The sequence below is a fragment of the Bacillus sp. FCW2 genome, assembly GCF_021228595.1.
Taxonomy (GTDB): domain Bacteria; phylum Bacillota; class Bacilli; order Bacillales; family Bacillaceae; genus Bacillus; species Bacillus velezensis.
In genome coordinates this window covers 1,690,803-1,748,473 of the sequence record NZ_CP089436.1, presented here as the reverse complement: position 1 = coordinate 1,748,473, position 57,671 = coordinate 1,690,803, and the positions used below count along the sequence as shown (strand labels likewise).

Sequence of the window (57,671 nt, the reverse complement as noted above, 5' to 3'; positions counted from 1 at the left end):
TCTCAGGGATTTCAGCTCTGTTAAAAACAGCCGGCCTGGAACATGTAAAACTGAAAACCCAGCTGATTGAAATAGAACCGGCGGAAAACGGAAGAATCACAGACATCATCAGAGAAAATAAAACACGGGCTGATGACAGCCATGTCAAATATGAAAACGGCATCCGATACAGCGCAGATGTCAAAGAAACGGCCGTGTCCGGCGGCAAAATACGCATTCCGTGGAACGACGGAGGCATTTATCTCATTACCGGAGGAGCCGGGGGCTTAGGCTTTATTTTCGCGAAAGAAATCGCCCGCAAAGTCAAAGAGCCGACACTGGTTTTGACAGGCCGTTCCGCTTTAAGCGAGAATCAGCGGATGCAGCTGCAATCGCTTGAATCACTCGGAGCAAAAGCGGAATACAAGCAGGCTGACGTAACAAACGCTCAAACTGCGGCAGACCTGGTCAAAACAATTGAAACGGAATATGGCGGCCTTCACGGCATCATTCATAGCGCGGGTGTGATGAAAGATCAGTATATCGCAAAGAAAACAACCGAAGAGTTTTACAGTGTATTGGCTCCTAAAACGGACGGATTTGTCAACCTTGATGAAGCAACCGAGCATTTAGCGCTGGACTTTTTCATTGTTTTCTCATCCATTTCCGGCGTCACCGGGAATGCGGGACAGGCGGATTACGCGGCGGCAAACGCATTTATGGACAGCTATGCGGCATACCGCAACGCACTGGTTACCGCAATGTACCGCCACGGTCACACATTGTCGGTCAATTGGCCGCTTTGGAAAGACGGCGGAATGCAAGTCAATGAAGAAATGGCGAAGCTCACCGAAAAAAGAACCGGTGTAACGCCGATGCGCACTGAGACCGGAATAGAAGCTCTTTACAAAGCATGGAGCACGGGGAAAACAAGCGTGCTCGTCATGGAAGGAAACCGCGCCGTAATGCGGGAAAAGCTGCTTCAAAAGACTCCTGCAGCAGCTTTTGCACCGGTTAAGAAAACGGATGAAACGCCTGTGCCGAAAGACCTGACGGCAAAACTTCAGGAATTGCTGGCAAAAGAGGTTTCCGGGCTTCTGAAAATAAACATTGAAGAAATCGATATCGAATTGGAGTTTAATCAATACGGATTTGATTCCATTACGCTGACGGAATTCGCCAACAAGCTGAATGACACTTATCAGCTTGATCTGACACCGACCGTATTTTTTGAATATGCGACGATTCAAGCCCTGGCGCATCATTTAGCAGAAGACTATCAAACACAATTTGCCGGCAGCACACAGCCGAAAGAAGAAAAACAAAGCGGCGTAACTGATGATGGCGGCATCAGACTGGCAGGGAACAAACGATTTGCAAAAACTGCCGTACAGCCTGTTCAGACTGCGGCTGAACATAAACCGGAACCGATCGCTATTGTCGGCATGAGCGGAGTGTTTCCGAAGGCCGCAAATATTGATGAGTATTGGCGCAACTTAGAAGAGGGAAAAGATTGTATAACAGAGGTTCCGGCGGATCGCTGGGACTGGCGTGAGTATTACGGTGACCCGCTTAATGAAGCCAACAAAACAAATGTAAAGTGGGGCGGATTTATTGACGGAGTTGCGGATTTTGATCCGCTGTTCTTCGGAATTTCACCGCTGGAAGCCGAACAGATGGATCCCCAGCAGCGCTTGTTAATGATGTATGCGTGGAAAGCGATAGAAGATGCGGGATATTCCGCTAAAAGCCTTTCCGGCACGAAAACAGGCCTGTATATCGGCACGGGGAATACCGGATACGGCTCACTGTTTTCCGACCTGGATATCGGCGGTGCGTCAGCCGCAAATATGAGTCCGTCAGCGGGGCCGAACCGCGTCAGCTATATGCTTAATCTGCACGGGCCGAGTGAACCGATCGACACGGCTTGTTCCAGCTCGCTGGTCGCGATTCATCACGCCGTATGCGCCATTGAAAACGGGAACTGCGATATGGCGATCGCCGGCGGCGTGAATACTGTCGTCACACCGCAAGGCCACATCGCTTATGACAAAGCCGGCGCTCTGAGCAAAGAAGGGAAATGTAAAACGTTCTCCGACAGGGCGGACGGATTTGCCGTCAGTGAAGGTGCCGGAATTCTGTTTTTGAAAAAGCTGTCAGAAGCGGAAAAAGCGGGCGATCATATCTACGGTGTCATTAAAGGCAGCGCGGTCAACCACGGCGGACGCGCGAACTCCTTGACGACACCGAACCCGAAAGCCCAGGCGGAAGTCGTCAGAACGGCTTATGACAAAGCAGGCATTGATCCGAGAACAGTCACTTATATAGAAGCGCACGGAACCGGAACGGAGCTTGGCGATCCGGTCGAAATCAACGGCCTGAAATCCGCCTTTCAAAAGCTGTACGAAAAAACAGGCGATTCCGCCGTTTACGCGAGTCACTGCGGTCTGGGATCGGCTAAAACCAATATCGGCCACCTGTCACTGGCAGCCGGTGTCGCGGGTGTGATCAAAGTGCTGATGCAGATGAAGCATAAAACACTTGCAAAAAGCCTCCACAGCGAGGTCATCAACCCGTATATCAAGCTGAAAGACAGTCCGTTTTACATCGTACAGGAAAAAAGAGAATGGACGGCATTGAAAGACGAAAACGGCAATCATCTGCCGCGCCGTGCGGGAATCAGTTCTTTCGGCATCGGCGGCGTAAACGCCCATGTCGTCATTGAAGAATATATCCCGAAGGTAGAAAGAAAAACAGCTGTTTTCACACACCCTCAAATCTTTGTGCTGTCGGCCAAAGAAGAAGAGCGTCTGCAGGAACAGGCGCAGCAGCTGGCGCAAGCTCCTTTTACGGATGCGGATCTTGCCGGTGTTGCTTACACGCTTCAGCAGGGACGGGATGCGATGGAAGAAAGAGCGGCCATTATCGCTTCCTCGGCCGAAGAACTGCGGGACAAGCTAAAGAGCTGTGCGAAAGGACGTTATGATATAGCGGGCATTTATAAAGGAAAAGCGGGTAAAACCTCCCTGAAATCCATTCTGGCAGGCGCAAACGGCGAAGCGGATATCGAAGAGCTGATAAGCCGCCGAGAGAATGACAAGCTTGCGGAATTATGGGTGCAGGGCGCGGATATCAAATGGGACGGCTTATATTCTGATATCAAGCCCCAACGGATGAGTCTTCCTGCTTACCCGTTTGCGAAAGAGCGGTACTGGATCACGGACAATCGGCCGAAAGCAGAGAAACCGCAAGCTGTGCCGACGTCGCGGGTGCTGCACCCGCTGCTTCACGAAAATGTATCAGATTTAACAGAGCAGCGGTACCGATCCGAATTTACGGGACAAGAGACGATTTTCACCGATCATCTTATTAAAGGCAAGCCGGTTATGCCGGGCGTTGCCTACTTGGAAATGGCTAGGGCGGCGGTTGCTCAGGCAGTCAAAGGGCAAAAGGAACGTCCGTCTGTCACCCGCCTGAAAAACATCGTTTGGGTTCGGCCGATCGAAGCGGGAAACCGCCCGATTGAAGCGCAAATCAGCCTGAACCCGAGGGAAAACGGTGAAATTGTGTATGACATTTACACGGATTCACAAACAGAAGCAAGCGGCAGGCAGATACACTGTCAGGGGGCTGCCGGCATTCTCAGCGCCGGGGAGGCTCCGCACCGTGATATAGGCGCACTGAAAGCTCAATGCGGCCTCAGTATACTGACTTCTGAACAGTGTTACGGCTTATTCAGCAAAATCGGCATTGACTACGGTCCCGGACAACAAGGAATTCAGCACATTCATATCGGAAGCAATCAGGTATTAGCTGAGCTCCGGCTGCCTTCCTTCCTCGAAGAAACGGCAGATCAATACGTTCTTCACCCGTGTATGCTTGATTCAGCTTTGCAAGCGACAATCGGACTGAAGCTGCACGCAGATGATAACCAGCTGTCACTGCCGTTCGCCCTTGAAGAACTGGACATTTTCAGTCCGTGCACGACAAGCATGTGGGCGTACGTCAGCTCCCGGGGAACGGATGAAAAAATACAGCGTATGGACATTGACTTATGCGATGAGACCGGCCGGGTCTGTGTCAGAATTAAAGGGATTTCTTCCAGAATGATGGAAGGCCCCGCGCCGGAAACATCATTAAATGGATCAAACCTTCTGGCTCCGGTGTGGGATCTCGCGGAATTCCGTGATCAAAGCCCGGCATATAAGACGGAAGAGGTTGTCTTTATCGCGGGGGATGAGGAAAGCGCGGCTTTTCAATTGCATCATCCTTCTGCGAGAAGGCTCCATATCACCCCGGAGGATGAAATAGAGGCTGTTGCGGCTGAACTGAAAGCAACAGGGTCTTTCGGGCATATCGTATGGATCGCTCCTTTTCACAGCGCTGACGACATGGTAAAAGCTCAGGATGCGGGCGTCATCCAGATGTACAGAGTGATTAAGGCCATGCTTGCTTTAGGATATGGAGGCAAGCGAATCAGCTTGACTGCAGTCACAATAAAAACACAGTCCGTACAGCCGGCGGACATTATTGATCCGGCTCATGCAGGCATTCACGGTTTGGTCGGCTCGCTCGCAAAAGAGTATCCGAACTGGCAAACAAGGCTGATTGATGCCGGATGTCCGGAAGATGTTTCAAAGGCGGAGCTGTTCTCAGCGCCGTTTGATGAGCAAGGCAATACATGGGCGTACCGGAACGATCACTGGTACAAACAGCGCCTTATTCCTGTACAGCAGCCGGTGTCAAGCCGGCCCGCTTACCAACAAGGCGGCGTTTATGTCGTCATCGGCGGCGCGGGGGGCATCGGCGAGGCATGGAGCGAATATGCCGTGAAAACGTATCAGGCGCGAGTCGTTTGGATCGGCAGACGAAAACATAACAGCGCCATCCAGGAAAAAATCGACAGACTCAGCCAATTCGGGCCGGCGCCGATTTATATTGAAGCTGACGCGGCAAATCCGAATGAGCTCACACGGGCGTATGAAACGATCAAACGCACGCACCCGCAAATTAACGGAATCATCCATTCCGCAATTGTTTTAGAGGATCAGAGCCTGAAAAATATGCCGGAAAGCCGTTTTAAAAGCGTGCTCGCTGCAAAAGTCAATGTCAGTGTGAATATGGCCCGCGTGTTCCGAAATGAGCCGCTGGACTTTGCATTGTTCTTCTCATCTGTTCAATCATTTGCACGAGCGGCCGGACAAAGCAATTATGCTGCCGGATGCAGTTTCAAAGATGCCTTTGCCGCTCATTTGGCTCAAGTTCGGCCGTATTCGGCGGCAGTGATGAATTGGAGCTACTGGGGCAGTGTCGGAATCGTATCATCTGCCGAATATCAAGAACGGATGAAACAGGCGGGAGTCGGATCAATTGAAGCGCCGGAAGCAATGGCGGCGCTTGAACGATTGCTCGGCGGCCCATTGAATCAGTTCGTCATGATGAAACAGGCGGAAGAGCCGGAGGAAAAACCGGAAGAAATGATAGAAGTATACCCTGAACATCACGGCTCGGCGATGCAAAAACTGCGAAGCTATCAGCCTAAAGTAACAAGACATGTACAACAATTGAGTTAAGGAGGGGACGGCTTTGCAAAACACTGAAGATCTTCTTTACAAACTATTGGCAGGCCAGCTGAAATCTGTCGGATTTTTTACGGAAAACGAAACGCAGCCTGTCATGCAGGGGTTTTACGGCAGGTGGCTGGAAGAAAGCATCTCCATCTTGGTGCAAAAAGGCTTTTTGAAACAGTCAGGCAGTACGTATGTGTTAACGGGTCCGATAGAGCGTGCGGACGTTCTGTGGCAAGAATGGGATGAAAAGAAAGCTCCTTTACTCAAGGACAGCAGCAAACAGGCGATGATCACCTTAGTGGAGACCGCTCTCAGAGCTTTGCCGGATATTTTATCCGGCAGAGTTTCTGCCACTGATGTTCTGTTTCCCGATTCCTCAATGGAATTGGTGGAAGGAATCTATAAAAACAATGAAACGGCAGACTACTTTAATGAGGTGCTCGCTGACACATTGGCGGCTTTCATTGAAGAACGCCTGAAAGAAGACCCGAACGCGGAAATCCGGATATTAGAGATCGGAGCGGGGACGGGCGGGACAAGCGCGGCCGTTTTCAAAAGATTAAAAGAGTACAAACATCATGTGAAAGAATATTGCTACACCGATCTGTCAAAGGCCTTTTTCATGCATGCTGAAAAAGAATACGGTCCCGACAATCCGTATTTGACTTATAAGCGGTTTAATGTGGAAGAGCCCCCGGCTTTGCAGGGTATAGAGGCGGGCGCATATGACGCGGTAATTGCGGCAAATGTGCTTCACGCGACAAAAAATATTCGGCGGACGCTTCGCAATGCCAAAGCGGTGCTTAAAAAGAATGGGATTTTGCTATTAAATGAGATCAGCAGCCATTCGGTTTATTCTCATCTGACATTCGGTCTTTTGGAAGGCTGGTGGCTGTATGAAGACGCCAAACTGCGCATTCCCGGATGCCCGGGGCTGTATCCTGAAGCGTGGCAGTCTGCGCTGGAAAGCGAGGGATATCGGTACGTTACATTTATGGCGGAATCGTCACATCACCTCGGCCAGCAGATCGTGGCGGCAGAAAGCGACGGCGTCATCAGGCAAAAGCAGCCGGACGCGCAGGCGGTTGAAGAAACTGCGGCTTCCAAAGAGCCGGCTGATTTCACAGAACCGTCTTTTTCAGTCACAGACCGGACTGTGCAATTCATAAAAGAAACGTTAGCCAAGTCCATAAAGCTTGCTCCCGAGCGCATTCAGCCGGAAACCAGCTTTGAAAAATACGGCATCGACTCCATTTTGCAGGTGAATTTTATCCGCGAACTGGAAACATTGACGGGCGAGCTGCCGAAAACGGTCTTATTTGAACACACGAATACGAAAGAACTTGCTAAGTATTTGCTGGAAACTTACCCGGATAAGCTGCAACAGGCATTCGGAGCCGAACAAGCGCCTCCTGAAACGGAGCATCCGGAATCTGCAATGAATGAACCGGTGCCGCTTGTCACGGAAACGCGGCGGTTTATCACTGAACAAATAGAGCCAAAAGCGCCAAAGCCGGAAACAGAAACCGTCACCGTTAATCGTTCTGATCGTGACGACATTGCCATTATCGGCATCAGCGGCCGCTATCCCGAGTCTGAAACCCTCGATGAGCTGTGGGAGCATTTAAAAGCCGGAGACAGCTGTATTACGGAAGCTCCGGAAAACAGATGGAAATCCGGTCTTCTGAAAACAATGGCAAAAGAAACACGAAAAGAAGAACGCAAAACACGGTACGGCGGATTTCTGCAACATATTGACGCTTTTGACCATCACTTGTTTGACATCCGGGAAGACCATGTGATGGAGATGACGCCTGAGCTCCGTCTAAGCTTAGAAACCGTATGGGAAACATTTGAAAACGGCGGTTACTCGTTAGAAAGAGTAAACGAATGGCAGGAATCAGACAGCGGCATCGGTGTATTTATGGGAAGTATGTACAATCAATATTTCTGGAATATCCCGTCGTTGGAAAAAGCTGCGCTCAGCTCTAACGGAGGGGATTGGCATATCGCCAACCGCATTTCCCACTTTTTCAATTTAACGGGCCCGAGCATGGGCGTTACGACCGCATGCTCCAGCTCACTGAGCGCCATTCATCTCGCCTGTGAAAGCCTGAAGCTTAACAGTTGTTCCATGGCGATTGCCGGAGGGGTCAATCTCACGCTTGAACCGTCTAAATATGATGCGCTCGAACGGGCGAATTTGCTTGAACAGGGAAGTGAAAGCAAAAGCTTCGGAACCGGCACGGGCCTGATGCCGGGAGAAGGAGTCGGGGCGGTGCTCTTGAAGCCGCTCTCCAAAGCGGTTGCCGACAAAGACCATATTTACGGGGTCATTAAAAGCAGCGCGTTGTGTCATAGCGGCGGAAGGCAGATGTACACGGCTCCGGATCCGAAACAGCAGGCGAAGCTCATGGCGGCTTCCATCGACAAGGCCGGAATCAATCCGGAAACAATCAGTTATGTTGAATCAGCGGCAAACGGCTCTGTATTGGGAGATCCGATTGAGGTCATTGCCCTGACAAATGCGTTCGCGCAATATACTGATAAAAAACGTTTTTGCGCGCTTGGATCCGTCAAGTCAAATCTCGGCCATTTAGAGGCGGCTTCCGGCATGTCCCAGCTCGCGAAAGTGCTGCTGCAAATGGAGCGGGAAACATTAGTTCCGACGATTAACGCAAAACCGCAAAATCCGAATATCGCGCTTGAACAAACGGCCTTTTACCTGCAGGAGAAAACCGAGTATTGGGAACGTCTGAAGGATGCCGAGACGGGAGACATCATACCGCGGAGAAGCATGATCAATTCCTTCGGGGCAGGCGGGGCATATGCAAATCTCATCGTAGAAGAATATATCAGCCCGAATTCCGATCAGAGCCGTCACGGAGATGAGGAATATATTTTCCCTGTGTCAGCGAAAACAAAATGGAGTTTTGAAGCCTATCTTGAGAGACTGGCGGCCTTTTTAGAAAAGACGCCAACTCTTCATCCGGCCGCCATCGCATCCGCGTTGCAAAAAAGAACGCATCATTCGGAGTATCGTGCGGCATTTACGGCTGCTTCCGTTCTGGAACTGCTGGAAAAGCTGGCCGCTTACCGCATGGATCAGCGGAATCTCAATTTCTCCGATTCTGATATTGGCCGGCGTGCGCGGCAATGGGAAAAAGGAGAGAATATCGCGTTTGATCAGTTGCAGCAAGAGCACGCCGTTCATCTGCCGGCCTACGCTTTTGACCACGGGACTTCTTTTCAATTCGGTGAATCAGAAAACGCTGCCGGCGTTCAGGCGGTATACAGTGATGACGATCCATACGTGAAAGGGCATCAATTCAGCGGAGAACCGGTACTCGTCGGCGCTACATATAACAGTCTGGCAGTCGATCATTTTTGTGATCTTTTTCCTGAAGCGGAAGGAGGACAAATTAAAAAACTGAATTACGTCAGCCCCATTACCGTAAAAAAAGGCGATCGCATCGAGCTGAAAACTGAATCGAAACAAAACGGGGATGGATTTGAACTGAGCATAATGCACCGCAGCCTCACGTCTCCCGGTTGGAGCATAGCGGCGTATGCCGAGTGCAGCCCGTATCCGTTTCAAAAGCAGCACGCGGATCTGGCGGCCATTCAGCGCTCTTACCGGGAAGTGGGCCGGATAGATGAGTTATACGGAGACGGAACGGGAACGGTCGTGTGGGGAGAAGAATTTAAAACGATCACCCGCCTGTACAAAGGCACTGATGCCGTTTTAGCGAAAGTGAACCTGAACAATAGCGACTCACAACAAGCACATCATTATGCCGTAAATCCGTTCATCGCCAACAGTGCTTACTTGGCCTCGCTTTCTTTATTGGACCAAACAGAGGCGGAAAGCTATCTGCCGTTCGGCATTAATTCCGTCACCTTCAGCAGCCCGGAAGATCTTACCGATTGCTGGCTGCACATCAAGCTGGCCAAACAAACGGGGGAAATGATTCTGATTAACGCAGATGTCATCAGCAGCCGATCGGAAGTGGTGATGCGTTTTGAAGGCTATGCCCTGAAACGGTTCCGCCCGAAAACCGAACAGATGAATCAGCCGGCCCGAACGGCTGTTAAGAATGCGGGAGCACCGATTTCTGCCGGCAGTCTGACAGATGATATCCGCAGATACGTCCTTGGCAAGCTCGCCAAGATGATGGATGAACCCGCGCCATCTCTCCCGTCTGACGCGAATATCATGGAATTGGGACTTGATTCAGCGAGCCTGATCGGGCTGACAAAAGAGATCGGCCAAGAGGCGGACATCGATGTGAATCCAACATTGTTTTTCGAGTATCCGACCGCGGAGGAGCTGACCCGCCACTTCGCGTCAGCATATGAGAGCAAGTTTTCTCAACTGCTTGCCGATCATAAGCATTCAGAAGAGGCCAGGGTCACGGAAACAGAAGAGCGCACTTTACCGAAGAAACAGCATCCGCCTTGTGATAACGCCGATATCAAGCAAGGAATCGCGATTATCGGTATGTCAGCTCAGTTTCCGCAATCCCCGGATATCCAGTCTTTTTGGGAGCACATCGTAAACGGGGATCACTGTATTACCGAAATTCCGGCGGACCGCTGGGACTGGCGCCGTTACGCCGGTGATGAGAATGACACGAGTCTCAGATGGGGCGGTTTTATTGACGGTGTCGGCGAATTTGACCCGCTCTTTTTCGGAATTTCCCCTAAAGAGGCATCACAAATGGGGCCGGAGCAATTTCTGCTTTTGATGCATACATGGAAGGCAATGGAGGATGCGGGCCTGACAAATAAGGCGTTATCAAGCAGACCGACAGGCGTTTTCGTTGCCGCGGGCAACAGCGATCCGAACAATGGAACAGCCATCCCGTCCATCATTCCGAACAGAATATCATATGCCTTGAATTTACAAGGACCGAGTGAATATTACGAGGCTGCCTGCACGTCAACGCTGGTGGCATTGCACAGGGCGGTTCAATCAATCCGTCATAACGAATGTGAGCAGGCTGTCGTGGGGGCCGCCAATATTCTGCAATCGCCGAAGGGCTTTATCGGTTTTGACTCAATGGGATATTTAAGCAAAAACGGCCGGGCGAAATCGTTCCAAAAAGATGCCGATGGCTTTGTCAGAAGCGAAGGGGCGGGCGTGATCATCATCAAACCGCTTGAGGCGGCAATTGAAGACGGCGATCATATTCACATGGTCATTAAAGGAACAGGAGTGTCTCACGGCGGTAAAGGCATGTCGCTTCACGCACCGAATCCGGCGGGAATGAAGGCCGCGATGAAAAAAGCGTACGAAGACACCGATGTTGATCCGCAAACTGTCACTTATATTGAAGCGCACGGCATTGCCTCCGAAATGGCAGATGCGTTGGAGTTTAATGCAATCAAAGCGGGTTACGGCGAGTCTGCAAATCAAGGGGAAAGCGCGCCTTGTTATATCAGCACCGTGAAACCTTGCATCGGGCACGGCGAACTCGCTTCCGGACTGGCCGCCCTTATAAAAGCGGCGATGGCCATGAAGCATCATACCATCCCGGGCATTCCCGGATTTACAGCTGCAAATGAGCAAATGGCCATTCAGAAAAGCCGCTTCCGTTTCACCGAAGACAATCAGGAATGGACACAGCTCACCGACCATACGGGCAGACCGATTCCGCGCCGGGCCGCAATTAACAGCTATGGCTTCGGCGGCATGAATGCGCATGTCGTCTTGGAACAGTACAGCCCGAGCCATAAAGACAAAGAATCTGCGCATGAACCGCAGCTTATCGTGCTTTCTGCTAAGAGCGAAGGACGTCTTAAGGCGGCCGCAGGTCAGCTGGCTGATTTTGTGCAAACTGGAGATACTCCGTCATTGCGGGATATTGCTTATACGCTTCAGACCGGCCGTGAGGCGATGAACTGCCGCCTGGCACTCGTTGCCCGCAATCAAGATGAATTGCTGGAAAAACTGAAAAAGTACAGAGCATTTTCCGAAGAAAGCAATGGAATGAAAAGCTTCTTTACAGGCAGTCAGCAGACTGGATCAGGAGATATCGGCGTTTTACTGGAAGGGACTCTCGGTACAGTCGTCACGGAGACGCTGTTGGCTGAAAACAATCTGGAAAAACTTGCATTTTGCTGGGTGAAAGGTGCGGATATACCGTGGGACAGACTCCACCAAGGCAAATCTGTTCAAAGAGTGCCGCTTCCGACATATCCTTTTGAAAACCATAAGTATTGGAAGGGCGGTCAGTCAGAAGACATCAGCCTTGCACCGGTATCACAGAATCCTCAGATCCGCTGCGAGAGCGCGGCTGACATTGTGGCAGACATTTTGGGGATGAAGGCAGCGGAAATTGATCAAAATAAGCCGCTGACTGAATACGGCTTCGATTCAATCTCCTCTATTCAGCTGTTGAAGAAACTTGAGGACGGAGACAGCCGCATCAGTCTGGAGGCTCTTCAGAAATGCAGCACTGTTCAGGAGATTAGCATGCTGTTAAAAACGAACCAATCGCAGGAGGCGGGCCGAAATTTTCCAGAACTCGTCAAGCTGAATGATAGAGAAAAAGGCCGTCCTGTTTTTTGGTTTCACGGCGGAACGGGAGGCGTTGAAGCATACCAGCCATTCGCCAAAAAGAGTCAGCGACCTTTTTACGGCATCCAGGCAAGAGGTTTGACAGGGAAAGAGCCGCTGCAAGGAATCGAAGAGACGGCCGCTTCTTATATGAGAATCATCCAAGCGGTACAGCCGAAAGGCCCTTATGACCTCGGCGGATATTCCTTAGGCGGAATGCTTGCATATGAAACCGCGCGCCTCTTGCAAGAGGAAGGTCATACGGTAAAAAGCGCCGTCATGATCGACACCCCGTACAGTGAAAAATGGAAAGAAAGAAAACCATCTGTTAAGTCGGTCATGCTGCAAACGATCAATACGATGCTTACAGCATATCTTAAGCCTGAAAACCTTGAAGAGGCATTAATCAGCAGAGAAGACATTACCGTCCAGGCTGAGGAAGAAGAAGTATTGAAAGAATTGACCGGCCTTGCCAAAAAGCGCGGTCTGCCAAAATCCGAAGAAGCGATCCGGATGCAGCTGGAGCAAATGATGAAGACGCAGCTCGCTTACGGAATGGAAGAGTATGACATGAAGCCGCTGCCTCATCCGGAAGCGCTGCAATGCTACTACTTCCGTAATAAAAGCGGTTTGTTCCTCGGAGATCTTGAACGTTATCTGACAGCAGAGGAAGAACAAATCCCGTTAGACCATGATGCGTATTGGAAAGAATGGGAACGCCAGATGAAACAGTTTCACCTGCTGGACGTTCACTCTTCCAATCATGTCACAATGCTGTCGGAACCAAAGCCGCACAACGCCATTAAGGCATTCTGCGAAAAACTGTACGCAAACAAAGGAACGATCAGCGCAAATTTCCTTAAATCTTTCAGAAAAAAGCTGGACGAAACAAATGAGCTGGTAAAACGGTAATAGAGAACGGCCGGAGCAATCCGGCCGCTTTTTTTATCTATATAGAACTAAATTCACTATGTACTAAATTTTCATTGTCATATTGATTTCAGTTTATAAGACATTAAAAAAACCCCCAATAACAGGGGGACGATATTAAAATCTGACAGGCAATGTTTCAAGCCCTCTCAAAAACACATTTTTTCTCCATGTTACATCCTCGGGCGCGCCTTTCAGCTCTATATTCGGAAACCGTTTTAAAAGCGCGGTAAAGGCAATGGATGCTTCCATCCGGGCGAGCGGAGCCCCGAGACAAAAATGAATGCCGAATCCAAAAGAAATATGACGGTTCGGTGTTCTCGCTATATTTAATGTATCAGGATCATCAAAATATTCCGGGTCCCGATTGGCTGAACCGATGCCGATAAATATCATATCACCTTTTTTAATAGAAACATCTTTATAAGTGAAATCTTCAATCGCCCATCGATTCGCCATCATGATGACGGGAGAGGTATAACGCAAAAGCTCTTCGACTGCCGTCTGGATATCTTCGGGCTGCCGCTTTATCTTCTCCATCTGGTCTTTGTGCAGAAGAAGCGCCAGGGTGCCGGAGCCGAGAAGGTTAACCGTTGTTTCAAGCCCGGCAACGACTAACAAAAACAGCATGGAATACAGCTCTGATTCACTCAGCTTTTGGCCGTCCTCTTCAGCGTAAATAAGCTTGCTTGTCAGATCTTCAGCCGGATGTTTTCTTTTTTCTTCGATCAGTGTTTTCATATATTGTTTAAATTCTTTGAGAGCCTGGTTGGTCGCATCTTGTCCGCTTTCTGACGTGTCGACCATTGCGTTTGTCCACACTTGAAATTTGGCGCGGTCCTCTTTCGGAATCCCGAGCAGTTCGGAAATGACGATAAACGGAAGCGGTGCGGCGAAATCTCTCATGATATCAGGGTCTGCTTTTGTTTCCATTTCATCCAGCAGCTCTTCTGTGATCTGCTCTATCCCGGTGCGAAGCTGCTCAATCATCCGGGGAGTGAACCCCTGATGCACCAAAGATCGAAGACGTGAATGATCCGGAGGGTCTTTTGCCAGCATATGCTCTGAGACAAAATCGATATCTTCACTGACATTCAGCTTCGCGATCAGCTCCTTCGGCATGACCCGTTTTACATCTCTCGTAATTCTGCCGTCTTTTAAAAACGCCATACAATCATCATAACGCGTGATGAGCCAAGCCGGAAAGGTGCCTCCGAAACGCTGCAGTTCGAATTTATGTATGGGGTCCTGCTCTCTGAATCTGCTTAAAACCGCAAAAGGGTTTTCGTGAAACTCGGGTGAGTGTGGGTGAAACATTGTTTTTTCCATCTGGATTTCCCCGCCTTCATGTTTTTGAAAAGACATAACAAACAGCCGGTGCCTGCCGACCGGACGGCATTCCTCCTTTTATCTGCCGAAGACACTGATCACAACGGCTCATAAGTATGACTAAAATATATAAGGAAACAGAAGCCGGTTCAATAGACAAATCGTAAAGCCGCCATTTTCGTTGATTATCAACAAAACAGCAAACTTTTTTTTCCATTTCATCATGTGTGTTAAATCCGGCTAATATACATATTTACGCTTCATATCAACTTCTTAAGGAGGATGTGAATGAATGCGTTTATGAAATGGGCGGCAAGTCTGCTTTTGGTGATCTCTCTTCAGGTCGGCCTTACGGGCGCCGGCATCCATTCGGACAGTGCTGCTCGTGCCGCATCCCGATACGATCAGGTGCTGTATTTCCCGCTGTCAAAATATCCGGAGACGGGAAATCATATAAAAGACGCCATTTCGGCAGGTCATTCTGAGATTTGTACAATTGATCGGGGCGGAGCGGAGAATAGAAGGAAAGAATCATTGAAAGGAATTCCGACAAAGCCCGGGTTTGACCGTGATGAATGGCCCATGGCAGTCTGCACAGAAGGCGGGGCGGGGGCTGATATCAGATATGTAACCCCGTCGGATAACCGCGGGGCCGGTTCATGGGTTGGAAATCAAATGAGCGGATACTCCGACGGCACGAGAGTACTATTTATCGTTCAGTAGCTTCTCCGGTTCGCCGGAGTTTTTTTATGCTCTGAAAAAGCGGCACGCCGGCTGGACATATGAAATGGCAAAGAGTAAACTTATATGTTGGAATCAGCATGAGAAAGGATTGGATCACATTGACAGTGACTACATACCGAAATATTGCACTTTTACTTCTTTGTTTAACAGCGGGAATTGTGGATGTGATCGGTTATTTAAGCCTGGGACATATCTTTACCGCCAATATGACGGGGAACATCGTTCTGTTCGGCCTGGCGATCGGCAACTCATGGCACCTTGCCGTACTCAAATCATTAACCTCGTTAATCGGATTTATTGCCGGCGTTATTGCCGCGGCCCTGCTTGTGGGCAATAAAAAGAAATCATTCTGGCCCTCTGCGGTAACTGCCGCTTTAGCTATTGAAGGAGCTGTTTTGCTGCTGTTTGCTTTGTTCTCCTGCTTTTTTGCAGATGCCATTTCTGTTTATGTGCTGATTATGCTGCTCAGCTTCGCAATGGGAATGCAGACGACAGCCGCGAGAAAACTTGGTGTAGCGGGGATTTCCACGACCGTATTAACGGGAACGCTCGCTAATTTTTTTGAAGATCTCACCGCAAGGTTTTACAAAGCGGACAAGCGGAAGCAGTTTACGAGAGATGCTGTTTTGCGCGCGCTTGCCTTGGTTCTGTATTGCTTTGGGGCGGTCATCGGCGCTTTTGCCGAACCGGATTATAAGTTTGCCGTGATCTGGCTTCCGATTATCATTATTTTAGGCATTATGCTTTGCGCATTCACGATGTTCCACGGATATTCTGAAGAAAAAAACCAATAAAAAAACGCCGCTGGTTCAGGGCGTTTTTTCTTTTTATTGCTCTTTCCGGGTCCCGATTGTATACACGGCCCGATCTGTATGTACCTTTAATCCGTCTTGCTCCTTTTGGATGGTAATATCGCCGAGCAGAGGGATTTCATACGCATCTTGAGGAAGCGGGACATTTCCTTCCTCCGTATAGGTTGTGCCGTGCCCTTTTAAGACGAGCTCTTCGTCCGCTACATAGTCATCGGGATGGTTTGTCCGGCGGACGAGAACATCATCAAGGTGAAGCATGATCTGGTCCATATCAGAAATCTCGTTTCGGCTGTCTGTCAGCTCTCCTTTTCTGATATCAAGCGTTTGTCCGATCTGTTTTTGCAGCCATTCAGACAATTCGGTGTTTGTAAGTGCCATTGTGATTCCTCCTTTTATCTACACCATACTTATTCCCTATTTTTTTAGAAATACACTGCCTTGATTGATCTTTTTTTCTGACAGCCGGTTCTGAAGCATTCCGAGTTCCTTCATTATAAATGTTTCATCTGTTCACCTGAAAAACGGAGTCATCTGCAGGTTTAGACGACCCCGTTCTCATGATAAAAAGATTACTCTTTCGGCACGGCGTTTTCAGCGTTTACTGCGCCCGCTCCGTAAATGTTCGGATCTTCATTTGTCCATTGATCCGGACTTTGTTTGATCAGTGTTTTCACTTCGTCAGGCGAAAGCTGCGGGTTCTGCTGAAGGATTAAGGCGGCAATGCCAGCACAGATCGGAGTGGCCATGGACGTGCCCGACAGACTGAAATACAAGGAGCCTACACGGTTTGATTTCTGTAATTTGTCAAGATATGAACGCGGAGAACGGAGAGATACGATATCGACCCCGGGCGCAAGAATGTCAGGCTTCTCTTTTCCGTACACCGTCGGGCCGCGGCTTGAGAATGAAGCGACCGTATCGTCCTCATTGCCGGCCGTATTATTGTCATCATAGGCGCCTACCGTGATGACCTTCTCGCTGACACCGGGGCTTGAAATCGTTTGAGCTTCCGGACCGGAGTTGCCCGCGGCGACGCAGACGACGATTCCTTCATTCCATGCCTCTTCAACGGCCTTGACGAGCGGATCGTCCGTTTCTTTATCATATCTGAGCGCATCTCCGCCCAGTGACATGCTGATGATTCTGATCGGATTCTTCGTGTGTTCTTTATTATATTGTATGCACCATTCCACACCTTCAATGATATCAGCCAAGGTTCCTGATCCTGATTTGTTTAAAACCTTGACTCCGATCAGATCGGCTTCCGGCGCCGGCCCCTGATATTTACCGGAAGATGAAGCGCCGCTGCTTGCAATATCACCGGCGCAATGGGTGCCGTGCCCGTTGTCGTCATACGGTTCTGTCTTTTGGTTGACGAAGTCCGCAAATCCGATAACTCTGCCTTCTAAATCGGGATGCTGATAGATTCCGGTATCAATAACGGCGACGGTTACGCCTTTTCCTGTTAATACGGTGCCGTTACGGGTCACTTCTTTTGCATGAGACGATTCAGCTGCCGTATCAAGGAGCGCTTTTACTTCACGGTTTAAATAGATTTTACGGATATCCCGGCATTGCGAAAGAAGCATGTGAAGAGCGGACGGAGTGACTTCGGCGCTGCAGCAATTGATTGTTTGAAACTGCTTTTTTATGGTGCAGCGTTTTTCTTTTAATAAGACCTGTCCTGTGCTGTGAAAACCGGATTCATGGCAGCCCTCTTCAAATTCAATGATGACTGACATTTTCTTTCTGTTTTTCACCTTTTTTTCGAAAAAATTGTGCAAAAAGCAAGGTGTCCATTTGAAAGGTTTATATAACTGTAAGACGTTTTCTCTGAGCGGCCAGTCCAGCTTATGAGCATTTGACCGCACCATTTGTACCATTGAGTAACCAAACATATATACTTTTCCTCCCATTCTGGCGATTCTCTCTATACCATATGAACAGGCCGTATGTTCGGTCAGTTTGTTTGTCCTTCAGGAGAGCTGGTTACTTGCGGCTTTTTCAGGAGAAGAAATCGAGTTGAAACGGAACGCGTTTATAATGAAGCCGGCGGAAGGAGGTATATACATGAACATAATATTGAGACATTCCTTGGAAAAACAGCTTCCGATTGATATTATATATATGAAAAAAGACGGCTCCATTTCAAAACGGACCATTATTATAAAAAAAGGGGATGAGCGGGCTGAAACGGCATTTTGCTGTACAAAAAGGCAGATGAGAACTTTTTTGACGGGCTCCATTCTGTCCTGCGCATTTGCTTCGGGAGGCGGATATTCATTTTTAAAAGCGTATTCTTGATGCCGTCCGTTTCCGGCCGTGAATCTCCCGCCCCTGAAAATTCGGGCGTTCCTCCCTTTTTTTTTGCCCTCTCTCAACCTTTTTTCACTGATGCCCGGCATTTGAGCGCTTGAACCGTGACAATCCATTGATTTTTCGAAACCGGGAAGTTTTTCACTGATGATAATGTTAATAGAATGTTAAGATAAGACCTATTGACAAAAATCCATATAATGAACATGTCATTTTTCAGAAAGGAGCAAAGAAGGAGAGCTGATGAAAAGAATTTTACTTAATGTCATCATTATCGTAGCAATGGTCTTACTAATAAGATGTGCTCATTATGCGTCAGACCCTGATCCCTCGAATTCTTCTGATACATACACAGATTTTAAAGATCTGGCTGAACACGAAGACCCCGATGATTATCATATATCGTACAATAAGCGAAAGGGGAGCCCCGTATTGATCATGTCGCCGCACGGAGGGAGAATTGAGGGCGGGGTGAGCGAGATCGTCCGCTCTTTCCGGGATGATTATTCAACCTACCTGTTTGAGGGATTAAAAGCGCATGATAACCAGACTCTTCATATTACGAGCACCAAGTTCGATGAGCCTTCAGCAGTCGAAAGCATTAAGCAGCACCATTATGTTATCGCAGTGCACGGTTATAAAGGCGACGAGAAAAATACTCTTGTCGGAGGAAGCGACCGGAAGCGGGCGAAAAAATTGGTGAGAGCTCTCGAACGAAACGGATTTTCTGCAGAATTGGCAACCTCAAAAACCGGTCTGGCCGGGGTTGACACCGAAAATATCAATAACCAGGCGCAAACCGGGCTGAGCATACAGCTTGAGATCAGCAGAAAACAGCGGGAAGCGTTTTTTGATAATTTTGATTACCGCGAAAGGGAATTCACAAAAACGGAGGAATTTTACCGGTTTGTCCGTACGATAAAAAGAGTGATCAATCAAGAGTATTCGTGAGCTTAAAAAAAGACAAACCAGTGAAAGATGAGTAAACTGAAAAAAAGGAGGTTTGTCCCTTGGCAAAACATCACTTTTATTTAAAAGCAAATTGGCCCGGAAATCGCAACGACGTCGGCGATATTAAAAGCGGCCGGCTGGAGACGGCTGTGTCCATTCCTAAGGAAATGGACGGACCCGGAGAAGGCACAAATCCTGATGAAATGCTGCTTGGAGCGGCCGCGACCTGTTATATTATAACGCTTGCGGCGATGATGGAAAGAAGCGGCCTGGATAAAGAAGATCTACATATGGAATCTGAAGGAATTGTAGACGTCACGAACGGTGTGTTCACGTACCAGAAAATCATTCACCGCCCGTTTATATTATTAAAGCCGGATGCAGCCGAAACGGATTTTACGCTCGCCAGGAAGTTAGCGCAAAAAGCGGAGTCCTCATGTATGATTTCACGAGCGGTCCAAGGAAACGTGGAGATGGAGCTTGAGGTTGAAGTAAAAGCTGCCCGCGCTTGACGAGTTCAAACGGTCAGCTCCGGGCCGTTTGATTTTTTTTAGCTTTTTGAGACTTGGAACGGTTCAGCAGGATGACGCCCGTGATGACCAAAACAAGCCCGATCATCATTTTGACTGTCATGGCCTCCTTAAAAACAAAAAAGCCGACAATTGCCGTTAAAGCGGTGCCGACACCTGACCATGTCGCGTATGCGGCGGATAAATCAAGGCTTTTCAATGAGAAGCTCAAAAACATAAAAGAGGCTCCGATTCCGGCAATGACGCCGAGAGCGGGCCACAGGTGCGTAAAACCGTCCGACAGCTTCAGCATCGTGCTCCCGAACACTTCTGATACAATGGCTAATGCCAGGCAGAGTAATCCTTTCATCAGCATGCCTCTCCTTTCTACCAATTCATCAAAATGACACCGGCCAATAAGAAAAAGAGTCCGATGACGGCCTGCTTGTCCAGTTTTTCATGAAACCATTTCGCTCCGATAATGGATGCGAGCACCGTTCCGGCTCCGCTCCATGTTGCATAGGATAAGCTGAGCGGAATGAGATTCAGTGTCAGTGAAAGCATATAAAAGGCCAATGAATAGCCTGCCACTACAAGCGCGCTCGGCAAAAACCGCGTAAATCCGCGGGAGACTTTCAGCATGGCCGCGCCGATTGACTCTGATAAAATAGCAATTGTGAGGAAGATATAACCCAGAATCATATCAAATCCCCCTCTCATCATAATCCTTATGCCTTTTGTTTAAGGCAGTAAAGTAAAATAATATCCGAACTTTGCCCGCCAAGTCAAGACATTAGTCCTATACAAAAAGGCCCCCGGGGAGGAGCCTTTTTGATTCGTCAATAGAAATACGGATAGCCGTAGCCGTAACCCCCGTACAAGTACGGATTGAATAAAGCGCTTCCCACAAGCCCCCCGACAAGCCCTCCGAAAAACGGTCCGCCGTAAAAACCAAACGGCCGTCCGAATCCATAACCAAACCAAGGCCGGCCAAATCCAAAACCCGGCCGTCCGAATCCAAATCCGAATCCGGGCCGTCCGAATCCGAAGCCCGGCCGCCCAAACGGTCTCATATCACTATCTACTGCGTATGTGTATTCTTCATTCATAATTAAGGTACCTCCAAGAATAAATTTGAGATGATAACAGAGTATTCAGCCCACCAATTTTTGATTGGGCGTTTATCAAAAAATAAAGGAGTGAGCTTTTGTGGGTCTGTATCAGTCCGATTGGTCAAAAAAACCTCCGCACACACACGCATACCGGGCGGTTACGGATGTAGTGCAGGGGCATTACCATTTGATCGAAGGCTTTTCGCAGCCGGAGAACGGCAGCAATACAGATGAGCATACACATTTCTATACGGGCATCACCTCGTTTGAAAACGGCCATTTTCATAGGTATTACGGCATTTCCGGCCCTGCCATCCCGAGGGTTGACGGAACACATTACCATGAGCTTTCAGAGACCACCTTTGCCGCCTACAATGAGCCGATTCAGATCCAGCACGGCGGCGTCGTTTACGATCCGCGGGAGGAAGGACGGAAAACGCACCGCCATACACTCAAAGGAAAAACGAGAGAGGTTGTCGGAAACGAGCCGATCGGATGGTAGTGGACGTTTAGCGCTCAGGAAAAAGGGCAAAATGGATAGGTGCCTGAAGAAATGAATGCTATAATTAGGGGGAGATTTATAAAAGAGAGTGATACATATTGAAAAATAAAAAACAGCCTGTCGTCATACTTGTCGGACCGACGGCAGTCGGAAAAACAAAACTAAGCATCGGACTCGCGAAAATGCTGAATGCGGAAATCATCAGCGGAGATTCCATGCAGGTATATAAAGGAATGGACATCGGAACGGCCAAAGTCACCGAAGAAGAGACAGAAGGCGTGCCGCATCACCTGATTGATATTTTGGAGCCGTCCGACACTTTTTCAACGGCGGATTATCAAAAAATGGTGAGAGGAAAAATCACCGAGATTGCCGATAGAGGAAAGCTGCCGATGATTGTCGGGGGGACGGGTCTGTACATTCAGTCCGTGCTGTATGACTATACGTTCACGGAAAACTCCGGCGACCCTGTATTCCGGGAGCGCATGGAGAAACTGGCGGCTGAAGAAGGGGCGGAAGCGCTTCATGCCAAGCTTGCGGCAGCCGACCCGGAAGCGGCGGCAGCCATTCATCAAAACAATACGCGAAGAGTCATCCGCGCGCTCGAAATCCTGCATGTATCGGGAAAAACAATGTCAGAGCATCTTAAAACCCAAAAACGGGAGCTGCTTTACAATGCGGTTCTTATCGGTCTTACAATGGACAGAGAAGTGCTGTACGGCCGGATTAACGAGCGCGTTGACCTGATGCTGGAAACCGGCCTTCTTGACGAAGTAAAGAGGCTGTATGATATGAATATCCGGGATAGCCAATCGATTCAGGCGATCGGCTATAAAGAGCTGTATGAATATCTTGATGGAAAAGTGCCGCTCCCTCAGGCTGTGGAGCAATTAAAACAAAATTCTAGGCGATATGCGAAACGCCAGCTGACCTGGTTTCGCAATAAAATGCCCGTTTCATGGACAGATATGACGCCGCCTGTTGATATTGAGCAGAAAAAAAAGGAAATTTTCGAGTGCATAGCAGGAAAACTGGAAATTTAATCGAAACAGTATTGTATTGAGAACCAAGGAGGACGAAACATGAAACCGATTAATATTCAAGATCAGTTTTTGAATCAAATCCGAAAAGACAATACGTTCGTCACGGTGTTTTTACTCAACGGCTTCCAGCTTCGCGGCCAGGTAAAAGGCTTTGACAACTTTACCGTTTTGCTCGAAACGGAGGGGAAGCAGCAGCTTATTTATAAACATGCCATCTCCACGTTCGCCCCGCAAAAAAACGTCCAGCTTGAGCTTGAATAGACTTTTTGAAAAAGACCATGAACAATGGTCTTTTTCTATGCGCATCTGTATATTGCAGGCTGTATATCGGAAACATAAAAGGGGGTTCGGAAAATCGTGTTCGAAAGTGAAAATGAACTGAGAAGAATCAGGATTACGCTCGTTTGGATCGCTGTTTTTTTGCTGTTTGGAGCTTGCAGCAATCATGAGACGGTGGTGACGGATGATGACGGCGGCTTGGCGGATACCGAACCGCAGACAGAAGGCATGGTGCAGCTGGAACATAATCGTTTCGGCATCGTTGAGGACGGTTACTTAAAAATATACCGCTATGATGAAAAAACGAATAAAATCGAACTGAAAAAAGAAACGGCGCTGGATGAACTTGAATAAATTTCACAAGCGTTCGAATTTACAAAGCGGGCCGCACAAGCTACACTAAGTACTGACATTGATCATGCAGAGGGTGAGACGATTGAAACACAAGGTGATAATCAACCATTGGGAAGAAACTTGTGAAGATGATTCCTGCTATGAATATGGAACCAGCATCATCGTTGACGGCAAAGAACTGATCAGAGAGGCTTCCATCACAAGCGCTCTGAAAGCCGTGCTGAAAGAAATCGGTGCTGATGTGGAGATTGAAGAAACCGTCGAAAGCGAAAAAAAATGTGATTCTTACAAAAAATAAGAATAAAAGTCTAGACTACTAAGCAGTTTTTTTTCATGTTATGATAGACATCGGCTTACACATGACACCTTGAGTAGGATGAGAGATGATTCTCGTTCTGCTCTCTTTTTTGGGCGTTAATCGGGCCAGAGCCAAAGTCCGCTCTTTCAAAAATATGAATTTTTTATAAATCGATCTCAATATGTTGTGTTTTTCTGAGAGGTTAGTATACTATATATAGTGTTAAGAGATTCATTATTTTTGATAGGTCGTGATAAGGATGGTTCAAATCATATTTGATTCAAAGACAGGGAATGTTCAGCGTTTTGTGAATAAAACAGACTTTCAGCTGATCCGCAAGGTGGACGAAACGGACCACGTGGACACTCCGTTTGTTTTGGTCACCTACACGACAAACTTCGGCCAGGTACCGGCATCAACACAATCATTTCTCGAAAAATACGCCCATCTCCTATTAGGAGTCGCTGCGAGCGGCAACAAAGTATGGGGCGATAACTTTGCAAAAAGCGCCGATACCATTTCAAGACAATATCAGGTGCCGATCTTGCACAAATTTGAACTCAGCGGCACATCTAAAGACGTTGAATTGTTTACTCAGGAGGTAGAAAGACTTGTCACAAAATCAAGTGCCAAAATGGATCCAGTTAAATAACGAAATCATGATCCAACAAGATGGAAAATTCCAGTTTGATAAAGATAAAGAGGCTGTACATAGCTATTTTGTTGACTATATCAATCAAAACACAGTTTACTTTCACGATTTAAAAGAGAAGCTGGATTATTTGATTGAAAACCAATACTACGAAGAGGAATTCTTAAGCCTTTACTCTTTTGAAGACATTAAAGAAGTGTTTAAGACAGCTTACGCAAAGAAGTTTCGTTTTCCTTCCTTCATGAGTGCGTTTAAATTTTATAATGACTATGCTTTGAAAACGAATGACAAGAAAAGAATTCTCGAGCGTTATGAGGACCGAATCTCAATCGTCGCGCTGTTCTTCGCAAACGGCGACACTGAGAAAGCAAAAGAATATGTAAACCTGATGATCAATCAGGAATATCAGCCGAGTACACCGACATTTTTGAATGCCGGCAGAAAACGCCGCGGAGAACTGGTGAGCTGCTTCTTGCTCGAAGTCAATGATTCCTTAAACGATATTTCACGGGCGATCGATATTTCCATGCAGCTGTCTAAATTGGGCGGCGGGGTTTCTCTTAATCTGTCCAAGCTTCGCGCGAAAGGCGAAGCGATTAAAGATGTTGAAAACGCCACAAAAGGTGTTGTAGGCGTCATGAAGCTTCTTGATAATGCGTTCCGTTACGCTGACCAAATGGGCCAAAGACAAGGCTCAGGCGCGGCGTATTTAAATATTTTCCACCGCGATATCAATGATTTTCTTGATACGAAAAAGATTTCTGCGGATGAAGATGTGCGCGTCAAAACGCTTTCTATCGGTGTCGTCATTCCGGATAAGTTCGTTGAGCTTGCACGTGAGGATAAAGCGGCTTATGTATTCTATCCGCATACGATTTATAAAGAATACGGCCAGCATATGGACGAAATGGACATGACGGCGATGTATGAAGAGCTTGTCGACAACCCGCGTGTCAAAAAAGAAAAAGTGAATGCGCGCAAATTGCTTGAAAAGCTTGCCGTTCTCCGTTCTGAGTCAGGTTATCCGTACATTATGTTCCAGGATAACGTAAACAAAGAGCACGCGAATAACCACGTATCAAAAGTGAAATTCTCGAACCTTTGCTCTGAAGTGCTTCAGGCGTCACAGGTTTCGGCTTACACAGATTATGACGAGGAAGACGAAATCGGCTTGGACATTTCCTGCAACCTTGGTTCATTAAATATTTTGAATGTCATGAAACATAAATCGATTGAGCGCACGGTGAAACTCGCGACGGATTCCCTGACTCATGTATCTGAGACGACGGATATCCGCAACGCGCCGGCAGTCAGACGCGCGAACAAAGCGATGAAGTCAATCGGTTTAGGCGCCATGAACCTTCACGGCTACCTGGCCCAAAACGGCATCGCGTATGAAAGCCCGGAAGCAAGAGATTTCGCGAATACGTTCTTTATGATGGTGAACTTTTATTCCATCCAGCGTTCAGCTGAGCTTGCGAAAGAAAAAGGCGAAACGTTTGAGCATTATGAAGGCTCCACTTATGCAACGGGAGAATATTTCAATAAATACATCGAAAAAGAGTTCTCACCGGCATACGAAAAAATCGCTGCGCTCTTTGAAGGCATGCACATTCCGACAATCGAAGACTGGAAAGAGCTGAAGGCGTTTGTCGCTGAAAATGGCATGTACCACAGCTACAGACTGTGCATCGCGCCGACAGGCTCCATTTCCTACGTCCAATCCAGCACGGCGTCCGTTATGCCGATCATGGAACGGATCGAAGAAAGAACATACGGAAATTCAAAAACGTATTACCCGATGCCGGGGTTAGCGTCTAATAACTGGTTCTTCTACAAAGAAGCTTATGATATGGACATGTTCAAAGTGGTGGATATGATCGCGACAATCCAGCAGCATATCGATCAGGGAATCAGCTTTACCCTGTTTTTGAAAGATACGATGACAACTCGTGATCTGAACCGTATTGATCTGTATGCCCACCATAGAGGCATCAAAACCATTTACTATGCAAGAACGAAAGATACCGGGCAGGACAGCTGTCTTTCTTGTGTCGTTTGATTAAAGGAGAGTTTACAGTGACAAAAATTTATGACGCAGCAAACTGGTCAAAGCATGAAGATGATTTCACCCAAATGTTTTACAACCAAAACGTAAAGCAGTTTTGGCTTCCGGAAGAGATCGCATTAAACGGCGATCTTCTCACTTGGAAGTATTTGGGTAAAAATGAGCAGGATACGTACATGAAGGTGCTCGCCGGCCTGACACTGCTTGATACAGAGCAGGGGAACACGGGCATGCCGATTGTGGCCGAGCACGTCGAAGGCCATCAGCGAAAAGCGGTTCTTAATTTCATGGCGATGATGGAAAACGCGGTGCACGCAAAATCATATTCAAATATTTTTATGACGCTTGCTCCGACTGAAACGATTAATGAAGTATTTGAATGGGTTAAACAAAATAAATATTTGCAGAAAAAAGCGCAAATGATTGTCGGGCTTTACAAAGCCATTCAAAAAGATGATGAAATTTCACTGTTCAAAGCGATGGTTGCTTCCGTCTATCTGGAAAGCTTCCTTTTCTACAGCGGTTTCTATTATCCGTTATATTTCTACGGACAAGGAAAACTGATGCAAAGCGGTGAGATCATTAACCTGATCCTTCGTGACGAAGCGATTCACGGCGTGTATGTCGGTCTCCTTGCTCAGGAAATTTATAATAAACAGACAGAAGAGAAAAAAGCAGAGCTTCGTGAATTTGCGATTGACCTTCTGAATCAGTTATATGAAAATGAGCTTGAATATACAGAGGACTTGTACGATCAAGTCGGACTCTCACACGATGTAAAGAAATTCATCCGCTATAACGCCAATAAAGCTTTGATGAACTTAGGGTTCGATCCTTACTTTGAAGAAGAGGATATTAATCCGATCGTATTAAACGGATTAAACACCAAAACAAAATCACATGATTTCTTCTCCATGAAAGGGAACGGCTACAAAAAAGCGACGGTAGAACCGATTAAGGACGAAGATTTTTATTTTGGCCAAGATGAAGAGCAGATATAATATCTGCTCTTTTGGCTTGAATGGAGAGGTAAGACAGGAGGAACGGGCATGAATAAAATGGATGAAATCATCTTGGCTGCACCGCGGAGTGACGTCTTTCAAAACGAAATGCTGACATTTCAGGGAGTCAACAGTGAGGATGAACGTATCGTAAACATTATGGCTCAAATTGAGGCGCATTTTTTTGAAATCAGAAGAGGCGACGCGGAAGAGGACCCGCGATTTAAACAGCCGATTCCGTATGTCGTCATCCGCCGTGATGATGAGGTGTTTGTGTATGAACGGCTCGCGGGCGGAGGGGAATCGCGCCTCCATAATAAGCTTTCTCTCGGCTTCGGCGGACACATGAACCCTATGGAAGGGGCGGCTTCATTTTCGGAAGTGCTGAAACAGAATACCGACCGGGAGCTGGCGGAAGAACTGTACATTCGCGAGGAGGACAAACAAAACATTGTCACACTCGGCCTGATCAATGATGATGAAAACGATGTAGGGAAGGTGCATATCGGCATCCTTTCTGCGCTCCAGTTAGCGTCTGCGGCACAAGTCGAAGTGAAAGAAAAAGATCAAATCGCCGGGCGCTGGATGAAACTGAGCGAACTGAAAGAGGAAAATGTGTATCAGCGTCTTGAAGCTTGGTCTCAGTTTGTCGCCGATATACTTCAATAACAAAAAACCCCCGTTCGTCCCAAAAAAGGGAGAGCAGGGGTTTTTTCATTTAGTCTTGCACAATGAAGGCATCAAATCCGGCTTTTTCGGCCCGTGCTGCCAACGCTTCAGCATTATCTTTGGAAGAGAATGCGCCGATCTGCACTTTAAATAAGCCGCCTTTTGGAAGCACAATCGCGTCAAAACCTTTAGACACCGCATCGGCGGCAAGCGCATCAGCATTTGCTTTCACTTTGAATGCACCGATTTGCACTTTATATAAGTCAGCCTTTTTTTTTAGACCGAAAGCTTGCTCCAAGCCCTTGGCATGTCCTCTTGCAAGGCTTTCAATAAAACTGGCTGTTTTCAGTTTGTTTGCATCAGCTGACGTATCAACAAAACCATTCTCCGTCAAAATCGCCGGCATACTTGTCTCCCGCAGCACATGGAAGTTAGCTGTTTTTTTTCCTCGGTCATTAAAACCTGATGCTTGAATCACTTGCGTGTGGACGGCTGATTGGTAAGTCGAGGTCGGCGCTCCGACACCGGGGTAAATATAGCTTTCGAATCCGGTTCCGCCTCCTGAGTTAATATGAATGGATAAAAAATAATCTGCGCCCCAGCTGTTGGCGGCATCCGTTCTTTCCGTCAGGCTGACCGTCTTATCGCTTGTCCTGCTCATCGTGACAGAAACTCCTTCATACTCATTCGTCAGAATCGTGCGCAAAGCCAGCGCGATCTCCAGCGTGACCGCTTTTTCCTGAAGTCCGTTTCCGGTTGCACCTGAATCAGTTCCGCCATGACCGGGGTCTATAAAAATTTTAACCATTCTCCATCACCTCATTACAGCATATGATGATATTCAAAAGGTGCTTGTACGGCTGTCATTCATGAAAAAAATGAGAAATATACCCAACATTTCCCGGAAAATAAAAATAAATGGTTTGTCCTCCCGTTTCTGCTGAATACAATAAGAAATGAAAAATATTTCTCGGGAAAGCGCAGGATTCAACATCATTCCCGAAGAGAACGGAAAAAGTGACAGATAAAGAGGAAAACGGGCCTCATGATGATAGGCGGATGTCACGGAACCGCTTCATCATGAGTAAGATAAAGAGAGAACAGAGAGGTGAACATGTTGGAGCGCGCTGTAACCTATAAAAATAACGGACAAATTAACATTATTCTTAATGGCCAAAAGCAAGTGCTGACAAATGCGGAAGCTGAGGCGGAATATCAGGCCGCCCTGCAAAAAAATGAAGCCAAGCACAGCATTCTGAAAGAAATTGAAAAAGAAATGAACACATTAGTGGGTATGGAAGAAATGAAACGCAACATTAAAGAAATTTACGCGTGGATATTCGTCAACCAAAAACGGGCCGAACAAGGGCTGAAAGTCGGAAAACAAGCTCTTCATATGATGTTCAAAGGGAACCCCGGCACCGGGAAAACCACCGTTGCGAGACTGATCGGCAAGCTTTTCTTCGAAATGAACGTGCTTTCCAAAGGACATCTGATCGAAGCGGAACGTGCCGATCTGGTCGGTGAATACATCGGACACACGGCGCAAAAAACGAGAGATCTGATTAAAAAATCGCTCGGGGGCATTTTATTCATTGATGAAGCATACTCACTTGCAAGGGGCGGAGAGAAGGATTTCGGTAAAGAGGCGATTGATACGCTTGTCAAGCATATGGAAGACAAACAGCATGAATTTATTCTGATCCTGGCAGGGTACTCGAGAGAAATGACACATTTCCTGTCATTAAATCCCGGCCTGCAATCGCGTTTCCCTATCAGCATCGATTTTCCGGATTACTCTGTCACTCAGCTGATGGACATCGCAAAGCGCATGATAGCAGAGCGGGAGTATCAATTAAGCCAGGAAGCCGAGTGGAAGTTAAAAGATTACTTAATGACAGTGAAAAGCACGACAAGCCCCATTAAATTCAGCAACGGGCGCTTTGTCAGAAACGTGATTGAAAAATCGATCCGCGCTCAGGCTATGAGACTTTTAATGGGAGACCAATACTTAAAAAACGATTTAATGACGATCAAGAGCCAGGATTTACTTATAAAAGATGAGGCGGCAGCTCACGAATAGACCTCTCAGCCGGTCTGAGGGGTCTCTTTTTTATTTCTCTCTTTAAAACCCGCCGGATGTGTGGTATACGCCCTGCGGGTTTGGTATGATAGTACTACTGCCCAATACGACACAGAAAGGAACATCCATTTGAACGAACAGGAAGGAAAAAAAGAAACGGTCATTTTGGTCGGCTGCCAGCTTCCGCACATGACAGATGAGCACTTTGAACATTCCATGGAAGAGCTTGCTTCATTGACAAAAACGGCTGACGGAACGGTGCTGACCCGGATTACGCAAAAACGGAACAGAGCGGATGCCGCTACATATATAGGCAAGGGGAAAGTAGACGAGCTGAAGGCGCTGTGTGAAGAGCTTGAAGCGGATCTGGTCATTTTTAATGATGAACTGTCACCGAGCCAGCTTAAATCACTTGCCACTGCAATTGAAGCGAAGATCATCGACCGCACGCAGCTTATTTTGGATATTTTCGCAAAAAGGGCGAAGACGAGAGAAGGAAAGCTTCAGATCGAATTGGCCCAGCTTCAATACGCGCTGCCGCGTCTGAGCGGACAAGGAATCAATCTCTCAAGACAAGGCGGCGGAATCGGGACGAGAGGGCCCGGTGAGACAAAGCTTGAAACAGACCGGCGCCACATTAGAAACCGCATACACGAAATTAACGTGCAGCTTTCAACGGTTATCCGCCACAGAAGCCGTTATCGGGAGAGACGAAAAAAGAACGGCGTGCTTCAGGCTGCACTCGTCGGGTATACCAATGCCGGAAAATCAACATGGTTCAATCAATTAACGAGCTCAGACAGCTATGAAGAAGATCTGCTGTTTGCAACACTTGATCCGATGACGAGAAAGATGGCGCTCCCAAGCGGCTACAGCGTCCTTTTGTCTGATACGGTCGGCTTCATTCAGGATCTGCCGACGACGCTGATTGCCGCTTTCCGCTCAACACTTGAGGAAGTGAAGGAAGCAGACTTGATCATTCATGTCATTGATTCATCCAATGAAGATTATGCCGGGCATGAACAGACTGTCCTCGGTCTGTTAAAAGAGCTTGAGGCAGATGATATTCCGGTGCTGACCGCTTATAACAAACGTGATGAGACACTTCCTGACTTCATCCCGACAGCGGGAGAAGGCCACATCATGATCAGCGCCAGAATCGCCGGGGATGAAGCAAAACTAAAAGCGGAAATCGAAGCTTATTTGCGCCGGGAGCTGATGACGCCGTATGAAGTTCATGTGCCTGCCGCCGAAGGCAAATTGATGTCACGCATCAAATCAGAGACCATGATCGACAGCCTTTATTTTAATGAAGAAAATGAACGCTACGAAGTCTCAGGTTATGTACAGGAAGAACAAAGCATACTCGGAGAACTGAAGAAATTCATGTAAGGAAGGTATACACAACATGTTTGACACACTGACCCACGGCGCTCTTTTACAAAAGGCCGCCGAAGAAACAGAAGCGGAAATCTCCGCCGTTCATAAAGGAATAGAAGAAATCAGTGAACGGAATGAATGGAGAGTCCTGCAAAGCTACAGAAAACATAAAGTAAGCGATACGCATTTTACGCCTTCAACGGGATACGGTTATGACGATATCGGACGAGATACACTGGAGAAGATCTATGCTGATGTGTTCGGAGGAGAGGCGGGACTCGTGCGGCCGCAAATCATTTCCGGAACGCATGCGATTTCAATCGCGCTCTTCGGTGTGCTGAGACCCGGGGACGAATTGCTTTATATTACAGGCAAGCCTTACGATACACTCGAGGAAATCGTCGGAGTAAGAGGCGGGGAGTATTCAGGCTCGCTTAAGGAATTTCAAATCGGATACAATGCAGTCGATTTAACATCAGAAGGCAGAGTGGACTTTGAAGCGGTCCGGGCTGCAATCCGGCCGAATACAAAAGTGATCGGCATCCAGCGTTCAAAAGGATATGCGAATCGTCCGTCTTTCAGAATAAATGAAATTGAAGAGATGATTCGTTTCGTAAAGGAAATCAAAGAAGATGTCATTGTTTTTGTGGACAATTGCTACGGAGAATTTGCAGAAGAGCGGGAACCCTGCCACGTCGGAGCGGATCTTATGGCCGGCTCCCTGATTAAAAACCCGGGCGGCGGCCTTGCTAAAACGGGCGGCTATCTTGTAGGGAAAGCCAAGTGGATTGAGGCCTGCTCTTACCGGATGACCTCCCCGGGAATCGGAAGTGAAGCCGGGGCTTCGCTTTATTCACTGCAGGAAATGTATCAAGGTTTCTTTCTCGCTCCGCATGTAGTGGCGCAAAGCTTGAAGGGAGCGGTATTTACCGCCCGTTTTCTTGAAAAGCTCGGCTTTACGTCAAACCCTGCATGGAATGCGCCGAGAACGGATCTGATTCAATCAGTTGAGTTTCAGGACCCTGAAAAGATGATCGCTTTTTGCCAGGCGATACAATATGCTTCACCGATTAATGCGCATGTGACGCCTTATCCGAGCTATATGCCGGGATATGAAGACGATGTCATTATGGCAGCGGGCACTTTCGTACAGGGAGCAAGCATTGAATTATCAGCAGATGGACCTATCAGACCGCCTTATGTTGCGTATGTCCAAGGAGGATTAACCTACGCGCACGTGAAAAATGCGATTTGCAGCGCTGTAAATGCTTTAATGGAAAAAGAACTGATCTAGGCCGTTTGCAATTTTCAAAGAATTTGATGTTAAGATTCCTTACATTGTGTTGACACAAAATATAACATCACCTATAATGAGACTAAGATAAGAAAAGGAGGAAATTGAGATGAGTGATAACATTCGCCGCTCAATGCCTTTATTTCCAATTGGGATTGTCATGCAGTTAACAGAACTTTCTGCCCGGCAAATTCGATATTATGAGGAAAATGGATTGATATTTCCAGCGAGAAGCGAAGGAAATAGACGATTATTTTCATTCCATGATGTAGATAAACTGTTAGAAATTAAAAATCTGATTGAACAAGGCGTCAATATGGCGGGGATCAAAAAAATTCTGGATAAGGCATCTGCCGAACCGGAAGAAAAATCCGAAAAAACCGCCAAACCGATGAAGCACGATCTGTCTGATGACGAACTCAGAAAGCTTCTGAAAAACGAACTGATGCAGGCAGGCCGTTTCCAGCGGGGAAATACTTTCCGCCAAGGTGACATGTCCCGATTCTTTCATTAATCCGTTAGCAACTGTTTTGCTATATACATTTACCTTTTAGAGGAGGAGTTTTACGAAATGGCAAAGTACACAAGAGAAGACATCGTAAAATTAGTAAATGAGGAAAACGTAAAGTATATCCGCCTTCAGTTCACAGACATTCTCGGAACGATTAAAAACGTGGAAATTCCTGTGAGCCAGCTTGAAAAAGCACTTGATAATAAATGCATGTTCGACGGTTCTTCCATCGAAGGTTTCGTCCGTATCGAAGAGTCTGATATGTACTTATATCCTGATCTGAACACATTTGTAATCTTCCCATGGACTGCTGAAAAAGGTAAAGTAGCACGCTTCATCTGTGACATTTACAATCCGGACGGCACGCCGTTCGAAGGTGACCCGCGTAACAACCTCAAACGGATTCTGAAAGAAATGAAAGAACTCGGTTTCAGCGATTTCAATCTTGGACCTGAGCCTGAATTCTTCCTGTTTAAATTAGATGAAAAAGGCGAACCGACGCTTGAATTGAACGATAAAGGCGGATACTTCGACCTGGCTCCGACTGACTTGGGAGAAAACTGCCGCCGCGATATCGTGCTTGAGCTTGAAGAAATGGGCTTTGAAATCGAAGCATCTCACCACGAAGTTGCTCCGGGTCAGCACGAAATCGATTTTAAATATGCCGGTGCCATCCGTTCTTGTGACGACATCCAAACTTTCAAACTGGTTGTCAAAACGATCGCCCGCAAACACGGTCTGCATGCGACATTCATGCCAAAACCGCTGTTCGGCGTAAACGGTTCCGGTATGCACTGTAACCTATCACTCTTTAAAGATAGCGTTAACGCATTCTTTGATAAAGACGCTGACCTTCAGCTGAGTGAAACAGCAAAACATTTCATTGCCGGTATCGTAAAACACGCGACAAGCTTTACGGCTGTCACAAACCCGACAGTGAACTCTTACAAACGCCTTGTTCCGGGCTATGAAGCACCTTGCTACGTGGCATGGAGCGCGCAAAACAGAAGCCCGCTGATCCGTATCCCGGCTTCCCGCGGCATCAGCACGCGTGTTGAAGTCCGCAGCGTAGACCCGGCGGCAAACCCGTACCTGGCGTTAAGCGTATTGCTTGCAGCAGGCCTTGACGGAATCAAAAACAAACTTGAAGCACCTGCTCCGATTGACCGCAACATCTACGTCATGAGCAAAGAAGAGCGCATGGAAAACGGCATCGTAGATCTTCCGGCGACACTGGCGGAAGCTCTCGACGAATTCAAATCAAACGAAGTCATGGTTGCAGCGCTCGGCGAGCACCTGTTCGAACACTTCATCGAAGCAAAAGAAATCGAATGGGATATGTTCCGCACACAGGTTCATCCGTGGGAGCGCGAACAATACATGTCTCAGTATTAATCTCTCAATCCCTTGGCACTATTGGTGTCAGGGGATTTTTTGGTTTCTTAACAAGTTTAATATCTTAATATAAATCAAGTATCACCCACAAAACACCCACAAAAAAACAATAAAAACTTACTCCATAATTGTGGAGGTATAATCCTTGTACTTATTCATTGAATCTCTGTCAATTTTTGTGCTGATGTGTGGGTAAATATCTGATGTAACTTGAATACTTTTATGGCCCAGTCGTTCTTGTATTATTCGATATTTGAAAGGTGAATACTCGGATCATGAACATAGTGTGAAACAGACCATAGATAAAATTATTAATTATTACATGGGCATTGATCAAGATATTAATAGAAAAATAGACGACTGGTTCAATCATGATTTTGAATCAGTTATGAAAGTGATGAAATTACTCGTTCTCTTTTGGGAGAACGGCTGGAGGGAGCTAAAAGAATCCGTTTCAAACTTTGAGAGCGAGGAAAAGGACCAGCTTTCCATAGAAATTTATGATGGGGACATGTCGTATTTTAAGGGGAAGAAAGCATGACAATTATTCACTGTAACTAATCGGAAACGGAGTTAAAAGAAATTCTGGGCAGCATGGTCATAATTGTGGATACGAGGGAGCAAAAAAATCAGCATGTTCTTGATTATCTCCGTAAAAAGAAAGCGGCAATTAAGTTCAAAGGAAATTTGAATGCAGCAATTGCGGAAAAACGGAGTGGACGAGCTGGTGCAGTCGAGAAAAGACCGCTCCCGTTCTGAAAATGAATTGATTCGGGCATCCAGGCATCCTTTCACTCTTCTGGTGGAAGAACTGGAAGGATACCAAAAGATTCTCATCGGGAAATATCGTTCAAAGTATGAACCGAAAGCGTTGCTGGGTAGCTTGAAAACATTTGAAGTTCGTTACAATTTTTCAACGGTATTTATCAGACCTACGCTACCGGAAATTACATTTACCACCCCTTTCTTTATATGGCCCGGGAACTGTTGAAAAGCGGGCTTGTGTGAATTAAATCTTAAGAAGATCAAAAGGAGGAAATAGTAATGGGATTAGTCAGGAACATTGTATTTGGAGATTTTGCATGCATTGGAACCGACCGTGAGTTTGTTTTAGTTATTAAAAATAAAATATACGGCCCCTTTAAGAATTGAAGAAATGCTTTGGAAAATAATGTTGTAATTGAAAAAGATTAAGAAGCATGAAACTAATAAAAAGATAAAGGGGCTATAATATTACAGCAGAGCATGTGCAAACTCTGTTTAAATGTCAAATAAATTTATTCTAGAAAGAAGAAACTACTCCATTGCACTATAGGATGCTACTCCATCAAACTTTCGTTGGCTGATTTGTACACCGTTTATTCTGCATTGTCCTGAAGGGTTTTGTATTGGATAGACTACATATAAATGTTCTCTACCACGCGAGTCAAAGAATACTCTGTGAATAAATACACGTGTACCAACTTTCCAAAATTCAGTGTCTGCAGGGGCTCTAACAATTTGGCCTACGCGACCTTCATACTTTCTTTGATCGAATTCATCATGAATTCGATATGAATCAAATTCTTGGTTAACTGAATATGGAACAAAATAAGGGTAATACACTGGATACATTCTCAAACAGCTCCTTTGGAAAATTATTTACAGTGGCATCTTATTTCCAAATTATGTATTACGTGTTAGGTAAATTTTATCGTTCTTGTTTTAGGTATTTAATCACGCGCTTGGGTTTTTATAAACTTGATATTGAATAAAACATTGCCTAATTATGAAAGGAGGACGGGTGTGACAGAACAACTTTCATTCCTTCATCCAGTAGATTTGAAGGCAGTCCGTAAAATCGTGATCAAAGAACTCAAAGATTATCGAGCATTAAAAGTACAGCTTGAGAATAAAAAGGAATCGGTTGACGCTGGCATCAGCCCGTTTCCTTCAATCAGAGATTCTTTCATATATTAAATGAACTGAAGGTTAAGCAGATGGAAAGGGCGTTAGAAAACAGCCTGGATGATGAAGAACGCATGATCATTGAGAAAAAATCCTTAGCAGCCAGCCAAACGAAAGACATCCATATTTATATGGAACCTGGGATTTCAGTATATGCTGGAGCAATTGCAGGGGCAATGTTTGCTGGTAAGTATGCCATAAAAAAAGTATCCGATTATGGAAAGTACGGAATTTCTTATAATTGGATAATTGGTACCCCTGTTGTTGTACCTTGGAGAAATGGTTAATTATTAAGGTGGTAATGTCAAATGAATCGTATATTAGTCTCAATAGCTATTATTATATTCTTAATTGAATATATTGTGGCTCCACTCACAGATATAGATACCGGAAAATACGGCACGTTTATAGGCTTAATATTATTGAGTATTACGGTTCTAAGGCTATCTGATAATGACAAATCATAAAATTTTGAAGGGAGCAGACTTAGGTCTGCTCTTTTTTGTTTATTTTATTTGGGTGTAAAACACGACAAATAAGCGTCAAATTTCCGACAAAACAGGGAACAAATTGGGGGAGAAAAGGGGGACTATTTATGTTTGAAATCTCGATAAACTTAACCTATCAACAAAACACGGGTGACGCGCCTAACCCTTATTAATGGCGTATCCGGATACGGGACAAAGGTGTTGAGGAATGAAGCCGAACGAGAGGAACATTCTGAACCTGGATAGCAGCTAGTCTGCGGCGGCCGTATCGGGGAATAGTAATTTCGTTTTACCTTCGATCTTACTGTACTTGGCTTCCTCTCGAAGTATGTGTGAGGCGCAATTCTTATTAAGCGATTAGCAAAAGGAGTTGATAAAAAAGAGCAACTCGAAAAGCGTGACAAACTGTAAAATACAGACGGGTTTCAGTGTTTTACCCTTAATAAAAAGACCGGGGTGTTGTTATCGCCCCGGCTCTGTAATAAAAGATGCCCATCAAAGGGCTTGCTCATCTGATATTCATGATAGACCTATTCCTTCAGGTTCTGAGGCTCAAGGGAGGTCTGTTTTTTTCTTATATACGTCAACAGTGCGTTATAAATGGCTCGAATAAACCATTTATATGTAAATAAGGATATTATAAGATTTCTTCATTTTCTTTTGAAATTTGATTTCTTTTAGGATGAAGGCTAAATGAAGCCAATTATGCTCTAAAATGGAACCGGCCATTTTTATTTTCAAAAAGCAGGAGCTTCATCAATTTTGATACGAAGTAAACTATAAGGTTTCTGTCGTAAGTCTTTTCCATAATGAAATCTAGCCTGCCGATGTAATTGGTTCACGATGACATATAAGTATTCATCCGGACCAATCGAAAAAGTATCCGGCCATAAAATTCTCGGATCATGTGCGATGGTTTCCATTGTGCCATTCGGCAGCATCTTTCGAATACTATTGTTCTCATAATCTCCGGCATAAATGGCGCCTTTTGCATCTGTAATCATTCCATCAGACGCGCCTTTTTCTCCCCAATAAGCTACATGATAAAGTAAATCCATGTCCGGTATATTTCTATCTCTCAGGGCTTCTGTTGAGATCGAGAACAGATGACGGCTGGTCAGTGGGCAAAAAAATAATACTTTTCCGTCAGGAGAAATCGCAATACCGTCGGATGCCAGCCTAAATGGGGAAGTTGAACCATCCCTGTTACGATTCATCAAAATTTTGCCTTCTACTTTCGGTATAAAATAGGAATCCGGTGAAGTAGGATTTGTTCCATTTAACCGTCTGCATGCATTTCCGGTTTCCAAATCAACGACGATAATCGCTCCTGGTCCTTTGGAAGAAGAATCCGTTATATAGGCATAACCTGCAGTTCCAACACGAAAATCAAATCGGACATCATTCAGGTAAGTTGTTGGCAGGACAACATCTTCTGTAAAGGTATACACTCTTCTGATTGTATTGGTTTTTAAATCAACAGCGACTAATTTTGCCCCGCCTTTAATTGGTTCAGAAAAATTGGGCGCCGCTGTATCTAGTACCCAAAGCGTTCCCCTTCCATCAGCAACTACACTTTGGGCACTGATGAAAGTCATTTTGATAGTCTCGGGGTTAACCAAATTGGTTTGTAAATCAGGATAAGGCTGCAATTTATCCCCAACTATTTCTGCCACCGTAAATTTAACATCGTCTCCCCATTTCGGAAAACAAATGAAAATACGACCAGTTTCCGAAACCGTAACACCGGTAGGCATAGCTCCATAAAATGCATAAACCAGTTCTAAATCACCAAAATACTTTTCAAAAGGCAGCATAGGTTTCATAATATCCTCCTCAACCAATTAAACGGGATATCACTTATATATGATTCTCATTTTTTCTAGTGCCTGTTTATTAATACGTTTTTCTATACGAAAAGATGATGGAAGTGCTTATCATTTTATAAGTCAGTCAGGTGACACAGGGGGTTTTTACTTAACGTCTGTCGAAGCAGTCGGCAATTACAACATGGTATGTCCTTTGGTCGGTTTTAAATTCTCTGAAAAAAGAGTTGAAAAAGCAGAAAAGATTTTATAATATGAAATCAAGTTAGTTTGTTCGGTCAACAAACTAATGAAACCCGCTTTAATTATCCATCATGTAAAGGTCTTAAATGGGAGGGGGATAAGAGGCTCGATTTAATTGGAGGTGTAGAAAGCGAAAGCCAAGTTTTTATCCTGTTCACTGCTATCTGATCACCATTTGGATGTTGAAAATGCTCTGTGAAAGTAAACCGCTGTCATTTTTTGAAAGCGCTTTTATATGCCGCTCACTGGCCGATAAAATTGAAGAAATGTTATACCATTTCATCATGTTCCTTATGTAAAGGATCGAAAAGGGGAGGAAATCATGCTCAGTGAAAATGTAAAGAAGATCAGCATGGTTGAAAAAGTTGGATATGCGTCTGGAGATTTTGCATGTAATTTAATTTATGCAACAGTGTCTACGTATCTTTTGTTCTTCTATACAGATGTTTTTGGTTTATCGGCAGCAGCAGCCGGTACGATGTTTTTAGTGGTTAGAATCATCGACGCTCTCGCTGATCCTTTTATCGGAACAATAGTTGACAGAACAAATAGCAGGTTTGGCCGCTTTAGACCGTATCTTTTATACGGAGCTTTTCCCTTTGTCATATTGGCAATACTCTGTTTTACAACCCCGGATTTTTCGGATATGGGGAAATTAATATATGCTTATATCACCTATGTCGGCTTATCGCTTACATACACAATGATAAACGTGCCATATGGCGCGTTAACATCTGCAATGACCAGAAATAATCAAGAAGTTGTTAGTATAACGTCTGTCCGTATGTTATTTGCGAATCTTGGGGGACTTGTTGTTGCATTTTTTGTTCCCTTACTGGCTGCTTATTTAAGCGATACTTCCGGCAGCGAATCTCTTGGCTGGCAGCTAACCATGGGTATTATGGGAGTTATAGGCGGGTGCCTTTTAATCTTTTGTTTTAAAAGCACAAAAGAGCGTGTCACGCTTCAAAAATCCGAAGAAAAAATTAAATTTTCGGATATATTTGAGCAATTTCGTGTGAATCGGCCTCTAGTTGTATTAAGTATTTTCTTTATTATTATTTTTGGAGTGAATTCAATCAGTAATTCGGTTGGCATCTATTACGTAACGTATAATTTAGAAAGAGCGGATTTGGTGAAGTGGTACGGTTTGTTGGGAAGTTTGCCTGCTTTGGTCATTTTACCGTTTATTCCAAAGCTTCATCAATTATTAGGGAAGAAGAAATTACTAAACTATGCATTATTACTGAATATGATCGGCCTCTTAGCTTTACTTTTCGTTCCGTCAAGTAATGTATTCCTCATACTTTCCTTTCGATTACTGGCCGCTGCCGGAAGTCTCACTGCCGGGGGATATATGTGGGCGCTTATTCCTGAAACAATAGAATATGGAGAGTATAAGACCGGGAAAAGAATGGGCGGTCTCATATACGCTATTATCGGATTTTTCTTTAAATTCGGTATGGCTTTGGGAGGGGTTGTACCGGGTTTGGTTCTAGATCAGTTTGGATATGTGGCAAATCAGGTGCAAACGCCGGAGGCATTGACGGGAATTTTAATTACAACAACCATTATTCCCGTGTTCTTACTGGTTCTGGCCATGATTGATATTAATTTCTATAACTTAGATGAGAAAAAATATAAAAGCATGGTTCGAGAATTAGAGAATAGAGACAAAGTTTATTTGGATCATATTGACGATTTCAAAGCTTAAAACATGATGAGTCAACAGAAAATAGCTGAGGAGGAGTTCAAAATGAAGATTATCAATCCAGTACTTAAAGGATTCAACCCCGATCCGAGTATTTGCAGGGTTGGAGAGGATTATTATATCGCTGTATCTACATTTGAGTGGTTTCCGGGAGTCCAGATACACCACTCAAAAGATTTAGTCAATTGGCACTTAGTTGCACACCCATTACAGAGAGTATCGCAATTAGACATGAAAGGAAATCCTAATTCAGGCGGGGTCTGGGCGCCATGTTTAAGTTACAGTGACGGAAAGTTTTGGCTGATCTATACGGATGTTAAGGTCGTAGATGGCGCCTGGAAAGATTGCCACAATTATTTAGTGACTTGTGACACGATTAATGGTGAGTGGGGGGAGCCGATCACATTAAACAGCTCGGGTTTTGATGCTTCTTTGTTCCATGATACGGATGGAAAAAAATATTTATTAAATATGTTATGGGATCAGCGTATTGATCGGCACTCCTTTGGAGGTATTGTCATGCAGGAATATTCTGATAAGGAGCAAAAACTAATCGGTAAACCGAAAGTGATATTTAAAGGAACTGAAAGAAAGCTGACAGAAGCGCCGCACCTTTACCGTATCGGGAACTATTATTATTTATTAACCGCAGAAGGAGGAACGCGGTTCGAACATGCTGCTACAATTGCCCGTTCTGCAAATATTGAAGGCCCATATGAAGTTCATCCTGATAATCCAATCTTAACGTCATGGCATGCGCCGGAAAATCCGCTGCAAAAATGCGGACATGCATCCATTGTACAAACACATACAGGTGAGTGGTATTTAGCTCATTTAACGGGACGTCCCATTCATCCGGACAATGATTCAATTTTTCAGCAGAGGGGATATTGTCCTTTGGGCAGAGAAACTGCTATTCAAAAGCTCTATTGGAAAGATGGCTGGCCTTATGTAAAAGGCGGAAAAGAAGGGAGCTTGGAGGTGGATGCGCCTTCTATACCTGAAACAATGTTTGAAGACACGTATCCGGAAGTTGATGAATTTGAGGATGCAACATTAAATATTAATTTTCAAACGTTAAGAATTCCGTTTACGGAGAAATTAGGATCATTAACTCAAGTGCCAAATCATTTACGATTATACGGCCATGAATCCTTAACTTCGACATTTACTCAGGCATTTGTAGCCAGACGCTGGCAAAGTCTCCATTTTGAAGCCGAAACGGCTGTTGCGTTTTATCCGGAAAATTTTCAGCAAGCCGCTGGTTTGGTGAACTATTACAATACAGAGAACTGGACGGCTCTTCAAGTCACGTATGATGAAGAGCTTGGCCGTATTCTTGATTTAACGATATGTGATAACTTCTCTTTTTCACAACCGTTAAAAAATAAAATTGTGATTCCTCGTGAAGTCAAGTATGTCTATTTAAAAGTGAATATTGAAAACGAAAAATATTATTATTTCTATTCATTTAACAACGAAGATTGGCACAAAATTGACATTGCATTGGAATCGAAAAAATTATCAGATGATTACATCCGCGGCGGGGGATTCTTTACAGGAGCTTTTGTAGGGATGCAATGTCAAGATACGAGCGGTAATCATATTCCGGCCGACTTCAGATATTTCCGTTATAAAGAAAAATAATTAGCACATGAAAAAGGAGATTTCTATTTTAGAACTCCTTTTTCATATTAGAAGGTGCCTATGTCAGTATTGATTCAGAAATACTCATAGAATAAAAAAACCCATCTTTAAAGATGAGCGTAAACATAGAAGTATGTACATTTCAGTTATGAACCATGTCGAGAAAATGATCAATCACAATAGAGGACATTCCTAAAGCGGGTGCATTTTTTCCTAGGATAGATGGTAATAATTCATAGCTATTGTCTAAATGGGAATAAACCCTGGATGACACTTCACTTTTAATTGAATGTAAAACCATAGGATGCGATTCAATGATGCTGTTTCTTAAAATGATGGCTTGCGGATTAAATGTATTTAGAATATTGGTCAGGCCTATTCCTAAATAGAAACCAAAATTTTGTAATGCCTGTAAAGTTCCAACATCATTCAGATGGGCGAGGTCTATGATATCTTGGCTGGACACTTTTTTCTCTTTCGTCTGAAGAGATGTTAATAAAGCCTTCTCTGAAGCATACAATTCCCAGCAGCCTCGGTTTCCGCAGCTGCATTTAGGACCCTTAAAGTCTATTGTCATATGTCCCATTTCTCCAGAAAATCCGCCAACCCCTCTATATAAATGATTGTTGATTATAACGCCGATTCCTATTCCTGTACCGATACTTGCATAAATCATGTTATCGTGATTTTTTGCCGCACCAAATACTTTTTCTCCATATGCGCCGGCATTTGCCTCATTTTCAATAAAAACGGGCACATTGAACTTCTCTCGGATGAAAGATTTTAAGTCAATATCTCTCCAGTTGGAGTTCGGAGTGAAAACAATTTTTTGATTTTTGTCAATCAGCCCGGGCACGCAAATACCTATACCAATAAGCCCGTACGGAGATTGGGGCATATGCGTAATAAAGTGATGAATCATCTCAATTAAAATATCTTTAGTGATTTCTGGAGAATTGCATTCCAAACGATGGTGTTGATCAAGGACGATCGTCCCTTCAAGATCTGTTAAAATGCCATTAACATAATCCACGCCAACATCTATTCCTACGGAGTATCCTGCTTTTTTATTAAAAACAAGCATGACAGGTCTTCTGCCGCCGCTGGATTGTCCCTGACCTATTTCAAATACGAGGTTTTCTTTCATTAATGTGTTTACCTGTGATGAAACAGTTGATTTATTTAATCCGGTCATTTCAGATAATTTTGCTCTTGAAATAGGAGAATTCTTAAGTATTTCGTTTAGTAATAACTTTTGGTTAACTTTTTTGACAAAGGCTTGATCAGCGATATCCACTTCATCCACTCCATTTGTATAATCTTTAAATTAAGTTGAACGTTCTGTGTTATCGTGCGAAACGCAGTACATAGCGAATCCAACCTTTATTATATCTAATGTGTTCGTAAAAAACTAAAAAAAATATTGAAAATACTGATGAGGTTATATAAGATGAAAATAAGTTAGTTTGTTTAGGCAACAAACTAAAGTATAACATGACATAAAAGCATTTGTATTTGAATGATCATGTTTAGAATTTATTTTTAAGGGGGAAATCACACATGGCTCACTCTCATTCCGGTTCAGTCAACTATTTTGAAAGCGTAAACAAAGTGATTTACGAAGGGAAAGAATCCACGAATCCTTTAGCATTTAAATACTATAATTCTCAAGAAGTAATTGGCGGAAAAACGATGAAAGAGCATTTGCGATTTTCTATTGCCTATTGGCATACATTTACCGCTGACGGAACAGACATTTTTGGCGCAGCTACGATGCAGAGACCGTGGGATCACTATAAAGGCATGGATCTGGCGAGAGCGAGGGTAGATGCAGCGTTTGAGCTGTTTGAAAAACTGGATGCGCCATTTTTTGCTTTTCATGACCGGGATATCGCACCTGAAGGAAGTACGTTAAAAGAGACAAATCAAAATCTGGATATAATCGTGGACATGATAAAAGACTACATGAGAACCAGCGGCGTTAAGTTATTATGGAATACTGCAAACATGTTTACGAATCCCCGTTTCGTCCATGGTGCGGCGACTTCTTGTAATGCAGATGTATTTGCGTATGCCGCAGCCCAAGTAAAAAAAGGATTAGAAACAGCAAAAGAGCTTGGCGCGGAGAACTATGTATTTTGGGGCGGACGTGAAGGGTACGAAACTTTGTTAAATACCGATTTAAAATTTGAGCTTGATAATATGGCCAGATTTATGCATATGGCAGTGGATTATGCGAAGGAAATCGGGTATACAGGGCAGTTTTTGATTGAACCAAAACCAAAAGAGCCGACCACCCATCAATATGATACGGACGCAGCAACAACCATTGCCTTTTTAAAGCAATATGGCTTAGACAATCATTTTAAATTAAATCTCGAAGCCAACCATGCCACATTAGCCGGGCATACATTCGAACATGAATTACGCATGGCGAGAGTGCATGGTCTGCTTGGCTCTGTTGACGCGAATCAGGGTGATCCCCTTTTAGGCTGGGACACAGATGAATTTCCGACAGATTTATATTCTGCGACATTAGCAATGTACGAAATCCTGCAAAATGGCGGTCTTGGAAGCGGCGGATTAAACTTTGACGCAAAGGTCAGAAGATCTTCTTTTGAGCCTGATGATTTACTATATGCCCATGTTGCAGGGATGGATACATTTGCAAGAGGGTTGAAAGCCGCCCACAAATTAATCGAAGATCGTGTGTTTGAAGATGTGATTCAACACCGTTACCGCAGTTTTACTGAAGGGATTGGTCTTGAAATTGCAGAAGGAAGAGCTGATTTTAAGACACTTGAGCAATATGCGCTGAACAATCAGCCAATTAAAAACGAATCAGGGAGACAGGAGCGGTTAAAAGCGATATTAAACCAATACATTTTACAGGTATAATGAAAAAAGAAGCTCCAGATCCCGCTGTAAAAAGATGCAGGCAGCCAAGTTCCCGGAATTGCCCGTCATGAAGTTACTGTTATGGCGGGTCATTTCAATGGGGATCTATTTAGAGAGGAAGGAGTGAAAAAATGAAGTATGTCATTGGAATAGATCTTGGAACGAGTGCCGTTAAAACCATTTTAGTCAATCAAAACGGCAAGGTTTGTGCAGAAACGTCCAAAAGTTACCCGCTCATCCAAGAGAAGGCGGGATATAGTGAGCAAAATCCTGAAGACTGGGTGCAGCATACAATTGAAGCATTGGCTGAATTGATTTCGATATCCAACGTTCAAGCCGGGGATATTGACGGGATTAGCTATTCAGGACAAATGCATGGGTTAGTACTGCTTGACCAAGATCGGCGGGTGCTGCGTCATGCGATTCTTTGGAATGATACCAGAACGACGCCTCAATGTAGCAGGATAACCGAGACATTTGGCGATCATCTGCTTGATATCACAAAAAACCGTGTTCTTGAAGGGTTTACATTACCTAAAATGTTATGGGTGAAGGAACATGAGCCTGAACTTTTTAACAAAACCGCTGTTTTTTTGCTTCCGAAAGACTATGTGAGATTCCGCATGACTGGCGCCATTCACACCGAATACTCCGATGCGGCGGGAACGTTACTTTTACATATGACCCGCAAAGAGTGGAGCGATGAGATTTGCAATCAATTTGGTATTTCAGCGGAAATTTGTCCTCCGCTTGTTGAATCCCATGACTGTGTAGGATCGCTGCTTCCGAGCGTTGCGGCGAAGACAGGGCTGTTGGAAAAAACAAAAGTGTACGCCGGGGGAGCAGATAATGCTTGCGGTGCTGTCGGAGCCGGTATTCTTTCTTCCGGAAAAACGTTATGCAGCATTGGGACGTCAGGAGTCATACTTTCCTGTGAGGAAGACAAAGAAAGAGATTTTAAAGGGAAAGTGCACTTTTTTAATCATGGAAAGAAGGATTCTTTTTATACGATGGGGGTCACGCTCGCTGCAGGGTACAGCTTGGACTGGTTTAAAAAAACGTTTGCGCCAAACGAATCGTTTGAACAATTATTGCGGGGAGTGGAATCTGTTCCGATAGGAGCAAATGGACTGCTGTACACTCCTTACTTAGTCGGTGAAAGAACGCCGCATGCTGATTCATCTATTCGGGGAAGCTTGATCGGAATGGACGGAGCCCATAAAAGAGAGCACTTTTTGAGGGCGATAATGGAAGGCATCACATTCTCTTTATATGAATCAATTGAGCTATTCCGCGAAGCGGGAAAATCAGTTGATACGGTTGTCTCTATTGGCGGGGGAGCTAAAAATGAAACGTGGCTTCAAATGCAAGCTGATATTTTCAATACGAGGGTGGTTAAGTTAGAGAATGAACAAGGTCCCGCCATGGGGGCTGCGATGTTAGCTGCCTTCGGAAGCGGGTGGTATGACTCTCTTGAAGAATGTGCAGAGCAGTTCATTCATGAAGCAGCTGCATTTTATCCAAAAGAACAAAATGTTCGAAAATATAAAACACTATTCGAGTTGTATAAGAACATTTACGTTCACACAAAAGATCTCAATACAGCTTTAAAGAGCTTTAGACAAAAATGAAGAAAGAACCTCGCCAAATTGGCCAGGTTCTTTTTATATTGCACAAAAACAGACACGGTGATATAATCAAAACACGTGCGCTTTCTGTGTGAAAAGTCATAGATATCCATCTTATATTATGATTATATCATGCTGAAAAGCTCTTGTCAAATTTTTTTGAAGGGGAGATATAGAATGAGTTCTTTGGTTCTCGGCATTCACGAAATTGAAAAAACACAGCCTTTGCTCGTTGGAGGAAAAGGGTTACATTTAGGGGAATTATCAAAAATTCAAGGAATACAAGTACCGGAAGGATTTTGTGTCACAACCGCAGGATATCAAAAAGCCATTGAACAAAATGAAACATTACAAGCGCTGTTGGATCAACTGACCATGCTGAAAGTGGAGAATCGGGATCAAATTGGTGAAGTCAGCAAAAAAATCCGGCAAACCATTATGGAAACAGAAATTCCTTCAGATGTAGTCAAAGCAGTTGCTTGCCATCTCTCCCGGTTCGGCGAAGAACATGCCTATGCCGTACGTTCCAGTGCGACAGCTGAGGATTTACCGCATGCCTCTTTTGCCGGTCAACAAGACACCTATTTAAATATTACCGGCGTCGATGCGATCTTGCAGCATATCAGTAAATGTTGGGCGTCCCTATTTACGGATCGCGCGGTCATTTACCGTATGCAAAATGGATTTGATCACAGCCAAGTTTATTTATCCGTTATCATCCAAAGGATGGTGTTCCCTCAGGCTTCGGGAATTTTATTTACCGCTGATCCGATAACCGGAAACCGAAAGCTGCTGTCCATCGATGCCGGTTTTGGACTTGGTGAAACACTTGTCTCCGGCTTAGTCTCTGCCGATTGTTATAAAGTACAGGACGGGCAAATCGTCGATAAGAGAATAGAAACTAAAAAATTGGCTATCTATGGACGAAAAGAAGGCGGAACAGAAACACAGGAGATCGCTCTTGATCAGCAAAAGATTCAAACACTGACTGATGAACAAATTTTACAGCTGGCACGTATCGGGAGACAGATCGAAGCTCATTTCGGCCAGCCGCAAGATATCGAATGGTGTTTGGACCGCGATACTTTTTATATTGTCCAAAGTCGTCCGATCACAACGTTATACCCCGTTCCTGAAGCGAACGATCAAGAAAATCACGTCTATATCTCTGTTGGTCATCAGCAAATGATGACGGATCCCATAAAACCCCTTGGATTGTCTTTTTTTCTGTTGACGACTGCTGCACCCATGCGTAAAGCCGGCGGAAGGCTATTCGTTGATGTCACACATCAACTGGCATCTCCTAATGTCAGAGAAGTTTTCTTAAAAGGCATGGGGCAGCACGATCCGCTCTTAAAAGACGCACTTATGACCATAATAGAGCGAGATGATTTCATTAAGCCGGTACCTGATAAAACGGCACCGATTCCCGGCAAAGGCAATGCAGATATGCCGGAACAAGCTGAAAACGATCCGGCAATTGTTTCTGATTTGATTAAGAGCAGTCAGGCATCGATAGAAGAGTTAAAACAAAACATCCAGACGAAATCAGGATCTGATTTATTTCGTTTTATTTTGGAAGATATCCAGGAATTAAAGAAGATTCTATTTAACCCGAAAAGTTCGGTGTTGATTCGAACTGCAATGGATGCTTCATCATGGATTAACGAAAAAATGAACGAGTGGTTAGGTGAAAAAAACGCAGCAGATACGCTTTCTCAATCTGTACCCCATAATATTACCTCAGAAATGGGGCTTGCGCTATTGGACGTCGCCGATGTGATCCGCCCTTATCCAGAAGTAATTGCCTATTTAGAGAATGTAAAAGATGATCACTTTTTGGATGGGCTGGTGACGTTTGAAGGCGGGCGGGAAACCCGTGACGCTATCTATGCTTATCTCAGCAAGTACGGAATGCGATGTGCCGGAGAAATTGATATGACAAGAACTCGATGGAGCGAAAAACCAACTGCACTTGTCCCTATGATTCTTAATAATCTCAAAAACTTTGAGCCAAATGCCAGCCAGCGGAAATTTGAGCAAGGGCGGCAGGAGGCGTTGAAGAAAGAACAAGAGTTATTAGACCGATTGAAGCAATTACCGGATGGTGAACAAAAAGCCAAAGAAACCAAACGAATGATCCGCATCATCCGGAACTTCAGCGGGTTCAGAGAATATCCAAAATACGGCATGATCAGCCGCTACTTCGTTTATAAGCAGGCTTTACTGAAAGAAGCCGAACAATTCGCAGAAGCGGGCGTTATTCATGAAAAAGAAGACATATACTATCTCACTTTTGAAGAACTTCAGGAAGTCGTACGCTCAAATAAATTGGATTACCAAATCATCAGCACACGAAAAGGCGAGTACCAAGTATATGAAAAACTAGCTCCGCCGCGTGTTATCACGTCTGACGGTGAAATCGTTACAGGCGAGTACAAACGAGAAAATCTCCCCTCCGGAGCGATTGCAGGGCTGCCCGTTTCCTCGGGAGTCATAGAGGGGCGGGCACGGGTTATTTTAAACATGGAAGATGCCGATTTGGAAGATGGAGATATATTAGTTACCTCCTATACTGATCCCAGCTGGACGCCATTGTTTGTATCCATAAAAGGCCTGGTCACTGAAGTTGGCGGACTGATGACCCATGGAGCGGTTATCGCGCGTGAATACGGCTTACCTGCAGTTGTTGGTGTTGAAAATGCAACCCAATTGATAAAAGATGGGCAGCGAATCCGCGTTCATGGAACAGAAGGCTCTATTGAAATATTATAATAGCGGGGGTGTGCAGCACGTCACCAGATATTTCCTGCATTTTACTAAGAAAAGCCGGAACCTCTTAGAGGAGGAATCCGGCTTTTTTTATGTGAAAGCCATTTTGCTTAACAATTATTTATATGAATGGTAGCGTTTTATTAAAGAGAGAAGGTGATTTATGAGATGGTCTGTTTGATATGTAGTATTGGTGCCGGATGACAATTATTTTTTTACAAAGGGGTTATTTTCATGAACAAGTCTTGTGTTAAAGATGAGACAAGTCTGGTGTCTTTGAGACAGAAAAGTCTGCAGAAGATAAAACGGGCTCATCATCAAACATGATGAGTGCTAAGGGTTGGACTGGATGTGTATCAGATTGTTTATGCGATAAGAATATTAGCCAATGGGCAATCACTGGTTTAACTATTTTATGTGGAACTGCTTGCTATGCTTGTATAAATACTGCAGGTATTATTGGTGTCAATGCAAGCTTTGATTGGGAGAAATGTAAATGATTAATATTTTAAGTAAGATACTATTTATTTTGTCTGGTTGCGCATTGTTGATCTTTGGGATCATTTTAAAGAATGGATCAATGGCTTTTGGATTGTTCGCCTTAATATTCATAGCGGCAATATTAGTCCGAGTATTTCATAAAAGATCTGAAAAGGATTAGCAGCCGTAGGCAGGGGAAGAAACTCTCCTGCTTATGAAAAAACTTCAGAGTAAAAATAAAATGTTTATTTTAAATGGATTTGTTTTCAAAAGTAAAAACGCCATAAAACTTCTTATGGCGTCTGTCCGAACTAAGGGATGCAATGTTTGGGAGACGAATATGAATCGTCAATGTGCTAAAAAAGGAATGCAGCACCTACAATGATTAACAAAATGAATAGTACAACGATCAATACGAAAGAGTTTCCGCCATAATTTCCACCGTAATTCCCACCGTAGTATCCCATATTGCCACCTCCTGTTGTTAGGATAGTACATAATATGCCGGACGGTAAATTTCGACATAGATTTAAGTCTAAATAAGAAAAAATGGATGTTATGTCTAAAATGAAGAGCTTCTAAGACAATAAAATAATGGGAGGTTAACTGAAAGAGAGAAATGGATGGGACGGTTTGCTGTTTAAAGAGGAGGGATATGGCTAAACATGCAATAAAACTGTGTATGAAAGTGGCTCTGCATGAAGTTACTTCATCATGCAGAGCCACATACGAAGAGATTCAGGGAAATTATAGTTAACGAAAATATTCATCATTTCCCGGGCAAGCGCAGTATACGACAAATCAAAACAAATCACAAAGGGACGGAAGGTACGATACAAGGAGCCTGCTTGCGGGTTTGTGGTGCTGATAAAGTTATAGGCAACGATGACCGGGGCGGCTGCGGATCAACTGAAACGAAGTATATTCCCAGGCAAGGAGTATTTATTTAACCTGAAACTTTTATAAAGCATTAACGTATTACTTTATAAAGGTAAGTAAGGAGGCTTCTGGATGGGATTAAAAAATTTCTTTAATACTGAGTTAAAATGCTCTATCTGCGGAAAAACATTAAAATCAGGGGATGAGATAACAGCTTATCTTACACTTCCGAGTGAGAAGAAGATGCCTGTGGGGAGAATGGACAAAGTGTTAAGCAAACACTCTGATAAGGTCTGCTGTAAAGTGTGCAGTGAGTAGGTTTAGTGTTATGAGGAACCTCTGGCGGGTTTCCTCATAACAAATATCAACCAATTAAATTAGAAAAAAGCGAAATTGTGATGATTAAAGTAGATAAAGAACTGAGGGATACCAAAGGGATCATTTTTCGTTTACTTTGTTTTTTTGAAGGTTTGTTTAGCTCGTGGATCACTGCACCCCATAAAAGCATGGATGCTAAAATGATAAGACTCATATGTAACAACACTCCTTTGTTTGTTTTTATAAATTTTACCATATATATCACAAGGATGTCGATTGAACGAACATCTCTTCTAAAATTGTTGAGAGATTCAGTGAACTATTATGTAGATTAAATTGGGCGTCAAATTACTCAGTGAAGATGAAGCTGTATACATAAGCAAAGGTTCAACAGGCGTTTTATTGAATATCAGATGAAGCGATAGAAGGGTTTATCGGGGATAAAGCATATGGTATTCGCGTATTATGCGGTTAGGTGGAAAAATTAGGCTTTCTGCGTGGTTTCTTGAAGTGACAGGAGGTGAGCGGCATAAATGTGTCAAAGCCAAAAGAGCACTTCCAACCCTAATAAGGAAGGAATTGAGAATTGAAATTAGAACGTTTGTTATCAATCATATTCAAGCTCTTACATAATGAAATTTTATCTGCCTCCAGTTTAGCTGATGAATTTCAAGTATCAACGCGGACAATTTATAGAGACATCGAAGCGATTTGTGCAGCTGGAATACCAGTCGTTTCATACCAAGGGGCCAACGGCGGTTTTGAGATAATGAGAGGATACAAATTTGATAAAAGTTTAATCGGTTCTCATGATGTATTGAATTTAATTACAGTATTAAGCAGTTTGTCGAGTGTTTTTGAAGATAAGGAAGTTGAACACACGATAGATAGATTAAAATCTCTGGATACAAGCGAAAGCAGCAGGACTTTGTATGTTAACTTGGAAAGCCTTAGAACAGAACCGAATTCATTAATCCGGCTGCGAAAAGCTATACAGGAAAAAAAGGCAGTACGCTTTGATTATGTCAGTAATAAAAATGAATTTACATCACGTGAAGCAGAACCTATCCACCTTCATTATAAGTTTCGTAATTGGTATGTATATGGCTTCTGCAGAGAACGTCAAGATGATAGAGAATTTAGAGTATCACGTATGATGAATATAACGCTTACTCAAGAAGAGTTTTTGCGCAGTCACAAAGTGAAAGATGAACCATCTTATTCAGAATCCGACCTGGGAGGGTTTGCGGATGTAGTCATTTGGGTTAATCCTAATTCCATAGCTAAAGTATTTGATCAATTTCAGAACGCTTCAAAAGTCATGAACAGAGATGGAAGTATGACGTTTACAATCTCTGTGTATCGGCCTCAGCATGCCGGATGGCTTAAATCAATTCTTTTGAGCTTTGGCAGTGGCGCTAAAATTATAAAACCGGTGGAACTTCAATCAATTTTAATGGATGAAGCTGAAAAAATAATGAAAATTTATAAAGATGTATGACAATCTGCTGTCATATATCTTTTTTTATAATCACAAGTATCAACTTTAAAGGAGAGATGTTAAATGAACCATGCGAAAAATATGTATCAGTACCATGTTTGGGCGAATAAAGCGTTATTAGAAAGAATAAAGGAATTACCAAGTAATGTCCTTTATGAAGAGGTTCACAGTTCATATCCTACAATTGCTCAAACGTTCAGTCACATCTGCGCGGTGGATGTTATGTGGCTGCAAGTACTTAAAGGAATAGACATGCAGGAAGCATTGGAAGGTTCTATGGCTTATGCAGAAAGGGCTCATTTATATTCTGCAGATGAATTTGCGGCGTTCTATGAAGAACTGGCTTCACAGTTTGAAGAATGGATGAATAGCCAAACAGATTTAGAACAAAAAATGAACTTAAATAATCCTTGGTTAGGTTACAGAGAAACTGCTTACTCAGAAATTTTATTCCATGTTGCCAATCACGGAACTTATCATCGGGGCAGCATAACAACTATGTTAAGACAGCAGGCTACGCTTCGGCAATGAATGACCTTGTATTATATTGGTATCAGGATTAGTTCAGAGAATACTTGCAAAATGAATGACCGCCGAATGGTCTGTAAAGTTTCTTTCCTGAACTAAAATGCCAAAGTCTCATTCAGTCTGGGTGGGGCGCTGAGCAAGAATCGAGATCAAAGGCTGCCGTATCATTCCCGGCAGCCTTAATGATTAGGAAGTAAAATCGATAACCATGCGGCCGGTCACTTTACCTTGCTCCATTTCTTCAAAAATATCATTCACATCTTCGATCGGGCGTTTTGTCACTTTAGGTACAACTTTACCGTCTGCGGCAAATTGAAAAGCTTCCTTCAAATCTTCTCTGGTACCTACTAATGAACCTACAACCTGAATTCCATCTAACACGAGACGGGGAATATCTAAATCCATTTTGTCCACCGGTAAACCGACAGCGACTACGCGAGCTCCTGCTTTTACAACATCAATCGCTTGATTGAAAGGGGTTTTAGAGACAGCCGTGATGACCACAGCATCAAGCCCTGAATCGTTAGTCACTTCTTTTGCTTTAGCGACGGGGTCTTCCTTTAAACTGTTTACAACCGCATCAGCGCCTAAGCTCTTAGCAAAATGCAATTTTTCATCGCTAATGTCGAAAGCAATCACTTTAGCGTTAAAGACGTTTTTTGCATATTGAACAGCCAAGTTGCCTAAACCGCCGACTCCAAATACACCGATCCATTGACCTGGTTTAATTTCACTGACTTTAACCGCTTTATAAGTTGTTACACCTGCACAAGTAATGCTGCTTGCTGCTGCAGGGTCTAAATTTTCCGGCACCTTTATTGCATAATCAACCGCTACGATTGCTTCTTCAGCCATTGCGCCGTCAACTGTATAGCCGGCATTTTTTACATCGCGGCACAAGGTTTCACGGCCAGTTAAGCAATATTCACAGCAGCCGCAGCTTTCAAACATCCAGGCAATAGAGACGCGGTCGCCCTTTTTCAGGCTTGTTACACCTTCACCAATCTCAGTTACAATGCCGATTCCCTCATGACCTAAAGTGACGCCTGTAACATCCCCGAAATCAGCATTTTTAACATGTAAGTCAGTATGACATACACCGCAGTATTCCATCTTAACTTTGGCTTCACCATGTCGCAAAGGACGTAATTCTTTTTGTACGATCGCTATACTTTTGTCTTTTGTTGCTACTACTGCTTTCAAATCATACACCCCTTTCAAATATTAGCAGAAAATTTTTACTTATCTTACAATTTAGCACACTGTCCTTCTTTTGAAAACCCTTACATTTTTTGCGGACAAGTGTCTCTATAAAAATTGAGGGAGCTGTGCAGGGAGGATTCTATGGATGATTTGTCATCTCCAAATGCATAGAATTTACATATATACATGAATAGATACGTTTTCAAAGGAGGCCTTTTTTTGAGCGATAAAAAGCTGACGGAAGATAAATTTGACAATCACCGGCTCACTAAGTTTTTGCCCTTTATCAGCCCTAACCCTGTTACATCATTTAATCCGGTTCAAAGATACCCTAAAATCGATAAAACTTCGTTCATAAGTCCGTTTTCCAGCGTGAAAGGAGACGTGAGAATAAAGGACAATGTTTAAGTAACGTCAAATGCAGCTATTCGTGCGATTGGTTCAAATCAAGACGGAGTCATTTTACATGGTTTGTTAACACAATTTGTTTCAGTCAAAGATAAGGCATATTTCATTTATATCGGAAACAATGTAAGTGTCGGACATGATGCTCTCATTCATGGCCCTAAAGCTTCGCGAATGAGCCTAAAAGCGGATCTTTTATAATTCACCTTTAACGCTTTAATGGAGAAATGCAGCACTCATGGTTCTGCTGGATAAGACAACTTTTCTTATACAATTAAACATCTTGCAAGTTACTTATTTTTACTTAACTGTTGGAAATCGTCTTTCTATCTGAGATAATAAAAATCATATTGATTGATACATGGGGGAGTAAGGATGGGCCGTTTTTATCAAGCGGCAGGCAAACCATTTTACAAACAATTCCTCAAGCGGTTTTTAAAATCAGTGCTTTGGATAAACGCTGTAAGAAAGACTCTCTGTTTAAATAAACGAGGTGAAAATCAATGAATGGTATAGAATTCTTAGAATCTGTGTCGCGACTTGGACAACTCATTTTGGTGTTTTCCTGCTACGCCGTTTATTGGAAATTGGGTAAAACGAAAAGGGAGCGAAGACTTACAAAATTCGAAGCTTTGCTTAGGTTCTCTGTAATGTTTGGTCTATCTGCATGGGGGCTGTCGTTTCTTGCTTTGAATTTGTGGTCATAATCTTTCTGCCGATATTTGAGCTTAAACTGCAGAGAATTATACTGGCAGGATATGATTTTACCCTTAGTGAAAAGAATTTCACGGGTAATCATTTGAACTTGAGCGCGGCTGATAAGGTGAAGGAGCCGGCTGCGGAGATGTGTGGATTAAAGGCTTTTACGGATTCGAACACGATGAGCCGGATGCAGATTGGTGAGCGATACACAGTCAAGGTATTTCCTTGACCTTTTTTAATGGCAATAAAATTTCTGGATATTAAGATAGTGAATTGATGATCTGCCAAAAAACATAGATCTTTTAAAGTGATGGATATATACTGATTTTAAACAATAGGAAAAAATGGATACTTTATTTTTATAAAAAGCAGGTGAAATATATGGAAGCAGCGTCTTGGAGCAAAAGTCAAAGCTATACTTACACATTGGCTTTTTCAAGTTTGTCGTATGGTTTGATCTTCGGGCTATATATGTTTGTATACTCGGGTTTTGTGCCATTTGCATTGGTTACTGTGGTTATCATTGCTTTTTACGCATTCATTACTTACCTTTTGTTTGCTGTTCCTGTGCAACTATGGCTAAGAAAGAAGCCTAAAAAGTTTAGTTTGGTTCATCTTTTCATTTATACAGCAGTCGCTTTTTTAGCTGTGTTCTTGTTCTGGTACATAGATAATCCGCCAATTGATTTCTCAGTTTTTAGAACTTTCATTTATTACATAATGAGCATTGTTGCTGCGTTCATATATTGGTTCTGGGACTCTATATTTCTGAGAAATTACAATACTCCCCAGAAGTAAAGCTGATTTTCTAAAAAAGACCGACTAGCGCCATGCACAGTCTGCATTGTTCAAATTGAAATTCATGTGATGAATCCAGAAAGCGGGTGAGGAAAAATGGAATACATTGAGTTGACTAGGGACAATATTGATGACAATCATATTTGCTGTGCATTAGGTACGAAACAATATGAGGATGCGGTAAATGAAAAGAAGAGCTGGCTCAAAGATCGAATGATTGATGGCTTGGTGTTCTATCGCCTAAACAAACGGGCAAAAGTTTTTATTGAATATTTACCTGCAGAAGAAGCATGGGTTCCGGTAAGCGCACCTAATTTTATGTTTATTAATTGTCTTTGGGTCTCAGGTAAATATAAGAATAACGGACATGCGAAACACTTGTTAGAAAAATGTGTGTCAGATGCAAAATCCCGAGGTATGGATGGGATAGTTCATATAGTGGGGAAGAAAAAACTCCCTTATTTAAGTGATAAGCATTTCTTCGAGCATATGGGATTTGCTGTGCAAGATGAAGCAGAACCCTATTTTCAGTTGGTGTCACTGACGTGGAATGAACATGCACATCCTCCTGTATTTAAAAAACAGGTGAAAAGTAATTCCGTTAATGATAAGGGAATCACAATATTTTATACAGCTCAATGCCCATTTGCAGTCGGATTGTTAAAGGATTTAAAGGAACTGATTGAAAAGAAAGGACTTCATTTTCAGGCCCGGCGAATAACGTCAAAAGATATGGCGCAAAAATCCCCGGCAGTTTGGACGACTTTCAGCGTGTTTTATAATGGGACATTTCTCACTCATGAGATGATGAGCGTGAATAAGTTTGAAAAAATACTCAATGGCTTAATTTAAACTATCTTAAGACTAACTTCGAGGGAAATGAATTCTGTAATGACCTTTACTGCGCTGTTAGCTGTTTTTGGCATAAATAATATTGGGTTGTCACATATGAAGGAATCTAGGTGTACTCGTTATCTCACTTCCCTGCATTTAAGACTGGGATCCATACTCTTTATAACCATCAGCCGATGCATTTTCCGCGATTTGACTTGCGGGAGAAAACATCAGTTTGATGGTTATTTTTATGAACGGAGAAAGTTCAACGCAACAAAAAAGAAGTTCTTCAGGCATTATATCCTATGGTAAAATTTAGACAGAAAGAAGCGGAAAGGAGACGTAAATGAAAGTATTTGAAGCAGCCTCGTTCATTTCAGCCGCAGAAAAGCGGGCTAAACAATACGATCAGATTAGAGAACAATTTATTAATCTCAGAAAAGCGTTTCAGGAAATGGCTGACTTAGACGACAGTGAGTTTTCAGGCAAAGGCGCCGACAATATCAAAGCCTTTTTCCAA

Annotated in this window: 47 protein-coding genes and 2 pseudogenes (1 of these 49 only partly in view); 38 read left to right on the top strand and 11 right to left on the bottom strand. The window is 44.2% G+C overall.

All coding sequences use genetic code 11. From position 1 onward, the window contains the following. Together K3G25_RS09175 and K3G25_RS09170 are read left to right on the top strand one after the other, a co-directional pair. Positions 1–5,552: the end of a non-ribosomal peptide synthetase gene (locus K3G25_RS09175; protein WP_232489693.1), read on the top strand. The gene continues 10,750 nt to the left of window position 1, outside the view; 5,552 of the gene's 16,302 nt are visible here — the last part of the coding sequence; its start codon lies beyond the left edge, outside the window; the stop codon is at positions 5,550–5,552. A gap of 13 nt (positions 5,553–5,565) precedes the next feature. Continuing rightward, entirely contained in the window at positions 5,566–13,023 is a 7,458-nt protein-coding gene (locus K3G25_RS09170) for a beta-ketoacyl synthase N-terminal-like domain-containing protein (protein WP_232489692.1), read from the top strand. 135 nt (positions 13,024–13,158) lie between these two features. On the opposite strand, the gene K3G25_RS09165 is transcribed toward K3G25_RS09170, so the two are convergent. Continuing rightward, entirely contained in the window at positions 13,159–14,370 is a 1,212-nt protein-coding gene (locus K3G25_RS09165) for a cytochrome P450 family protein (protein ID WP_022553316.1), read from the bottom strand. Positions 14,371–14,658: 288 nt separating this feature from the next. Here K3G25_RS09165 and K3G25_RS09160 point away from each other — a divergent pair, with 288 nt between their 5' ends. Beyond that, a complete protein-coding gene (locus tag K3G25_RS09160) occupies positions 14,659–15,093 on the top strand; it encodes a sporulation-specific Dnase NucB (RefSeq protein ID WP_021493650.1) in 435 nt (144 codons plus the stop codon). A 59-nt stretch (positions 15,094–15,152) separates the two neighbouring features. Beyond that, positions 15,153–15,908 (top strand): YoaK family protein, encoded by a 756-nt coding sequence (locus tag K3G25_RS09155; protein ID WP_022553315.1) that lies wholly within the window; start codon positions 15,153–15,155, stop codon positions 15,906–15,908. A gap of 33 nt (positions 15,909–15,941) precedes the next feature. Here K3G25_RS09155 and K3G25_RS09150 read toward each other — a convergent pair whose 3' ends face one another. Continuing rightward, complete coding sequence (locus K3G25_RS09150) at positions 15,942–16,304, bottom strand: protein YmzB (protein WP_007410383.1); 363 nt, start codon at positions 16,302–16,304, stop codon at positions 15,942–15,944. Between the two features lie 191 nt (positions 16,305–16,495). Continuing rightward, complete coding sequence (locus K3G25_RS09145) at positions 16,496–17,824, bottom strand: serine protease AprX (RefSeq protein WP_160216862.1); 1,329 nt, start codon at positions 17,822–17,824, stop codon at positions 16,496–16,498. Between the two features lie 172 nt (positions 17,825–17,996). Between K3G25_RS09145 and K3G25_RS09140 the strand changes: the two genes are divergently transcribed. From K3G25_RS09140 to K3G25_RS09130, 3 genes are all read left to right on the top strand, one after another. Further along, positions 17,997–18,230 carry a hypothetical protein gene (locus K3G25_RS09140; RefSeq protein WP_038461471.1) on the top strand — a complete coding sequence of 78 codons (234 nt, stop codon included), beginning with the start codon at positions 17,997–17,999 and terminating at the stop codon, positions 18,228–18,230. A 255-nt stretch (positions 18,231–18,485) separates the two neighbouring features. Next, a complete protein-coding gene (locus K3G25_RS09135) occupies positions 18,486–19,193 on the top strand; it encodes a poly-gamma-glutamate hydrolase family protein (RefSeq protein ID WP_014417828.1) in 708 nt (235 codons plus the stop codon). 59 nt (positions 19,194–19,252) lie between these two features. Further along, positions 19,253–19,705, top strand: a complete 453-nt coding sequence (locus K3G25_RS09130) for an OsmC family protein (RefSeq protein WP_014305039.1) — start codon at positions 19,253–19,255, stop codon at positions 19,703–19,705. Between the two features lie 13 nt (positions 19,706–19,718). Here the strand turns inward: K3G25_RS09130 and K3G25_RS09125 are convergent, their stop codons facing one another. From K3G25_RS09125 to K3G25_RS09115, 3 genes are all read right to left on the bottom strand, one after another. Beyond that, positions 19,719–20,072 carry an SMR family multidrug efflux transporter EbrB gene (locus K3G25_RS09125; RefSeq protein WP_007410379.1) on the bottom strand — a complete coding sequence of 118 codons (354 nt, stop codon included), beginning with the start codon at positions 20,070–20,072 and terminating at the stop codon, positions 19,719–19,721. 17 nt (positions 20,073–20,089) lie between these two features. Next, positions 20,090–20,404 carry an SMR family multidrug efflux transporter EbrA gene (locus tag K3G25_RS09120; RefSeq protein ID WP_007410378.1) on the bottom strand — a complete coding sequence of 105 codons (315 nt, stop codon included), beginning with the start codon at positions 20,402–20,404 and terminating at the stop codon, positions 20,090–20,092. 137 nt (positions 20,405–20,541) lie between these two features. After that, the gene (locus K3G25_RS09115) at positions 20,542–20,811 is read right to left on the bottom strand and encodes a hypothetical protein (protein ID WP_232489691.1); all 270 of its coding nucleotides are present in this window, start codon (positions 20,809–20,811) and stop codon (positions 20,542–20,544) included. Between the two features lie 100 nt (positions 20,812–20,911). On the opposite strand from K3G25_RS09115, the gene K3G25_RS09110 reads away from it, so the two are divergent. The 9 genes from K3G25_RS09110 to K3G25_RS09070 all read left to right on the top strand — a co-directional run bounded on the left by K3G25_RS09110 (position 20,912) and on the right by K3G25_RS09070 (position 27,680). Continuing rightward, positions 20,912–21,316 carry a YmaF family protein gene (locus tag K3G25_RS09110; protein WP_014417831.1) on the top strand — a complete coding sequence of 135 codons (405 nt, stop codon included), beginning with the start codon at positions 20,912–20,914 and terminating at the stop codon, positions 21,314–21,316. A 98-nt stretch (positions 21,317–21,414) separates the two neighbouring features. Beyond that, positions 21,415–22,359, top strand: a complete 945-nt coding sequence (miaA, locus tag K3G25_RS09105) for a tRNA (adenosine(37)-N6)-dimethylallyltransferase MiaA (protein ID WP_007410375.1) — start codon at positions 21,415–21,417, stop codon at positions 22,357–22,359. A gap of 39 nt (positions 22,360–22,398) precedes the next feature. Beyond that, complete coding sequence (gene hfq / locus K3G25_RS09100) at positions 22,399–22,620, top strand: RNA chaperone Hfq (protein WP_003154064.1); 222 nt, start codon at positions 22,399–22,401, stop codon at positions 22,618–22,620. A 96-nt stretch (positions 22,621–22,716) separates the two neighbouring features. Beyond that, positions 22,717–22,992 carry a YmzC family protein gene (locus tag K3G25_RS09095; protein WP_017417823.1) on the top strand — a complete coding sequence of 92 codons (276 nt, stop codon included), beginning with the start codon at positions 22,717–22,719 and terminating at the stop codon, positions 22,990–22,992. An 82-nt stretch (positions 22,993–23,074) separates the two neighbouring features. Beyond that, positions 23,075–23,290 carry a hypothetical protein gene (locus K3G25_RS09090; RefSeq protein WP_003154062.1) on the top strand — a complete coding sequence of 72 codons (216 nt, stop codon included), beginning with the start codon at positions 23,075–23,077 and terminating at the stop codon, positions 23,288–23,290. A 259-nt stretch (positions 23,291–23,549) separates the two neighbouring features. Further along, positions 23,550–23,942 carry a class Ib ribonucleoside-diphosphate reductase assembly flavoprotein NrdI gene (gene nrdI / locus K3G25_RS09085; RefSeq protein ID WP_014417834.1) on the top strand — a complete coding sequence of 131 codons (393 nt, stop codon included), beginning with the start codon at positions 23,550–23,552 and terminating at the stop codon, positions 23,940–23,942. Next, positions 23,902–26,004: a class 1b ribonucleoside-diphosphate reductase subunit alpha gene (gene nrdE / locus K3G25_RS09080; protein WP_007611605.1), complete on the top strand. Its 2,103-nt coding sequence runs from the start codon at positions 23,902–23,904 to the stop codon at positions 26,002–26,004. The genes nrdI and nrdE overlap by 41 nt, the downstream gene beginning before the upstream one ends. 17 nt (positions 26,005–26,021) lie before the next feature. Beyond that, positions 26,022–27,011, top strand: a complete 990-nt coding sequence (gene nrdF / locus K3G25_RS09075; protein WP_012117608.1) for a class 1b ribonucleoside-diphosphate reductase subunit beta — start codon at positions 26,022–26,024, stop codon at positions 27,009–27,011. 48 nt (positions 27,012–27,059) lie between these two features. Then, on the top strand, positions 27,060–27,680 hold the full coding sequence (locus K3G25_RS09070) for a hypothetical protein (protein ID WP_012117609.1): 621 nt from the start codon (positions 27,060–27,062) through the stop codon (positions 27,678–27,680). Between the two features lie 49 nt (positions 27,681–27,729). On the opposite strand, the gene K3G25_RS09065 is transcribed toward K3G25_RS09070, so the two are convergent. Then, positions 27,730–28,488, bottom strand: a complete 759-nt coding sequence (locus K3G25_RS09065; RefSeq protein ID WP_088056503.1) for an N-acetylmuramoyl-L-alanine amidase — start codon at positions 28,486–28,488, stop codon at positions 27,730–27,732. Between the two features lie 306 nt (positions 28,489–28,794). Between K3G25_RS09065 and spoVK the strand changes: the two genes are divergently transcribed. The 9 genes and pseudogenes from spoVK to K3G25_RS09020 all read left to right on the top strand — a co-directional run bounded on the left by spoVK (position 28,795) and on the right by K3G25_RS09020 (position 36,577). Continuing rightward, positions 28,795–29,763, top strand: a complete 969-nt coding sequence (spoVK, locus tag K3G25_RS09060) for a stage V sporulation protein K (RefSeq protein ID WP_015417523.1) — start codon at positions 28,795–28,797, stop codon at positions 29,761–29,763. Between the two features lie 129 nt (positions 29,764–29,892). Further along, the gene (gene hflX, locus K3G25_RS09055; RefSeq protein WP_015239904.1) at positions 29,893–31,155 is read left to right on the top strand and encodes a GTPase HflX; all 1,263 of its coding nucleotides are present in this window, start codon (positions 29,893–29,895) and stop codon (positions 31,153–31,155) included. Between the two features lie 16 nt (positions 31,156–31,171). Continuing rightward, positions 31,172–32,437, top strand: coding sequence for a methionine gamma-lyase family protein (locus K3G25_RS09050; RefSeq protein WP_232489690.1), 1,266 nt, complete (start codon positions 31,172–31,174; stop codon positions 32,435–32,437). A 109-nt stretch (positions 32,438–32,546) separates the two neighbouring features. Next, positions 32,547–32,951 carry a MerR family transcriptional regulator gene (locus tag K3G25_RS09045; RefSeq protein WP_232489689.1) on the top strand — a complete coding sequence of 135 codons (405 nt, stop codon included), beginning with the start codon at positions 32,547–32,549 and terminating at the stop codon, positions 32,949–32,951. A 57-nt stretch (positions 32,952–33,008) separates the two neighbouring features. Further along, positions 33,009–34,343, top strand: coding sequence for a type I glutamate--ammonia ligase (gene glnA / locus K3G25_RS09040; protein ID WP_007410365.1), 1,335 nt, complete (start codon positions 33,009–33,011; stop codon positions 34,341–34,343). 286 nt (positions 34,344–34,629) lie between these two features. Beyond that, entirely contained in the window at positions 34,630–34,884 is a 255-nt protein-coding gene (locus K3G25_RS09035; protein WP_224759936.1) for a hypothetical protein, read from the top strand. 53 nt (positions 34,885–34,937) lie between these two features. Beyond that, positions 34,938–35,351: pseudogene (locus K3G25_RS09030) on the top strand (ERCC4 domain-containing protein). Between the two features lie 777 nt (positions 35,352–36,128). Beyond that, positions 36,129–36,302, top strand: coding sequence for an ArpU family phage packaging/lysis transcriptional regulator (locus tag K3G25_RS09025; RefSeq protein ID WP_014417984.1), 174 nt, complete (start codon positions 36,129–36,131; stop codon positions 36,300–36,302). 20 nt (positions 36,303–36,322) lie between these two features. Next, positions 36,323–36,577, top strand: coding sequence for an ArpU family phage packaging/lysis transcriptional regulator (locus tag K3G25_RS09020; RefSeq protein WP_232489688.1), 255 nt, complete (start codon positions 36,323–36,325; stop codon positions 36,575–36,577). A 938-nt stretch (positions 36,578–37,515) separates the two neighbouring features. Here the strand turns inward: K3G25_RS09020 and K3G25_RS09015 are convergent. Continuing rightward, a complete protein-coding gene (locus K3G25_RS09015) occupies positions 37,516–38,604 on the bottom strand; it encodes an L-dopachrome tautomerase-related protein (RefSeq protein WP_014417986.1) in 1,089 nt (362 codons plus the stop codon). Between the two features lie 565 nt (positions 38,605–39,169). On the opposite strand from K3G25_RS09015, the gene K3G25_RS09010 reads away from it, so the two are divergent. Beyond that, entirely contained in the window at positions 39,170–40,561 is a 1,392-nt protein-coding gene (locus K3G25_RS09010; RefSeq protein WP_014417987.1) for an MFS transporter, read from the top strand. A gap of 42 nt (positions 40,562–40,603) precedes the next feature. Then, positions 40,604–42,205, top strand: coding sequence for a xylan 1,4-beta-xylosidase (gene xynB / locus K3G25_RS09005; RefSeq protein WP_232489687.1), 1,602 nt, complete (start codon positions 40,604–40,606; stop codon positions 42,203–42,205). Positions 42,206–42,347: 142 nt separating this feature from the next. Here the strand turns inward: xynB and K3G25_RS09000 are convergent, their stop codons facing one another. Continuing rightward, positions 42,348–43,502 (bottom strand): transcriptional repressor XylR, encoded by a 1,155-nt coding sequence (locus K3G25_RS09000; protein ID WP_017417839.1) that lies wholly within the window; start codon positions 43,500–43,502, stop codon positions 42,348–42,350. A gap of 263 nt (positions 43,503–43,765) precedes the next feature. Between K3G25_RS09000 and xylA the strand changes: the two genes are divergently transcribed. The 3 genes from xylA to ppsA all read left to right on the top strand — a co-directional run bounded on the left by xylA (position 43,766) and on the right by ppsA (position 49,506). Further along, the gene (xylA, locus tag K3G25_RS08995) at positions 43,766–45,103 is read left to right on the top strand and encodes a xylose isomerase (protein WP_017417840.1); all 1,338 of its coding nucleotides are present in this window, start codon (positions 43,766–43,768) and stop codon (positions 45,101–45,103) included. Between the two features lie 131 nt (positions 45,104–45,234). After that, complete coding sequence (gene xylB / locus K3G25_RS08990; RefSeq protein WP_232489686.1) at positions 45,235–46,734, top strand: xylulokinase; 1,500 nt, start codon at positions 45,235–45,237, stop codon at positions 46,732–46,734. A 174-nt stretch (positions 46,735–46,908) separates the two neighbouring features. Next, complete coding sequence (ppsA, locus tag K3G25_RS08985) at positions 46,909–49,506, top strand: phosphoenolpyruvate synthase (RefSeq protein WP_232489685.1); 2,598 nt, start codon at positions 46,909–46,911, stop codon at positions 49,504–49,506. A gap of 833 nt (positions 49,507–50,339) precedes the next feature. Here ppsA and K3G25_RS08980 read toward each other — a convergent pair. Then, on the bottom strand, positions 50,340–50,450 hold the full coding sequence (locus tag K3G25_RS08980; protein ID WP_076983618.1) for a YjcZ family sporulation protein: 111 nt from the start codon (positions 50,448–50,450) through the stop codon (positions 50,340–50,342). A gap of 544 nt (positions 50,451–50,994) precedes the next feature. Between K3G25_RS08980 and K3G25_RS08975 the strand changes: the two genes are divergently transcribed. From K3G25_RS08975 to K3G25_RS08965, 3 genes and pseudogenes are all read left to right on the top strand, one after another. Further along, positions 50,995–51,180, top strand: coding sequence for a hypothetical protein (locus K3G25_RS08975; RefSeq protein WP_021493434.1), 186 nt, complete (start codon positions 50,995–50,997; stop codon positions 51,178–51,180). A gap of 586 nt (positions 51,181–51,766) precedes the next feature. Next, the gene (locus K3G25_RS08970; protein WP_232489684.1) at positions 51,767–52,681 is read left to right on the top strand and encodes a helix-turn-helix transcriptional regulator; all 915 of its coding nucleotides are present in this window, start codon (positions 51,767–51,769) and stop codon (positions 52,679–52,681) included. Positions 52,682–52,744: 63 nt separating this feature from the next. Beyond that, positions 52,745–53,244: pseudogene (locus tag K3G25_RS08965) on the top strand (DinB family protein). A 151-nt stretch (positions 53,245–53,395) separates the two neighbouring features. Here K3G25_RS08965 and adhP read toward each other — a convergent pair. Further along, the gene (gene adhP / locus K3G25_RS08960; protein ID WP_021493431.1) at positions 53,396–54,412 is read right to left on the bottom strand and encodes an alcohol dehydrogenase AdhP; all 1,017 of its coding nucleotides are present in this window, start codon (positions 54,410–54,412) and stop codon (positions 53,396–53,398) included. Between the two features lie 219 nt (positions 54,413–54,631). Here adhP and K3G25_RS08955 point away from each other — a divergent pair, with 219 nt between their 5' ends. The 5 genes from K3G25_RS08955 to K3G25_RS08935 form a co-directional block, all read left to right on the top strand. Beyond that, the gene (locus tag K3G25_RS08955; RefSeq protein WP_232489683.1) at positions 54,632–54,820 is read left to right on the top strand and encodes a hypothetical protein; all 189 of its coding nucleotides are present in this window, start codon (positions 54,632–54,634) and stop codon (positions 54,818–54,820) included. 500 nt (positions 54,821–55,320) lie between these two features. Then, on the top strand, positions 55,321–55,524 hold the full coding sequence (locus tag K3G25_RS08950) for a hypothetical protein (RefSeq protein WP_232489682.1): 204 nt from the start codon (positions 55,321–55,323) through the stop codon (positions 55,522–55,524). A gap of 376 nt (positions 55,525–55,900) precedes the next feature. Beyond that, complete coding sequence (locus tag K3G25_RS08945; protein WP_014417997.1) at positions 55,901–56,317, top strand: UPF0715 family protein; 417 nt, start codon at positions 55,901–55,903, stop codon at positions 56,315–56,317. A 96-nt stretch (positions 56,318–56,413) separates the two neighbouring features. Continuing rightward, positions 56,414–57,169 (top strand): N-acetyltransferase, encoded by a 756-nt coding sequence (locus K3G25_RS08940; protein ID WP_014417998.1) that lies wholly within the window; start codon positions 56,414–56,416, stop codon positions 57,167–57,169. A gap of 328 nt (positions 57,170–57,497) precedes the next feature. Further along, the coding region (locus K3G25_RS08935) for a T7SS effector LXG polymorphic toxin (protein ID WP_269770610.1) at positions 57,498–57,671 on the top strand (174 nt) is incomplete at its 3' end.

Coding starts and splice junctions, on each gene's coding strand:
- K3G25_RS09015 (WP_014417986.1), bottom strand. CDS start 38,604: ATGAAACCTATGCTGCCTTTTGAAAAGTATTTTGGTGATTTAGAACTG.
- K3G25_RS08940 (WP_014417998.1), top strand. CDS start 56,414: ATGGAATACATTGAGTTGACTAGGGACAATATTGATGACAATCATATT.
- K3G25_RS08945 (WP_014417997.1), top strand. CDS start 55,901: ATGGAAGCAGCGTCTTGGAGCAAAAGTCAAAGCTATACTTACACATTG.
- K3G25_RS09065 (WP_088056503.1), bottom strand. CDS start 28,488: ATGGTTAAAATTTTTATAGACCCCGGTCATGGCGGAACTGATTCAGGT.
- K3G25_RS09125 (WP_007410379.1), bottom strand. CDS start 20,072: ATGAAAGGATTACTCTGCCTGGCATTAGCCATTGTATCAGAAGTGTTC.
- K3G25_RS09135 (WP_014417828.1), top strand. CDS start 18,486: ATGAAAAGAATTTTACTTAATGTCATCATTATCGTAGCAATGGTCTTA.
- hfq (WP_003154064.1), top strand. CDS start 22,399: ATGAAACCGATTAATATTCAAGATCAGTTTTTGAATCAAATCCGAAAA.
- K3G25_RS09165 (WP_022553316.1), bottom strand. CDS start 14,370: ATGGAAAAAACAATGTTTCACCCACACTCACCCGAGTTTCACGAAAAC.
- K3G25_RS09070 (WP_012117609.1), top strand. CDS start 27,060: ATGAATAAAATGGATGAAATCATCTTGGCTGCACCGCGGAGTGACGTC.
- K3G25_RS08975 (WP_021493434.1), top strand. CDS start 50,995: ATGGGATTAAAAAATTTCTTTAATACTGAGTTAAAATGCTCTATCTGC.
- K3G25_RS09150 (WP_007410383.1), bottom strand. CDS start 16,304: ATGGCACTTACAAACACCGAATTGTCTGAATGGCTGCAAAAACAGATC.
- K3G25_RS09045 (WP_232489689.1), top strand. CDS start 32,547: ATGAGTGATAACATTCGCCGCTCAATGCCTTTATTTCCAATTGGGATT.
- spoVK (WP_015417523.1), top strand. CDS start 28,795: ATGTTGGAGCGCGCTGTAACCTATAAAAATAACGGACAAATTAACATT.
- K3G25_RS09115 (WP_232489691.1), bottom strand. CDS start 20,811: ATGAATGAAGAATACACATACGCAGTAGATAGTGATATGAGACCGTTT.
- glnA (WP_007410365.1), top strand. CDS start 33,009: ATGGCAAAGTACACAAGAGAAGACATCGTAAAATTAGTAAATGAGGAA.
- xylA (WP_017417840.1), top strand. CDS start 43,766: ATGGCTCACTCTCATTCCGGTTCAGTCAACTATTTTGAAAGCGTAAAC.
- K3G25_RS08950 (WP_232489682.1), top strand. CDS start 55,321: ATGAATGGTATAGAATTCTTAGAATCTGTGTCGCGACTTGGACAACTC.
- K3G25_RS09050 (WP_232489690.1), top strand. CDS start 31,172: ATGTTTGACACACTGACCCACGGCGCTCTTTTACAAAAGGCCGCCGAA.
- K3G25_RS09120 (WP_007410378.1), bottom strand. CDS start 20,404: ATGATTCTGGGTTATATCTTCCTCACAATTGCTATTTTATCAGAGTCA.
- ppsA (WP_232489685.1), top strand. CDS start 46,909: ATGAGTTCTTTGGTTCTCGGCATTCACGAAATTGAAAAAACACAGCCT.
- xynB (WP_232489687.1), top strand. CDS start 40,604: ATGAAGATTATCAATCCAGTACTTAAAGGATTCAACCCCGATCCGAGT.
- K3G25_RS09010 (WP_014417987.1), top strand. CDS start 39,170: ATGCTCAGTGAAAATGTAAAGAAGATCAGCATGGTTGAAAAAGTTGGA.
- xylB (WP_232489686.1), top strand. CDS start 45,235: ATGAAGTATGTCATTGGAATAGATCTTGGAACGAGTGCCGTTAAAACC.
- nrdI (WP_014417834.1), top strand. CDS start 23,550: ATGGTTCAAATCATATTTGATTCAAAGACAGGGAATGTTCAGCGTTTT.
- K3G25_RS09155 (WP_022553315.1), top strand. CDS start 15,153: ATGAAATGGCAAAGAGTAAACTTATATGTTGGAATCAGCATGAGAAAG.
- K3G25_RS08980 (WP_076983618.1), bottom strand. CDS start 50,450: ATGGGATACTACGGTGGGAATTACGGTGGAAATTATGGCGGAAACTCT.
- K3G25_RS09140 (WP_038461471.1), top strand. CDS start 17,997: ATGAACATAATATTGAGACATTCCTTGGAAAAACAGCTTCCGATTGAT.
- K3G25_RS09145 (WP_160216862.1), bottom strand. CDS start 17,824: ATGTTTGGTTACTCAATGGTACAAATGGTGCGGTCAAATGCTCATAAG.
- K3G25_RS09020 (WP_232489688.1), top strand. CDS start 36,323: ATGGAAAGGGCGTTAGAAAACAGCCTGGATGATGAAGAACGCATGATC.
- K3G25_RS09160 (WP_021493650.1), top strand. CDS start 14,659: ATGAATGCGTTTATGAAATGGGCGGCAAGTCTGCTTTTGGTGATCTCT.